This window comes from Paracoccus onchidii (assembly GCF_028294535.1).
Classification (GTDB): Bacteria; Pseudomonadota; Alphaproteobacteria; order Rhodobacterales; family Rhodobacteraceae; genus Paracoccus; species Paracoccus onchidii.
Genome location: NZ_JAQBIE010000016.1, coordinates 1 through 57,671, shown reverse-complemented (window position 1 = coordinate 57,671; position 57,671 = coordinate 1). Strand labels below are relative to the sequence as shown.

At 59.9% G+C, this 57,671-nt stretch carries 46 protein-coding genes and 1 pseudogene (1 of these 47 running past the window's edge); 28 read left to right on the top strand and 19 right to left on the bottom strand.

Translation table 11 applies throughout. From position 1 onward, the window contains the following. Together PAF17_RS13105 and PAF17_RS13100 are read right to left on the bottom strand one after the other, a co-directional pair. Window positions 1-608: the 5' portion of an amino acid ABC transporter permease gene (locus tag PAF17_RS13105; protein ID WP_271889558.1), read on the bottom strand. It extends 55 nt beyond the left edge of the window; only the first 608 of its 663 coding nucleotides appear in the window; the start codon lies at window positions 606-608; the stop codon falls past the left edge of the window. A gap of 45 nt (window positions 609-653) precedes the next feature. Next, window positions 654-1,478 (bottom strand): transporter substrate-binding domain-containing protein, encoded by an 825-nt coding sequence (locus PAF17_RS13100; protein ID WP_271889557.1) that lies wholly within the window; start codon window positions 1,476-1,478, stop codon window positions 654-656. Window positions 1,479-1,677: 199 nt separating this feature from the next. On the opposite strand from PAF17_RS13100, the gene PAF17_RS13095 reads away from it, so the two are divergent. Next, window positions 1,678-2,598: a LysR substrate-binding domain-containing protein gene (locus PAF17_RS13095; RefSeq protein WP_271889556.1), complete on the top strand. Its 921-nt coding sequence runs from the start codon at window positions 1,678-1,680 to the stop codon at window positions 2,596-2,598. A 72-nt stretch (window positions 2,599-2,670) separates the two neighbouring features. On the opposite strand, the gene PAF17_RS13090 is transcribed toward PAF17_RS13095, so the two are convergent. The 7 genes from PAF17_RS13090 to PAF17_RS13060 all read right to left on the bottom strand — a co-directional run bounded on the left by PAF17_RS13090 (window position 2,671) and on the right by PAF17_RS13060 (window position 11,540). After that, the gene (locus tag PAF17_RS13090) at window positions 2,671-4,419 is read right to left on the bottom strand and encodes a SulP family inorganic anion transporter (RefSeq protein ID WP_271889555.1); all 1,749 of its coding nucleotides are present in this window, start codon (window positions 4,417-4,419) and stop codon (window positions 2,671-2,673) included. A 50-nt stretch (window positions 4,420-4,469) separates the two neighbouring features. After that, complete coding sequence (locus PAF17_RS13085; RefSeq protein WP_271889554.1) at window positions 4,470-5,972, bottom strand: sulfatase family protein; 1,503 nt, start codon at window positions 5,970-5,972, stop codon at window positions 4,470-4,472. A gap of 7 nt (window positions 5,973-5,979) precedes the next feature. Then, window positions 5,980-7,467, bottom strand: a complete 1,488-nt coding sequence (gene betC / locus PAF17_RS13080; RefSeq protein ID WP_271889553.1) for a choline-sulfatase — start codon at window positions 7,465-7,467, stop codon at window positions 5,980-5,982. Continuing rightward, complete coding sequence (locus PAF17_RS13075) at window positions 7,464-8,495, bottom strand: PdxA family dehydrogenase (protein ID WP_271889552.1); 1,032 nt, start codon at window positions 8,493-8,495, stop codon at window positions 7,464-7,466. The genes betC and PAF17_RS13075 overlap by 4 nt, the downstream gene beginning before the upstream one ends. Window positions 8,496-8,509: 14 nt before the next feature. Continuing rightward, on the bottom strand, window positions 8,510-10,021 hold the full coding sequence (locus PAF17_RS13070; protein ID WP_271889551.1) for a tripartite tricarboxylate transporter permease: 1,512 nt from the start codon (window positions 10,019-10,021) through the stop codon (window positions 8,510-8,512). Window positions 10,022-10,035: 14 nt separating this feature from the next. After that, a complete protein-coding gene (locus tag PAF17_RS13065; RefSeq protein WP_271889550.1) occupies window positions 10,036-10,512 on the bottom strand; it encodes a tripartite tricarboxylate transporter TctB family protein in 477 nt (158 codons plus the stop codon). Between the two features lie 68 nt (window positions 10,513-10,580). Next, a complete protein-coding gene (locus tag PAF17_RS13060) occupies window positions 10,581-11,540 on the bottom strand; it encodes a Bug family tripartite tricarboxylate transporter substrate binding protein (protein ID WP_271889549.1) in 960 nt (319 codons plus the stop codon). Window positions 11,541-11,661: 121 nt separating this feature from the next. Between PAF17_RS13060 and PAF17_RS13055 the strand changes: the two genes are divergently transcribed. From PAF17_RS13055 to PAF17_RS13035, 5 genes are all read left to right on the top strand, one after another. Beyond that, complete coding sequence (locus PAF17_RS13055; RefSeq protein ID WP_271889548.1) at window positions 11,662-12,837, top strand: L-rhamnonate dehydratase; 1,176 nt, start codon at window positions 11,662-11,664, stop codon at window positions 12,835-12,837. Next, a complete protein-coding gene (locus tag PAF17_RS13050; protein ID WP_271889547.1) occupies window positions 12,834-13,745 on the top strand; it encodes a dihydrodipicolinate synthase family protein in 912 nt (303 codons plus the stop codon). Before PAF17_RS13055 ends, PAF17_RS13050 begins: the two co-directional genes overlap by 4 nt. A gap of 10 nt (window positions 13,746-13,755) precedes the next feature. Next, complete coding sequence (locus tag PAF17_RS13045; protein WP_271889546.1) at window positions 13,756-15,276, top strand: aldehyde dehydrogenase (NADP(+)); 1,521 nt, start codon at window positions 13,756-13,758, stop codon at window positions 15,274-15,276. 120 nt (window positions 15,277-15,396) lie between these two features. Next, window positions 15,397-16,095, top strand: a complete 699-nt coding sequence (locus PAF17_RS13040) for a GntR family transcriptional regulator (RefSeq protein ID WP_271889545.1) — start codon at window positions 15,397-15,399, stop codon at window positions 16,093-16,095. Window positions 16,096-16,306: 211 nt separating this feature from the next. Beyond that, window positions 16,307-17,107 (top strand): response regulator, encoded by an 801-nt coding sequence (locus PAF17_RS13035; RefSeq protein ID WP_271889544.1) that lies wholly within the window; start codon window positions 16,307-16,309, stop codon window positions 17,105-17,107. Here PAF17_RS13035 and PAF17_RS13030 read toward each other — a convergent pair. Next, entirely contained in the window at window positions 17,020-18,123 is a 1,104-nt protein-coding gene (locus tag PAF17_RS13030; RefSeq protein ID WP_271889543.1) for a sensor histidine kinase, read from the bottom strand. The genes PAF17_RS13035 and PAF17_RS13030 overlap by 88 nt on opposite strands. Continuing rightward, a complete protein-coding gene (locus PAF17_RS13025) occupies window positions 18,120-20,774 on the bottom strand; it encodes an ATP-binding protein (protein WP_271889542.1) in 2,655 nt (884 codons plus the stop codon). Before PAF17_RS13025 ends, PAF17_RS13030 begins: the two co-directional genes overlap by 4 nt. A gap of 250 nt (window positions 20,775-21,024) precedes the next feature. On the opposite strand from PAF17_RS13025, the gene fmdA reads away from it, so the two are divergent. The 10 genes from fmdA to PAF17_RS12975 all read left to right on the top strand — a co-directional run bounded on the left by fmdA (window position 21,025) and on the right by PAF17_RS12975 (window position 33,018). Beyond that, the gene (fmdA, locus tag PAF17_RS13020; protein ID WP_271889541.1) at window positions 21,025-22,251 is read left to right on the top strand and encodes a formamidase; all 1,227 of its coding nucleotides are present in this window, start codon (window positions 21,025-21,027) and stop codon (window positions 22,249-22,251) included. A gap of 55 nt (window positions 22,252-22,306) precedes the next feature. Next, window positions 22,307-22,819, top strand: a complete 513-nt coding sequence (locus tag PAF17_RS13015) for an AmiS/UreI family transporter (RefSeq protein ID WP_271889540.1) — start codon at window positions 22,307-22,309, stop codon at window positions 22,817-22,819. 12 nt (window positions 22,820-22,831) lie between these two features. Then, window positions 22,832-23,128 carry an FmdB family zinc ribbon protein gene (locus PAF17_RS13010; protein ID WP_271889539.1) on the top strand — a complete coding sequence of 99 codons (297 nt, stop codon included), beginning with the start codon at window positions 22,832-22,834 and terminating at the stop codon, window positions 23,126-23,128. 770 nt (window positions 23,129-23,898) lie between these two features. Next, window positions 23,899-25,380: a sugar ABC transporter ATP-binding protein gene (locus PAF17_RS13005; protein WP_271889538.1), complete on the top strand. Its 1,482-nt coding sequence runs from the start codon at window positions 23,899-23,901 to the stop codon at window positions 25,378-25,380. Window positions 25,381-25,438: 58 nt separating this feature from the next. Beyond that, complete coding sequence (locus PAF17_RS13000) at window positions 25,439-26,464, top strand: ABC transporter permease (RefSeq protein WP_271889537.1); 1,026 nt, start codon at window positions 25,439-25,441, stop codon at window positions 26,462-26,464. 96 nt (window positions 26,465-26,560) lie between these two features. Continuing rightward, window positions 26,561-27,559: a substrate-binding domain-containing protein gene (locus tag PAF17_RS12995; protein WP_271889536.1), complete on the top strand. Its 999-nt coding sequence runs from the start codon at window positions 26,561-26,563 to the stop codon at window positions 27,557-27,559. A 77-nt stretch (window positions 27,560-27,636) separates the two neighbouring features. After that, window positions 27,637-28,395 (top strand): GolD/DthD family dehydrogenase, encoded by a 759-nt coding sequence (locus PAF17_RS12990; protein WP_271889535.1) that lies wholly within the window; start codon window positions 27,637-27,639, stop codon window positions 28,393-28,395. Window positions 28,396-28,433: 38 nt separating this feature from the next. Then, window positions 28,434-30,176 carry a dihydroxyacetone kinase subunit DhaL gene (dhaL, locus tag PAF17_RS12985; protein WP_271889534.1) on the top strand — a complete coding sequence of 581 codons (1,743 nt, stop codon included), beginning with the start codon at window positions 28,434-28,436 and terminating at the stop codon, window positions 30,174-30,176. A gap of 125 nt (window positions 30,177-30,301) precedes the next feature. After that, window positions 30,302-30,958: a dihydroxyacetone kinase subunit DhaL gene (gene dhaL / locus PAF17_RS12980; RefSeq protein WP_271889533.1), complete on the top strand. Its 657-nt coding sequence runs from the start codon at window positions 30,302-30,304 to the stop codon at window positions 30,956-30,958. After that, window positions 30,958-33,018, top strand: coding sequence for a bifunctional sugar-binding transcriptional regulator/dihydroxyacetone kinase subunit DhaK (locus tag PAF17_RS12975; protein ID WP_271889532.1), 2,061 nt, complete (start codon window positions 30,958-30,960; stop codon window positions 33,016-33,018). The genes dhaL (PAF17_RS12980) and PAF17_RS12975 overlap by 1 nt, the downstream gene beginning before the upstream one ends. Before the next feature lie 266 nt (window positions 33,019-33,284). On the opposite strand, the gene PAF17_RS12970 is transcribed toward PAF17_RS12975, so the two are convergent. Next, complete coding sequence (locus PAF17_RS12970; RefSeq protein ID WP_271889531.1) at window positions 33,285-34,073, bottom strand: enoyl-CoA hydratase/isomerase family protein; 789 nt, start codon at window positions 34,071-34,073, stop codon at window positions 33,285-33,287. A gap of 96 nt (window positions 34,074-34,169) precedes the next feature. Here PAF17_RS12970 and PAF17_RS12965 point away from each other — a divergent pair, with 96 nt between their 5' ends. From PAF17_RS12965 to PAF17_RS12955, 3 genes are read left to right on the top strand one after another with little or no spacing between them, the layout of a single operon-like run. Continuing rightward, window positions 34,170-35,342 (top strand): CaiB/BaiF CoA transferase family protein, encoded by a 1,173-nt coding sequence (locus PAF17_RS12965; protein WP_271889530.1) that lies wholly within the window; start codon window positions 34,170-34,172, stop codon window positions 35,340-35,342. 42 nt (window positions 35,343-35,384) lie between these two features. Then, window positions 35,385-36,824 (top strand): NAD-dependent succinate-semialdehyde dehydrogenase, encoded by a 1,440-nt coding sequence (locus PAF17_RS12960; protein WP_271889529.1) that lies wholly within the window; start codon window positions 35,385-35,387, stop codon window positions 36,822-36,824. 24 nt (window positions 36,825-36,848) lie between these two features. Continuing rightward, window positions 36,849-38,258 (top strand): aminotransferase family protein, encoded by a 1,410-nt coding sequence (locus PAF17_RS12955; RefSeq protein WP_271889528.1) that lies wholly within the window; start codon window positions 36,849-36,851, stop codon window positions 38,256-38,258. Window positions 38,259-38,352: 94 nt separating this feature from the next. Here the strand turns inward: PAF17_RS12955 and lhgO are convergent, their stop codons facing one another. Genes lhgO through PAF17_RS12935 form a run of 4 tightly spaced genes read right to left on the bottom strand, consistent with a single transcriptional unit; the run spans window position 38,353 to window position 41,834 of the window. Further along, window positions 38,353-39,543: an L-2-hydroxyglutarate oxidase gene (gene lhgO / locus PAF17_RS12950; protein WP_271889527.1), complete on the bottom strand. Its 1,191-nt coding sequence runs from the start codon at window positions 39,541-39,543 to the stop codon at window positions 38,353-38,355. A gap of 24 nt (window positions 39,544-39,567) precedes the next feature. Then, window positions 39,568-40,845: a TRAP transporter large permease gene (locus tag PAF17_RS12945; RefSeq protein WP_271889526.1), complete on the bottom strand. Its 1,278-nt coding sequence runs from the start codon at window positions 40,843-40,845 to the stop codon at window positions 39,568-39,570. Next, window positions 40,835-41,338, bottom strand: a complete 504-nt coding sequence (locus tag PAF17_RS12940; protein WP_271889525.1) for a TRAP transporter small permease — start codon at window positions 41,336-41,338, stop codon at window positions 40,835-40,837. Before PAF17_RS12940 ends, PAF17_RS12945 begins: the two co-directional genes overlap by 11 nt. Next, window positions 41,331-41,834 carry an acyl-CoA thioesterase gene (locus PAF17_RS12935; protein WP_271889524.1) on the bottom strand — a complete coding sequence of 168 codons (504 nt, stop codon included), beginning with the start codon at window positions 41,832-41,834 and terminating at the stop codon, window positions 41,331-41,333. Before PAF17_RS12935 ends, PAF17_RS12940 begins: the two co-directional genes overlap by 8 nt. Window positions 41,835-42,017: 183 nt before the next feature. On the opposite strand from PAF17_RS12935, the gene PAF17_RS12930 reads away from it, so the two are divergent. The 7 genes from PAF17_RS12930 (at window position 42,018) to PAF17_RS12900 (ending at window position 49,219) form a co-directional block, all read left to right on the top strand. Continuing rightward, window positions 42,018-43,025: a TRAP transporter substrate-binding protein gene (locus PAF17_RS12930; RefSeq protein WP_271889523.1), complete on the top strand. Its 1,008-nt coding sequence runs from the start codon at window positions 42,018-42,020 to the stop codon at window positions 43,023-43,025. Window positions 43,026-43,107: 82 nt separating this feature from the next. Next, window positions 43,108-44,079 (top strand): aminopeptidase, encoded by a 972-nt coding sequence (locus PAF17_RS12925; RefSeq protein WP_271889522.1) that lies wholly within the window; start codon window positions 43,108-43,110, stop codon window positions 44,077-44,079. Window positions 44,080-44,244: 165 nt separating this feature from the next. After that, window positions 44,245-45,222 carry an aminopeptidase gene (locus PAF17_RS12920; RefSeq protein ID WP_271889521.1) on the top strand — a complete coding sequence of 326 codons (978 nt, stop codon included), beginning with the start codon at window positions 44,245-44,247 and terminating at the stop codon, window positions 45,220-45,222. Between the two features lie 69 nt (window positions 45,223-45,291). Next, window positions 45,292-46,377, top strand: coding sequence for a Bug family tripartite tricarboxylate transporter substrate binding protein (locus tag PAF17_RS12915; RefSeq protein ID WP_271889520.1), 1,086 nt, complete (start codon window positions 45,292-45,294; stop codon window positions 46,375-46,377). Window positions 46,378-46,466: 89 nt separating this feature from the next. Further along, window positions 46,467-46,952, top strand: coding sequence for a tripartite tricarboxylate transporter TctB family protein (locus PAF17_RS12910; RefSeq protein WP_271889519.1), 486 nt, complete (start codon window positions 46,467-46,469; stop codon window positions 46,950-46,952). 24 nt (window positions 46,953-46,976) lie between these two features. Continuing rightward, window positions 46,977-48,470, top strand: a complete 1,494-nt coding sequence (locus PAF17_RS12905; protein WP_271889518.1) for a tripartite tricarboxylate transporter permease — start codon at window positions 46,977-46,979, stop codon at window positions 48,468-48,470. Window positions 48,471-48,511: 41 nt separating this feature from the next. Beyond that, window positions 48,512-49,219, top strand: a complete 708-nt coding sequence (locus tag PAF17_RS12900; RefSeq protein WP_271889517.1) for a GntR family transcriptional regulator — start codon at window positions 48,512-48,514, stop codon at window positions 49,217-49,219. A 171-nt stretch (window positions 49,220-49,390) separates the two neighbouring features. Here PAF17_RS12900 and PAF17_RS12895 read toward each other — a convergent pair whose 3' ends face one another. Further along, a complete protein-coding gene (locus tag PAF17_RS12895) occupies window positions 49,391-49,939 on the bottom strand; it encodes a TetR/AcrR family transcriptional regulator (RefSeq protein ID WP_271889516.1) in 549 nt (182 codons plus the stop codon). 85 nt (window positions 49,940-50,024) lie between these two features. On the opposite strand from PAF17_RS12895, the gene PAF17_RS12890 reads away from it, so the two are divergent. Next, window positions 50,025-51,518: an MFS transporter gene (locus PAF17_RS12890; protein ID WP_271889515.1), complete on the top strand. Its 1,494-nt coding sequence runs from the start codon at window positions 50,025-50,027 to the stop codon at window positions 51,516-51,518. A 68-nt stretch (window positions 51,519-51,586) separates the two neighbouring features. Here PAF17_RS12890 and PAF17_RS12885 read toward each other — a convergent pair whose 3' ends face one another. Continuing rightward, on the bottom strand, window positions 51,587-55,294 hold the full coding sequence (locus tag PAF17_RS12885; RefSeq protein ID WP_271889514.1) for a hypothetical protein: 3,708 nt from the start codon (window positions 55,292-55,294) through the stop codon (window positions 51,587-51,589). A 397-nt stretch (window positions 55,295-55,691) separates the two neighbouring features. Here PAF17_RS12885 and PAF17_RS12880 point away from each other — a divergent pair. After that, window positions 55,692-56,849: pseudogene (locus tag PAF17_RS12880) on the top strand (IS3 family transposase). 476 nt (window positions 56,850-57,325) lie between these two features. Here the strand turns inward: PAF17_RS12880 and PAF17_RS12875 are convergent. Then, window positions 57,326-57,671: hypothetical protein (locus PAF17_RS12875; RefSeq protein WP_271889513.1), on the bottom strand; the 346-nt coding region annotated here is incomplete at its 5' end.

Below are 57,671 nucleotides of genomic sequence, written 5' to 3'. Positions count from 1 at the left end.
AAAAGGATGGCAAGATATGCCACAGCCACCGCAGTATAGGTTTCAAGCGGACGGAAACTGTCATGAGCCGCAATCTGGCCCTGATAGACAAGGTCCGGAACTGCCAGCACCGAAACAAGCGAGGTGTTCTTGAACTGAAGAATCGATTGGTTCATCAGCGCGGGCACCATGCGCCGCAGCGCCTGCGGCAAGACGATCCGGCGCATGGCCAAAGCCGGCGTCATACCAAGGGCCAGCCCCGCCTCGCGCTGCCCGTCCTCGATCGAAACGATACCGCCCCGGATGATCTCGGAATAGAACGATCCGCCGTAACAGGACAATGCGAGGATCGAAGCCGTGATCGGCGACAGTTCGATTCCCGTCAAGATCGGCAAGGCATAATAGCACCAGATCAACTGGACCAGGATCGGCGTGCAACGAAACAGCTCGGTGAAGGCCAGCGATCCGGCCTTCAGAACCCGGCTGCCCGACAGCATGCCCATTGCAGCAACCAGACCAACCGCCAACCCGCCAAGGACCACCGCAACGGTCAGTGACACGGTCATGATAACGCCGTCCAGAAACAGCCATCGATAGGCCCAAAGGATACTGAAATCCCATTCGTACATGAACGTCTCCGTCTTGGAACGGACCGGCGTGCCGGTCCTTTCGTGTCAGATGTCAAAACCTTCGGGAAAGTCGTCCTCGGTCACACCGACCAACGCCATGTTGTCGATGACAGCCTGACGCACGAAGCCATTCGTTCGCTGCTCTTCGATCCAGGCGGTGACATAATCTTTCCACGCGGTATCGTCTTCGCGGCGGAAGCCCGCATTGGACGTCGTTGCATCATTGGGTGACGGGATCACGACCTTGCCGATGCCGGGGTTCTTGGCAACCAGTGTCAGCGCCAGAATCAGCACAAGGCATTGCGTATCGGCCCTGTTGGCCTGCAAGGATGCAGTAGCGTCGCTTTGCGATTTCAGGCGGACGACCTGGGCATCGGGGCAGTGCTTGCTGACGGCCGTATCATGCGACGACCCCGCATCAACCGCAATTCTCGTGTCCGGATCGTTGAAGTCGGCCCAAGTCTGACGGTTGTCCTCGGCATCCGTGACCAGCGAAAAGGCGTTCTTGAAACACGGCCCCGAAAAATCGATCACCTTCTGGCGCTCTGGCGTGGGATTCAGCCCGAAAAACACGTCCAGCTTGTTGGCCTGCAGACCGAGGACCGAGTTCCCCCAGGTCGTTTCGGTGATCTCCAACGCGACACCCAGATCATCGGCAAGCTTCTTGCAGATATCGATGTAAAAGCCCCGCCAGGACCCGTCTGCGATGCTTTTCTGATAATACGGGGCGCCATCGGCAACCGCGCCGATGCGCAACACACCAGAAGACTTGATACGTTCAAGCGAACTGGCGGTCTGTGACATTGCAGGCAGCGCGGCAAGGGCAGCACTGCCTGCCAGCACGGCTGTGAAGCTGCGACGTGAAATCATGGCAATCTCCTGTTGGCGATATACGGTCCGGTTTGCCCGATCCGCTCATTTTTTGTCGTTGCATCAAGATGCAGCATGCTCATGATAGAGCCGAAATTCGGGATACCATTCACAAGCTGCGATCCTGTTGAACTTATCTTCGCTGGATTTCAGCCGCTGATCCACCCCATGAACGATGCCTTAACGATGAGTTTTAGTCATGCCCACTCGACGCTTCCTTCCCTCGCTTTCGGCATTGCAGGCATTCGAAGCTGCCGCGCGCCTTTTGAACTTTACGAAAGCCGCAAATGAACTGGGTATGACGCAAAGCGGTGTCAGTCGTCATGTTCACGGACTCGAACAATTCCTGAACCTGCGACTGTTCGAACGCGCGGGATCACATCTTGTTCTGACCAAGATCGGCGCCGCATATTACGAAGATGTCGTTCAGGTCCTTGCCCGCCTGGAAGAAGCATCGATTGATGCTGTCAGGGGGCGGCGCAGCGGAGGGTGGGTGATCGTCGGCTCCACGCCCACATTGGCGTCCACATGGCTTATTCCCCGCATGCGCAGTTTCCGGCTGCGCTATCCCGACATCCCTTTCGAGCTGACCACCATAGATGAAACAACCGATGTCGAATCGAGTGCCGTCGACATCGCGATCATGCGCGGTTCGGGTCAATGGCACGGCCGCGCGACCAAACTGTTCGAGGAAGAGCTGGCCGTTGTGGCCAGCCCCAAGCTGCTTGCGCCGGACGCGGCACCCGGAACGCTCGATTTTTCGCAGATCCCATCGCTGCAAAATGCCAGCCGACCCAGCCTGTGGCTGACCTGGTTACGGATCTCGGGCATTCCCTACACGGGAACCATCCAGGGGAACCGGTTCTCGCACAGCGCCCTTCTGCTTCAGGCCGCGGTCGAAGGCATGGGCATTGCCGTGGTTCCACGCCATTATGTAACAACAGAATTGAGCAATGGATCACTCTATATGCCGTTTGGTCCCCCTGTTCGGTCCGGCGAGGCGATCTGGATGGTCAGCTCTGAAAGCAAGAGCCAGGATCGACACTCTTTTATCCTGCGGGAATGGTTGCGCCAGCGCCAGACGACGAAAGACACCGCCGAAGACAAGCGCCCATCGTGACATGCTGCCCGGCACCGCAACGCAATGTCCGGGGGCAGTTTCGTGGATGCATCCGAAAGACACTTCAAAGATCTAGACGCCGGTCGGCTGTCGACATTCCTGAAAAACGCGGCTCGTGCAGTTGCGGCAAATCTCGGGGTCAGCGTCCCGGACACAGGCAGAGATGGCCGAGTTTTTGCTCATGACCAAATTCTCTGCGCCCAGAACCTCCAGTACATGTGTTCGACGAAGTGTCGAAACAACGCCTTCATAGGTTGCCACGATACGCACATTCCCCCCGCGTGCGCGATGCCGTCTGATCAGGCTTATCAGATAATCCGCGCCCGCCAGATCGATCAGCCCCACGCCACGCAGGTAAAGCACAAGGTTGCTGCGCGCGCCAAATCGCTGTTCGATCTGCTGGAACCTGTCTTCGATGGCTTCCAGAGACGCGAAATAGATCGGGCCTTCAATGCGAAGAATCGCGATCTGTGGGCATTGCGAAAGGTTATAGCGGATGGCCCCTCTCAGGCTGCGATGTCCCTGTTCTTCGGAAGGCGCGAGAACCGCAACCAGAGGCGTTGCACTTTTGCGCAGAAACGCGAACAGCGACGTCAGAACACCCGCGACAATCGCAAATTCCAGTTCGATCGATATGCCGGCAAGAAAAGTCACCAGCAACACCAGCCGATCACTGGTTCGCACCCCCAGAATATGCCGGATTTCAGCCATATCGACCAAGCGATAGGCCACGAAAAGAATGATCCCCGCCACGACGGGCACAGGCACATAGGCCACGAATGGCGCCAGTCCAAGCATCATCACGAACAGGAAACAGGCCGCAAAGATAGACGACATCGGCGTTTGCGCACCGCTTTCGGCGTTCAGCGCCGAACGCGTGAAGGAGCCTGACCCCGCATAGCACTGGAACATGCCGCCAAACAGATTGGACAATCCCTGCCCCATGATCTCTTGGTTGGAATCGTAGGGCTCGCCCCGCCGATGTGCAAAGTCGCGTCCGATGGACATGGCCTCTAGCAACGCAACAAAGGCGATCGCTACGGCGGCAGGGGTCAGTTCGGCAATGGCCGACATCTCGACCGAGGGAAGATGCATCGTCGGCAGCAGAATGGGCAAGGCGGCAAACATGGCTATCCCCTGCGCGGAAGCATCAAGCCACCAGCCACATAGTGATCCGACGCCAAGCGCAATCAGATAGGATGGAAGCCGCCTGTTCCAGCGCTGCACGGCAATCAGCGTTGCCAAGGTCACGCCCGCCAGCAGAACCGCATATCCGTTCGCCCCGCCGATACCATCGATCAGATGCAGGAACCGCTCGAGTACCCCGCCACCTTTCTCGACCGTTACCCCAAGGGCAGGAGCCAGCTGGGACACCGCGATCAGAACCGCCGCAGCCGCCGTGAAACCGACGATCACGGAATGCGATACGAACCCGATCAGCGCACCAAGCCGCGCCAGGCCCGCCGCAAGCTGAATTGCCCCCACCATCACGGTAAGCACCAGCGCCATCTGGATATAGGCTGGTGTTCCAGCAGGCGCGAATTGCGACAGCGAGGCAAACAGCACGGCGGAAATCGCCGTGGTCGGCCCCGACACCATGACCATCGAAGACCCGAACAACGCCGCGACCAGCGACGGGATCATCGCGGTGAACAAACCGTATTGCGGCGGCAGCCCGGCGATCACGGCAAAGGCCACCCCTTGCGGCAGAACCACAGCCGCGTTGGTCAGCCCCGCAGTGGCATCCGCACGCAGCGTATGCGCGTTGACCTTGCGAAACCAGGGCCGGGGCAAGGCGAAATACTTGGCAAGTTGTCTCATCGGCATTCCCAAGCCCGGCACGCGTCGGCGCCGGGCACAAAAGTGCGCCTTCAGGGCACTTCGATGGCAGAAGGTTTCACGACATTCACAAGGTAATCATGTGCTTGTTCGTGGTTCATGAAACCGGGCGGAGGAAAGCTCATTTCCAGATCCCAGGCATCTCCGGTTTCTGCCATATTCATCAATACGCGCGCATCCAGTGCCTTCTGGATGTCTGCATAGGCCGGATCGTTCACAAGATTTACCTGTTCGTCAGGATCATTGAGCTGGTCAAAAAGATAAAGTGGTCGATCCTTCTTGCGAACATACAGCCATTCCCGTGTGCGAATGCCTCGTTCAGGTTTGACATGCCGTTCGCTGCGTCCGCCGAATGCAGCCTTCATCAATTCGAACTGCACGTGATCGCGGACCGGCGGGGCATCGCACGGGCCATCCAGAAGGGAAAGGTAGCTGTTGCCCTGTACGCCATCGGGTATGGCAACGCCGCAGGCTTCCAGCAATGTCGGCATGGTATCTACGGCAACATCGACCAGCGACCCGACACGCCTGCCCTGCGCAAATCGCCTTGGGTATCGGACCAACAGGGGAACTTGCGCCGAGGCGCGATAGGCTTGCCGCTTGATACCGCAATAGCTGCCGTGCTGACCCAGCATGTCACCATGATCCGAGAACAGAATGACCAACGTATCCTCTGCCAGACCAGCGGCATCAAGCCAGTTCAACAACCGCCCGACATTGAAATCCACATTGGATATCATGCCGTAATATTCAGCGACGAATTTGCGTATCTGGGCTTCGTTTTCAACTTCGGGATCCTGCCCGGCCAGCTTGTCGGTCTTTGATCGTTCACCGAAGCGGTCATCGCCGTCAAAATCCAGTTTCGTGCGCTCTTGCGCGCGCCGCTTCTGCAATTCTGGGTTCGGCGTGCCTTTGGGCAGGGTGATCCGTTCGGGATCATACATCCTGCGCCAATGCTCTGGCATATCCATCGGGAAATGCGGCGGCCCAAAGCAAAGATAGGCAAAGAACGGTCCGTCGCCGGCCTTGTGCACCCGGTCCATGAATTCGATGGTGTGATCGGTCTGAAAGTCCGGCTCGAAGCGTTTGCAGGTATAGGGCTGGTCGGTATCGCGGTAGAAAATTGCATCCATGTAATAATGGCCGCGATTATATCCGACAAAGTGATCAAATCCCATCCGATCCGGCCCGGGCGGAACGAAACCGGGTTTTGGTCCGCCATACAGATGCCACTTGCCGATATAACCGGATTCATATCCCACGGCATTCAGGCTGGTCGCCAAAGACGGTTGATCGGTATTTATCGGGAAATGATTGGAATACAACCCGACCTTGTGCGCGTATTTCCCGGTCAGCAATGACCCGCGAAACGGCGTGCACAACGGGTAAGAGGTAAAGGCTTCGTCGAAACACACCCCTTCGGCTGCCAGCCGGTCCATGTTCGGCGTCTTGACATCCGGATTCCCCGAGAACCCGGCACAGTCATACCGCATCTGATCGGCATAGATCATCAGAATGTTCGGTTTTTTGGTCATGACATCCTCAGGCAGTTGAAGGGCTGTTCACGCCGCGCACATAACGCCGTGTCGCGTCAAACCGAGGCTCGTAATCCCAGGCATAGCTTTCATTGGTAGAAAGGGTTTCCTGAAGAAAGGCGCGCGTGGTCTTGCTGACCGCGGCACGTTGGGTCACCGCCTCGACGTCATAGCGCGCCAACAATCGCTGTCTCAACACGTCCCGAATCTCTGCAAGGGCGGGATCATCGGAAAGATCGGTCTGTTCGTCGGGGTCGTCCTTCATATTGTAAAGAAGGTCGGGATGATTGCGCGTCCAGACATATTTCCAGTCGCCCTTCCGGATCGCAAGCCAGGGCTCGATGACACCCGGACCGTAATATTCCGCAATCGCCTCGTCCTTGACACTGTTGCTATCCGCCATCAGCAGACCCAGAAAGCTCTGGCTGTCCGAACTGCCATGCGTGTCGCAGGCCGCCTTGGCGCCGCCCAGTTCGGCAAGCGTCGGGCAAAGATCCGCCAGCGTTACATTCTGGGACCGGCGGCCAGCCGCGATACCCGGCCCGTGGACGATCATCGGCACCTGCAACGAACCCTGGTAGAAGCTGCGCTTGAACCACATGCCGCGTTCACCCAGCATGTCGCCGTGATCCGAGGTAAAGACAATGACCGTATCGTCATATAGCCCAAGATGCTTCAGCTCGGCGATCAATTCGCCCAGATAGTCGTCCAGATGCGAGATCATCGCATAATAGGCGCGTCGCGACAGACGGATGGTCTCTGCGTCAGGGGGGAACTGATCGATCCCGTGGTGGATTTTCAGCCAGGCCGTCGTCGGATGCGGGTCGTCATCCTCGGGAATGCGGGGCATTTCGATCTCGATCCCGTCATAGCGATCCCAATATTCGGGAAGCGACTGATAGGCCTCGTGGGGCTGCGTATAGGACACATGCAGAAAGAACGGGCTTTCAGGCTTGTTCAGCGCCTCATAGCGCAGGAACTCGACCGCCCGATACTGAACCTCGGCATCATAGAGAATCTGGTTGTTGGTCTTGCACAACCCGCTGACACCCAGTTTGCGGGTCGAGGTTCCCTCGCGGTGAACGGGCCCCAGCTTCCAGTCAATGGTCCAGTCGAAACCCGACGGATACATGTCGGTTGTCAAGCGCTTGTCAAATCCGTGCAGCTGGTCCGCACCGATGAAATGACATTTCCCGGACACCACACAACGATATCCCGCCGAGCGCAGGAAATGCATCATCGTCGGCAGTTCGGACCGGAACTCGGCCCCGTTGCCCCATACTTCATGACTGGAAGGCAATCGACCGGTGAACTTCGACGCACGCGACGGACAGCATAGTGGCGAATTGGAATAGGCATTCTCGAAGACGACACCATCGGCTGCCAGCCGGTCGAGATTGGGCGTGATCGCCTGGGCCTCGGGGCGATACATCGACAGGACAAAGGCAGCCAGCTGGTCGGCTTCGATCAGAAGGATGTTGGGTTTCTTGCTCATGCGGTGACGTCCTTCTTGTGCGGCAGCCCCTTGGCGATCCGCGCTGCTCGGCAAGCAAGTTCATGCGCCTTCTGACTGGCATTCGGGCGTGCTTTGCCCTGCCCCGCAATGTCATAGGCGGTGCCGTGTGCAGGCGTTGCAAGGATATGCGGCAAGCCGCCGAAATAGGTCACCCCATCATCGAAACCCAGCAGCTTGGTCGCGATCTGGCATTGATCGTGATACATCGACAGAACGCCGAGAAAGCCCTGTTCCTGCACCGTCAGGAAAATCGTATCCGGCGGGAATGGACCTTCCACATTCAGGCCACGGGCCTTCACCCGTTCAACCAGCGGACGGATGATGTCGATCTCTTCGCGGCCAAAGGCCCCTTCGTCGCCATTATGGGGGTTCAGACCCGACACCGCGATCCTGGGGCTGGCATAGCCAAACCGCCGCAATTCACGTTCGAAATAGATCAGGACATCTTCAATCCGTTTCGGATCCATCTCTCCGGCCACGGCGCTGATGGGAATATGCGAGGTGACCCGGCAGGTCCACATGTGACCGATGGTGTTGATCTCGGTCGAGAGCCCCCGGAACCCCATATAGTCCGCGATGGCGGCCTTGTAGCCTTCGAAGTGATGCCCCGCCTTGTGCATGGATGCCTTGTTGATCGGGGACCAGACAAAGGCATCAATCTTGCCCGCCCGGGCAAGGTCGGCCCCATAGCATCCCACGCGATACACATCTTCACCAGCCGCGGCGGTGGAAACGCCATAGGGGATCTTGTCGAATTCTGCGCCGTCGATGTGGTGGAAAACCACTGGGTCGGGCGCGGCCACAGCCTCATCGAAATCCGTGAAGCGCTTGATGTCCAAAGTCGTCCCAGCCACTTCCCGGCCCATGTCGAACACGCGGGAATTCCCCACGATGACACGCTTCGCGCCCTCGGTAATTTCGGGTTTATCCAGGCTTCTTGCCACCAATTCGGGGCCAATGCCGCCGGCATCGCCCAGGGTGGACATGATGACAGGTTTGTTGGTCATGATATATCTCGTTTCTATTCGTCGTTTCCGGTCAGCAGGCTGGCCTGCTTGTCACGGAATGCCCCCAATGCCTTTGCGATCAGCGGGCCACAGATACCCAACAGCGACAAAAGCAGGAACGCCAAGGCGATGGGTTGCCCCAGAATGGCCAGCAGGTTGCCGTCATAGATCAGGTAGGATTGCTTCAGCGAGGTTTCGATCAATTCGCCAAGGATCAGCCCCATGATGATCGGAGCCGGCGCATAGCCATGACGGTTCAGGAAGAATCCAAGCACCGCGAAGAAGATCATGACGCCGATATCAAACATGCTTTGCTGCAGGCTATAGGCCCCGAGGCAAGCCAGGGCGATAACGCAGGGCCACAGGATCGTCGTCGGGATCAGGGTGATGCGGCTGAACAGCTTCGCGCCAAGCAGTCCATAGATCAGAAAGCAGACATTCGCGCCCAGCATGGCCCCGAATATACCGGCCAGCAGATCTGGCTGTTCTACGAAAAGCTGCGGTCCGGGGCGCAACCCCAGAATCAGCATCGCGGTCAGGATAATGGCCGTCGATCCGCCTCCGGGAATGCCCAAGGCAAGTGTTGGGACCATGGTGCCGCCTGTCGCAGCGTTATTCGCAGCTTCCGGCGCGGCGATGCCTTCGATCGCACCTTTTCCGAACTCGTCCTTGTTCTTCGACCAGCGGTATTCCTCATTATAGGCGATCATGGCCGCAACCTTCCCGCCTTCGGCTGGCAGGATCCCGATGACGGTTCCAATACCGGTCGAACGCAGCACGGTTTTCCATATCCGGCGAAAATCCTGCCAGGATGGCAGACGGGTCACGCCCTCGGCGATCAGTTCGCGCTTGACCTTGGTTTGCGTGGCCTGACGCAGCAATTCGCCACCTGCGAAGATGCCGATCATGATCTGCACCACGGCAATTCCCTCATAAAGATCGGGCTGACCGAAGGTGAAACGCTCGACACCCGTGGTCAGATCGGTGCCGATGGTCGCCAGCAAAAGCCCGAACGCGCCACCAATAAAGTTCTTGATCATCGAAGCGCCACTGATCGAGGCCAACATCGACATGCCAAAGACCGCGAGGGCAAAGAACTCGGCCGGACCGAACTGATACGCCAGCTTTGCCAGCAGCGGCGTCGCGACGATCATCACCAGAATGCCAAGGATGCCGCCGATCGCACTGGAGAAAGTTGCAATTCCCAGCGCACGCCCAGCCTGACCTTTCTGGGCAAGGGGAAAACCATCAAAGGTCGTCATCGCCGCAGCCGGCGTTCCCGGCGTATTGATCAGGATCGCCGTCAGTGAACCGCCGTAAGTTGTGGCGCAGTAAACGATGGCACAAAGTGCGATGCCGGTTGTGGGATCCATGCGCACGACAAATGGAAGCATCAGCGCAATCAGAACAACCGAGCCAAGGCCCGGCAGGGCACCCACGATCAATCCGACCAGAGTCCCGACCGCAATGATCATGAGGTTGGATGGGTCAGTCAGAAACTGAGCCACAAGAACAAGGGAGTCCATTCGATCTGACCTCGTTAGGGCAAGGGAACTTGCATGATGAGAACGAAGAGCCCGTAGGCAAAACCGATAAAGCCGGCAAAGCTCAGCCCCATCAGGATCCAGCGGCGCTCACCCCACAGGACGGCAAGGCCCGGCAGGAAAACGGCCATCGCGGGGAAGGTGCCGACAATCGGCATCAGCATCGCAAAAGCGATCAGCAGTACAATCGTCAGGAAAACCAGCGGCGGCACTGGCTTTTTCTTGCCAAAACTGCTGGCTTCCGTGGCAGGGCGTTTCAGGGCCTGAAAGGCCTGGGTCGCGGCCAGCAGGAACATGATGATAAGAATGGCGCGGGGAAAGGCCGTTGGCTGAATTCCCTGGGCCAGTATTGGCGGCACTTCCCGGAACGTATGGGTCACGCCATACATCGTGGCGGCAAAGGCCATGACGGCAATCGATTCAAGAAACAGCGTGCGATCCGTCTTGCGCAGGCTTTCTTCGCGGGTGGACATCCAAAGGCTCCTTCATGTCGCATCATTGGCCCGCCCCATATGCAGGGGCGGGGTGGACCTAGGGTGGACTAGCCGCCCAGAAGCTCTTTCTTGATGGATTGATAATTGTCATACATCGTCTTGAATTCCGCGCCGAAGGCATCGCGGCCCGTGACGCTGGTCAGATCCTGCCCCGAGCCTTTGAGATATTCGACATAGGTGTCGGACTTCATCGACTCGAGCAAAGCCGCCTCCAGCTTGTCTACCACCTCTTCCGGTGTGCCCGCCCGAACGCCCAGGCCACGGATCTGCGGCGAATCCATCGGCAGGCCAATCTCGTGGCCGGTCGGGACTTCCGGCATGTTTTCGAGACGTTCCGGAAGCAGGACGGCCAGGACATCGACTTGTCCGGCGGCTGCCTGTGACGCGAATTCCTCGTGATTCAAAAGGGCGACATCAACATTTCCGTTGATGACGTTGATGACAATCTCGCCGGATTTTTCGAACGGCACATAGGTTTGCTGCGCCATGCCGATGGTGTTTTTCATGATCAGGGCGTTGACATGTGCATTGCCGCCAACCTTGGTGCCGGCCTGCTTGATCGGATTGGACTTTGCGTATTCGATGAAATCCGCACCGCCCTCAAAGCGTCCGGCCTGAACGACAATGAATTCCGGTTCGACTGTGCCACGCACCAGGGGGATGATGTCATCCTGATCCATATCGATGGAACCGCTCATCATGGTCAAAGCGGTCCCGGCATTCACGATGAACAGGGTATGCCCATCGGCGGGCTTCGACTGAACATATTTCAGCGTGTTGGTTGCGACCCCGCCTGTCTTGGACAGGTGAATGATGCTGGTATCGAGAATTTCCGCTGCGGCCTCGGTGGCGAATCTCAGGAAAATGTCGCTCCCCCCACCCGGCTTCGAATTGTTGATCACTTCGATCGGGCCTGACGGAAAATCGTCTGCCACCACCTGACTGGCGCCACAGGATACGATCGCAACGGCGGCCACTAACTTCATGCCGTCCATCAATCTGTACATTTACCCTCTCCTCCTCGGGAATGTTGGTCACGAAGGCCACTGCCTCGACCAGCTTGTCCTTGACATGTATTTCGGTATACGGTTTTTGGTATTCCAAATCAAGCAGAGAATGGAGACCATGATGACCAAGATCAAGTCGATCCGCACCCGGGTGTGGAATTGGACCGGCCCCACCGTGCCGCCCACCGGCAATTTCTGCACCAACGCCTCGGACGCATTGTGGATGAAGGGAGATGCGATGGCGTCATTTCGCTTCCACCAGTGGCTGACCTGCGAGGTGGAATGCGAGGACGGCACCATTGGCATCGGCAACGCCGCACTTGCCCCCACTGTCGTCAAGAAGGCCATTGACGACTGGTTCGCACCCCTGGTCATCGGCGAAGACCCTTTCGACCATGCCTATATCTGGGAAAAGATGTATCGCCGCACCCATGCCTGGGGGCGCAAGGGGATCGGCATGACCGCGATTTCCGCTATCGACATCGCGATCTGGGACCTGATGGGGAAACTGACCGGCAAGCCCGTTTTCAAGCTTCTTGGGGGACGCACCAAGGAAAAAATCCCGGTCTATTACTCAAAACTCTACGCCGGTCCGATCGAGGCGATGCAGCGCGAGGCCGAAGAGGCCAAATCCGCCGGGCACAACGCCTACAAGATGCGCTTTGGCTGGGGACCCAAACATGGTCCCGAAGGAATGCGCGAAAACCTCAAGCGGGTCGAAGCCATTCGCGAAGTGGTCGGCTATGACGCGGATCTCATGCTTGAATGCTACATGGGCTGGAATCTCGACTATACCAAGAGGATGCTGCCCAAGCTGGCAAAATACGATCCCCGCTGGCTGGAAGAACCCGTCATCGCAGATGACGTCGAGGGCTATCGCGAACTGAACGCCATGAACATCGTGCCGATTTCCGGCGGTGAGCATGAATTTTCCGTCATCGGCTGCAAGGACCTGATCGAGAAAAAAGCCGTAAGCGTCTTGCAATACGACACCAACCGGGTCGGCGGCATTACCGCAGCGCAAAAGATCAACGCCATTGCCGAAGCATTCCAGTTGCCGGTGATTCCGCATGCGGGCCAGATGCATAACTATCACCTGACCATGGCCAATGCGAATTGCATGATTTCAGAATATTTCCCCGTCTTCGACGTCGAGGTCGGCAATGAGCTGTTCTACTATATCTTCGACGGCGATCCCGATGCGGTCGATGGCTACCTGCAACTGGATGACAATCTGCCTGGTCTGGGCATCAGCATCTCTGACAAGCATCTCCATAATTTCGAGATTTTCGAATGACCCGTTATTCCGGTATCTGGCCCGTCGCCCCCACACCTTTTCATGATGATGGCACGCTTGACCTCGAAGGGATGAAGCGTGTTCTGGACTGCCTCATCGATCAGGGCGCCGATGGGATCTGCATTCTTGCCAATTTTTCCGAACAGTTCCTGTTGTCGGACGAGGAACGCACGATCCTGACCCGGCTCAGCCTTGAACATGTGGCCGGACGGGTTCCGGTGATCGTCACCATCAGCCATTACGCGACGCAAATCGCGGTCCAGCGTGCCCGACTTGCCAGGGAACTGGGCGCGCATAGCGTGATGATGATGCCCCCCTATCACGGCGCGACGCTGAAAGGCACGCCCGAACAGACCTTCGAACAATTCGCGGCCGTGGGCGAGGTGGGCATTCCGATCATGGTGCAGGATGCCCCGATGTCCGGCGTCGACCTGTCGGTGCCGCTGCTGGTGAAAATGGCACGCGAAATCGAAGAGGTGCGATTGTTCAAGATCGAATGCCCACGCGCCGCCAACAAGATTCGCGCTCTGATCGAAGCCGGCGGCGATGCGATCGAAGGCCCATTCGACGGAGAAGAGGCGATTACGTTGCTGGCCGATCTGGATGCCGGGGCGACCGGTTCGATGACCTCGGGCATGATCGTGGATCAGATCAAGCCGGTGCTGACCCATTTCCATGCAGGGCGCCACGCTGAAGCCACGGCGGCCTATGGCCGGGTCGCGATGGCGATCAACCATGAAAACCGCCAATGCGGCTGGCAATCATGCAAGGCCGCCATGGTGGCGGGCGGAGTCATCGGATCGGACGCTTGTCGCCATCCCATTGCGCCGCTTCATCCCGCGATCAAGACACGGCTTCTCGACCTTCTGAAACCGCTCGACCCTTTGGTCCTGCGTTGGGGAAAGTAAAGGAAATACAATGCTGAACGGAAAAAACCTGATCGACGGCTGCTGGGTCGGATCAGACCATCTTCTTCCATCTGCCGACCTCGACGGACAGACATTCGCACAGGCAACACCCGCCCAAATTGACGAGGCGGCTCTGGCTGCGCGCCGCGACTTTCGCGCCTATTCCGGCGTTCCACGCCCGAAGCGGGCCGCATTCCTGCGCCAGATCGCACAGGAAATCGATGTGCTGGGCGACATGATAACCAAAACCGCGAAGGCCGAAACCGGCCTTCCCGAAGCGCGGCTTGTCGGCGAGCGCGGCCGCACCACCGGACAGCTGCGCATGTTCGCCGATCTGATCGAGGACACCACCTATCTGGACCAGCGTCACGAACCCGCGCTGCCGGACCGCCAACCACTGCCCCGCCCCGATCTGAGGCTTGGTCATCGTGCGATCGGTCCGGTCGTCGTCTTCGGTGCTTCGAATTTCCCGCTGGCTTTTTCGACCGCTGGCGGTGACACGGCTTCGGCGCTGGCTGCCGGATGTCCGGTGATCGTGAAAGGACATGGCGCCCATGCTGGCACTGCTGAACTGGTCGCTCAGGCGATTCTGCGCGCCATCACGCACTGCGCCATGCCGAAAGCAACGTTCCAGATGGTTCAAGGCTCGGGTCGCGAGGTCGGCACGGCTTTGGTGAAACACCCCCAGATCCGCGCTGTCGGCTTTACCGGTTCACTGGCGGGGGGGCGCGCACTTTTCGATCTCTGCACCTCTCGGCCCGACCCGATCCCCTTTTATGGCGAGCTGGGGTCGATCAATCCGGTTTTCTGCCTTCCTCATGCGGTTTCAGCAAGGGGTGCTGAGATCGGGGCCGGACTGGCGGCCGCCCTGTCGATGGGCGCAGGTCAGTTCTGCACCAATCCCGGCGTGACCATAACCATAAAGGGACCCGGCAGCGATACCATCGAGGCAGCCACGGTGGACGGACTAAAGACCGTGGGCGCGCAAACCATGCTGACGGACGGCATCTGCGCAGCCTATCGCAACGGTGTCGAAACCCTGCGCGACTTGTCGCAAGATCTGTTGCAAAACCAACAGTCAGACGTCGGTGCGCGGCGCGCCTTGCCGGCCTTGTTCAAGGTCGCGGCGCGCGACTGGCTGCAAACGCCGCAACTGCGTGACGAGGTTTTTGGGGCCGCAGGCGTGATCGTGGAATGCACCGATACCGCGGAAATGCTTGAACTGGCTGAAGGCCTGGAAGGGCAGTTGACCGCGACCCTGCAAATGGATGACAAAGACATCGAACTTGCTCAGGCGCTGTTCCCGATCCTCGAGGAAAAAGCCGGGCGCATCCTTGCAAATGGTTTTCCTACCGGGGTCGAGGTCTGTTCTGCCATGATGCATGGCGGCCCCTACCCGGCCAGCACGGATGTGCGCGCCACCTCGGTCGGCACCCTGGCGATCACGCGCTGGCTTCGTCCGGTCAGCTATCAGAACATTCCGGCCCAGCTATTACCTGCGGATCTGCAACAGATCGACCGGACGGGCTGAACCACTGCCCGACACATTGTCTCGGGTCGGCGGGAAGGCTACAGTTGCTTCAACGTAGGCTTCCCTGACCGGTGAATGGCGTGCCGCGCCTTTCTGGAAAGGGTAACGAGAATGAAATCAATGTCCCTAAAAGATCTTCTGGACGATGACATTTCGGCCGAGCGCCCAATGAGCCTGGCCGAACAGTCAGCGGACAAGTTACGGCAGCTGATCTTGCTTGAAAAGCTTCCGCCCGGGTTGGCGCTGAATGAGCGGGACCTGTCGGACCTGCTTGGTATCAGCCGCACCCCGGTGCGGGACGCAATTCGCCTTCTCGAAACGGAAGGTTTGGTTGACTATAGCGAAACCCGTCGCCCGCGCGTGGCAAACCCCTCACTTGAGACACTCTCGCATTGGCTGTCCGTCCAGGGCGCGCTGGAGGGGTTGGCCGGGGAACTGGCGTGTCAGCATGCCTCCGATGCCGAACTGGCCCGGATTGTTCAGCTGCAGGACGAAATGGTCGGTTGTGTGGATTCGGATGACGCCATGAAGCGCTTTGAACTCGACATGTCGTTTCACAGCTCGATCGTCGCTGCGGCACATAATCCGCCCCTCAGCGAAACCCACAGACAGTACAACACACGACTCTGGCGGGCTCGGTTCATCTCGTCCCAACTGCAAACCAACCGGGAACGACAAACGCGCAAGCACAAGGCAATCGTCGATGCCTTGCTTGCACGTGACGCAAAGGTGGCATCCCAGGCCCTGATAGCGCATCTGAAGAACGCGATCGTCAATATCGAGGTCGCAATGTCCCAAAGGGCGCGTGAAGCGATCTGACCCCGGCATGTTCCGGTCCGGCGGAGAATGGCCACCGATCCGCAAAGTTTCGGGCAACGTTCAAAAACATTCTTCTGCCTAGCCGCCTTTATGTCCGTGCCACCGGCCGGGCTGCCGGGCCGGCATCACTTTGCCGCGTGCTGGGCCGGCCCAACATCCACAGCCCTTGGCAGTGGCGATCCTTGCAGTAAGATCAGGGAGGGGGGGGAACATGTCCAATATCACTGATACCGATCCGGCGTATTCGCGTCAGCGCGTCCTGTTCGTCGAAGACGACCCCTCATTGGGCGCCTTCCTGATCCGCTACTTCACCGAAGAGGGTTTCGACGCCGAGGTTGCCCCCAGCGGCCCTGCCATGCGCGAGGCTCTGCGCCGGGCCAGTTTTGATATGGTGGTGTTGGATATTGGCCTGCCGGGTCGCGATGACGGATATGCCCTGGCGCGCGAGGTCAAGGGCGAACACGGCCCCGGCATCCTGTTCCTGTCTGCCCGGCGCGAAGCGATTGACCGTATCGTCGGGCTGGAAATCGGAGCGGATGACTTCATGGTCAAACCCTTTGAACCAAGAGAATTGCTGGCCCGCATCCGCGCCATTCTTCGCCGCGTTCAGGCCACCACGCCGGCCCGGCCCGAACACGCCCGCATACTGCGCTTCGGGGAGTGGTCGATGGATCTGGATGCCCGGTTGCTGCGCGATGCGAATGGTCGGATCCGGCCATTGACGGCGCAGGAATTCAACCTGTTCAGCATTCTTGCACAGCGCCCCAGCCGTGTACTGAGCCGCGATCAGCTTCTTGATTTCGCGGCCAATCGCGACTGGTCACCCTATGACCGTTCGATTGACGTGATGATCGGAAAGATCCGCCGCAAGATCGGTGACACCGGCCCACAACATCGCATTATCCGCACGATCCGCGGCGCAGGCTATATGTTCGCCCCGACAGAATGGACCGGAAGCGCTGGCAAATCCAATGTCGCGATGGCGCCGCCTTCGGACGAATTCGCCAAGTGAAACCGTCCACCATTATTCAGCGCGAATTGCTGAATCATCGGCAGGCCCAGCCCGGTTCCATGCGTCTTGGTGGTAAAGAACGGCGTCAGCGCCCGACCTTGCGCATCGTCATCCAGACCCGGCCCGTCATCCTGCACAGACAGCCGGGCATAGGATCCGCCCTGCACGATCCGGGACAGAAAGATCACTGCACCGCCATGCCCCTGCGTCGCATCACGGGCATTGATCAGCAAATTGACTATCGCGGTCTCGACAAGGCTGGCATCGGCCAGCACCAATAACGGTTCCGCCGGCAGGCTCAGTCTCAGCGTCATCCCGGCACATATCGTGCCGCGGACCATCTCGACCGCCGCGCGAACCGGATCGCGCAGATCAATCGGCTGGGTGTCGGTCTTGCGGTCACGCAGAAAGCCACCCAACCGCGCCACGACACTGGCTGCCGATGCGGCGGCCTTGTTCGCGTCGCGGGCATAGGGCAGCAAAGCGGGGGCGTCGCCCAATCGATCGCTCAGAACGGACAGGTTGCCCTGCACCACGGCCAGCATATTCAGGAAATCATGCGACAGACCGGCCGCCAGTTGCGAGGTGGCCTCTAGCTGGCGCAGCATGGCCAGTTCACGCTCGGCAGCCTCTTTTTCATGGCGAAGTTCAAGGATTTCACCGCCACGTCCAAGGGCGCGCATCAATTCATCCAGAAAGAAGGGTTTGCGCAGATAATCATGCGCCCCTGCCTGCATCGCCGAAATCGCGCTGTCGACCGACGCATAGGCGGTCATGATGATCACGATCAGGTCTGGGCGGATCGTTTTCAGCCTTGCGGCCAGTTCGGTCCCGTCCTCGTTGCGGATCCGGATATCCAGCAGCGCCATTTGGCAATCGCCCGCCTCGACGGCCGCAACCGCACCGGCCCCGTCATGAGCCAGCACCGTCTGGACCCCTTCGAGGGCAAGGGCGCGGGCGGTCGAGACGGCAAAATCGGCTTCGTCATCGACAATCAACAGGCGGGGCTGTGTCATGGCGCATCCGGAATCGACAGGCGCATGGCGGTGCCGTCGGGGCCACTACGTTCGACCCATGCCTCGCCGCCATGCATCTGGGCCACGCGCCGAACCAGCGGAAGCCCCAGCCCGACACCTGCCCCCTTGGTCGTGAACAACGGGTCAAACGCACGGGCACGCAGATCGGGCGGCATACCCGCACCGTTATCGGCAACCTCGATCACGGTCACATCGGGGCGGCGGATGACGCTCAGGGCGATACTTGGGCTGCGTCTGGCGGATTCGGCGGCGTGGGCAGCGTTGTCGATCAGGTTGAGGATCGCGAACTGTAAACGTGACGGATCGCAGGCCAGACGCATTCCCATGGGCACATCCAACCGCACATGATGGCGTGCCGAATGGTCCGACAGGCTGGCCAACAGCCATTCCCGCAGATCGACCGAGACAATCTCGTTCTCGCCCTGTCGCGCGAAATCCAGCAGGATGTCGATAATCCGGCTGCACCGGCGGATATTGCGACGGATGCGGGCGACATCCTCTTCGGAATCGGGGCCGAGACCGGGGTCGCGAGAGAGAACCTCGACCGAGCTGGTGATGGTGCCCAACGGGTTGCGCAGTTCGTGGCTGATCGTGGCCGCGACCTCGCCGACAGCGGCGAGGCGCTGGTTCAACGCAAGCTCGCGCTGGGTGATGCTCAGCCGGGTCAGCGCGCGCAGCAGGTCATCTTCGGTCAGCCGCCTGCGTTCATTTGCCATCACGATCCAGATCGCGATCAGCGCCAGCAGCGGCGCCGAACCCAAAAAGAAATGCCGCACCAATGCCGGATCATGCAACCCCGACGCAAGATAGCGCGCAATCAAGTACAGACAGCCAAGTCCGACCAGAAGCGCGACGAACACGGCGGCAATCTGCCAGATCCGCTGCCAGATCTGAGGCGAGACCCGGTGCAGGCGCAAACTTTCCAAGCCGCTTGGCTGCATAGCCACCGGAGGAGGTCGTTTGCAATAGTCACGGCAATGTGGTTCCAGGCTGCAACATAGCGAACAGATCGGGCGTTCGTAGAAGGTGCAATAGACCATGTCGCGGTTTTCATACCCGTGCGTGCATATCGCGCAGAGACAATCAGCCGCGTGCCCGAAATCATATGGCGTGCGTGCGAAATATCCGGCAGGCCCGCGCAGGCTGCCGATCACCACGGCGCTTAGCATGGCGATCAGGAAAGCGATGGGCGGCGACCACGCCTGCAGGAACGGCCCCGCGATGCCCAGATACAGCGACACCCCGACCAGTCCCCCCAGCGCCATGCCCCCACAGCCCACCGGATTGAAGGCCGGCAGATAGGCGCGCTTGAACTCGATATGACGCGGACTTCGGCCGAGGGGCTTCAGGATCGCCAGATCGGCAAAAAGCGCCCCAAGCCAGGCCAGCGCAAGGTTGGAATAGATCGCCAACACGGCCTCTAGCGTCGAAAACACCCCCAGCAGCATCAACGCGCAACTGATCGTGACATGAAACAGCAGCCAGACCAACCTTCCGGGATGATAGCGCGTCAGTCGCAGGAACAGGTTCGACTGGGCAAGTGAACCTGCATAGGCGTTGGTCACATTGATCTTCACCTGTGCCAGAAGGATATAGATCGTCGCCAACGCCAACGCGAGACCGGGGCCGAACGCATGTTGGAACGCCTGCCAGAACATGCCGATCGGCTCGACCGCGAATTCGGGGCTCATGCCGTCGTTGATGGCCAGGGTGACCAGAAAGCTGCCCATCAAGACCTTGGCACCACCAATCAGGATCCAGCCCGGCCCGGCAAGGATCATCGCCCCCCACCAGCGCAGGCCCGTCATGCTTTCACGTGGCGGCAGAAAGCGCAGATAGTCGACCTGTTCCCCGATCTGCAGGGACAGCGCGCATAGCACGCTGATCGCCGCGCCAAGCGACAGCCAGCCCAGTTCCGGCCCGCTTGACGCCTGCCAGCGAACCACGGCCTGCGGATCGGACAGTGCGATGACGACGAAGGGCAGCAATCCCAGAACGATCCACGGAATTTGCGTCACCATCTGAAACCGCGAAATCGCCGTCATACCGCGCACCGCAAATGGCAGGATGAACAGGGTCGAAACCAGATAGCCGTAATGCAACGGCAGGTTGATGCTGACCAGCAGCGCCTGCGCGATGATGACGCCTTCCAACGCAAAGAAGATGATCGTGTAAGAGGTATAGACCAGCGACGTGATCGACGACCCGATATAGCCAAACCCAGCCCCGCGGGTCAGCAAATCCATGTCCACATTGCTGCGCGCCGCGTGATAGGCGATGGGCAGGCTGGTGATGAAGATGAAGATCGACGCCAGCAACACCGCGATCATCGTCGCCAGCACGCCCCAGGACAGGGTCAGCGCCGCACCGATCGCCTCGAGCGCAAGGAACGAGATCCCGCCCAAAGCGGTGTTGGCAATGACGAACGGGCTCCAGCGACGGTGATTTACCGGGGCGTAACGCAGCGCGTAATCCTCGACCGTCTCATCGGCGACCCAGGATTGATAGCTGCGGCGCACGGGCTCGAAACCCGGAAGGGGCGTCGCCGCGCCCGGCATCGCCAATGATGGTGCATCGGTCGCGTCGCCCGCAGGCAACGGCGTCCGCGACGCTTCGGTCCGAATGGTCATGGCCCCTCCCCAGGGATCGACATTGCACAAAGGGCAACGCGACCCTGCCACCCTAAAGACGATTTCCGGTCCTGTGAATTGCCGTTGCGCCGCAACCCCCGGAAAAGTGCGGATGATTACAGCCTGCTTACAAACTGGTTACATAAATTTACAAAACGCCGGCTTGCACGTGGAACGCGGGTTACAAAGCCACCTCACCATGATCGGTCAGGGCCGCATGTCGGTTCCCATGCAAGATAGGGAGGAAACAATGTCCAAAACCGTTTTCGAGATCGATCTCGGCAAGGCACCCGAGGACAACGCCCAGAAAGGGCATAACCGCTGGCACCCCGACATTCCCATGGTGGACATGTTCAAGCCCGGTGAAGTCCTGCGGATCGAATGCTATGACTGGACCGGCGGACAGGTCGGCAACAATGACAGTGCCAACGACATTCGCGACGCCGATCTGACGCGGGTGCATTACCTGTCGGGTCCGTTCGGCTTTCATGGGGCCGAACCGGGCGATCTGCTGGTGGTCGACATTCTCGACATCGGGGCGCTACCGGAATCGCGCTGGGGCTTTAACGGATTGTTTGCCAAGGAGAATGGCGGTGGATTCCTGACCGAACATTACCCAAAGGCCACCAAGTCCATCTGGGATTTCGAAGGCATTTATACCACTTCGCGCCATATTCCGGGGGTGCGCTATCCCGGCCTGATCCATCCCGGCCTGATCGGTTGTCTGCCCGATCACAAGCTTTTGGCCGAAGCCAACCGTCGCGAGGCGGAACTGATCGCCACCGATCCAAACCGCGTGCCACCCCTTGCCAATCCGCCCCATGCCGGAACGGCGCTGATGGGCGCGCTGACAGGGAACGCCAGGGAATCCGCCGCGAAAGAGGCCTGGCGCACCGTGCCGCCGCGCGAACATGGCGGCAACTGCGACATCAAGAACCTGTCGCGCGGTTCGAAAGTCTACTTCCCTGTCTATGTCGACGGGGGCGGCCTTTCGATGGGTGACATTCATTTCAGCCAGGGCGACGGCGAAATCACCTTCTGCGGCGCCATCGAGATGGCAGGCTGGATCGAGATCAAGGTCGAGATCATCAAGGGCGGCATGGACAAATACGGTGTCGTGAACCCGATCTTCCGTCCCTCGCCCATCGACCCCCATTTCGACGACTACCTGATCTTCGAAGGCATTTCGGTCGATGAGCATACGGGCGAGCAGTACTATCTGGACGCCCATGTCGCCTATCGCCGCGCCTGCCTGAATGCGATCGAGTATCTGAAGAAGTTCGGCTATTCCGGCGAACAGGCCTATATGATCCTGGGCACCGCACCGGTCGAGGGACGCATCGCGGGTATCGTCGACATTCCCAATGTCTGCGCCACCGTGGCCATTCCGACCGGGATCTTCGATTTCGACATCAGGCCAAATGGCGACGGGCCGAAACGCTCGGTCCCCGAGGTCGCATGGGCGACATCCACCTGACCCCTTCAGCGCCGCCCTCGGACCGGTTCCGGGGGCGGATTACAGGAGCAATTCGATGATACTTGGATTTCTGCTGCTTTGGGTCGGCGCGGTCCTGTTTCTGAACGGCCTATGGCTGATGGGCAAGATCGAGGACCGCGAGATCGTGGTCATCAATATCGTCTCGGGGCTGGTGGCGACCGCGGTTGCAGTGCAGTCGGCCTTCGGGCCGGGGGCCGATGCCGGCAGCATCCGCGCAGCCGCGCTGACCCTGTTGTTTGCAACCACCTATCTATGGGTCGCCTATAACCGGCTGACCCAGGTCGATGGCCGGGGCCTTGGCTGGTTCAGTTTCTTCGTGGCGCTGACCTTGGTTCCGGTGATCCTGCGGGCCTATGCCGCGGCCTCCAGCGGCGGCGAGATCTGGCTGGCAACCAACTGGCTGATCTGGGCGGTGCTGTGGTTCATGTATTTCCTGCTGCTGGCCCTTGGGCGGCCAATCCTGAAGCAGACGGCCTGGGCCACGGTCTTTGCCGGCATCTTCACCGGTTGGGTTCCCGGGATCCTGTTGCTGGATGGAATGATGTAGAAAGGAATACCCATGCCAATCTATGATTTTGCCTGTCATGACCACGGCATTTTCAGCGACTGGGCCAGCTATGAAACCAGTCGCGATGGCCTGCCTTGCCCGGATTGCGGCAAGATCAGCGCCGTGCTGCCATCCATTCCCCAGGTCAGTCGCCTGTCCAGCGCCCTGCGGCGCGCCGAGACCCGCGCCGACGCGACCTCGGCGGCACCAAAAGTGATGAAACGGCGCCATCTGCCCAGCTGCGGCTGCAATCTCTGCAAGAAAGCGGCGCCCCCCACCTCGCGGCGTTGGATGTTGGGACAATGCTGAAACGCCACTAACCCCGGGACGGCGCCAGCGGCCCTCGCCGACTGGCGCCATTCCCTTGAATGACGGGTTGCTTGGCCTTCGGCCCGGCGATTCAAACCATTCATCCCGACAGCGGATATCACCGCAAGACGCGATCTGCTGACAACCCGCGCATATTCCGCCCCCACGGACCCGCTGTTTCCAACCGGGCGCGATGCCGTCCCTTCGTTTCGCCATACCGCATATGCATGACATCGCGCTGAGCTGATCAACAGGCGTCCGGCCAAGCCGTTGTGCCGACGGCGCGGCGGGATTTCCCCTGACATCACACATTTCTGGTCAAGCACGTTCCAGGGCAAGAAAGCTCGCCCCTGGAACCTCTGCATTCACAACGCATGGCCGATCCGCCACGTCAAATGGCGCGATCCCACGCCCGCCCCTGCGGGTCACCCCGACGCGGATCGGCGGGCAAAAGACTGCGCAGAGATCACAAGGGAATTCATCCTGTCCAGGCTGAAATGGCTGGCCGTATCGCAACCGCGATATCAATGAAAAAAGCTCGATGCAAAACCGACCATAACCAAGAGCACCAAGCCGGGTTTCGGGCACGGGTTTCATCGACATCACCCCCCGTTTCTTCCGTTGCGGATTGATCGATGCGTCGAAGTTGAACTTTGAAGTATTTTCTTTGACAAAAGTCAGCCTCCTGTGTAGTTACGTTTGTCAGTCGGCACCTGACTAATGTTTATCACGCCTTGGCAAAGCCGGACTGAAGGGGGGGGAGATTCGCAATGAAGCAGCCGCTATTGACTGCCGAAGGCTTCAAGAAAGCCTTCAACGGCGTGCCCGCCTTGAAGGATGGTCGCTTCACGCTGCAAGCCGGCTCGGTTCATGCCCTGTGTGGCGGCAACGGGGCCGGGAAATCGACATTCCTCAAGATCCTCATGGGCATTCACCATCGCGACGCCGGAACCCTGCAGCGCAATGGCGTGGATGTCGCCTTTCAAGATCCATCCGAGGCGCTGGCCAATGGCATATCCATCATCGAGCAGGAACTGAGCCCGGTTCCCGCAATGTCGGTCGCCGAGAACATTTATCTCGGGCGTGAACCGGTCGGTTTTCTGGGGCGGGTGGATTTCCGCAAGATGAACGCCGATGCGCAGGATCTGCTGGACCGATTCCGCTTTGGCATTCGTGCGGATTCCATCATGATGGACCTGACGGTCGCGCAGACCCAACTGGTCGAGATCGCCAAGGCGCTGAGCTATGACGCCGAAATCATCATCATGGACGAGCCTACATCGGCTTTGGGCGAGGCTGAAGCAGACCAACTTTTCGAGGCCGTCCGCACCCTCAAGGCGCGCGGCAAAGGCGTGATCTATGTCAGCCACCGGTTGTCCGAGATATTTTCGATCTGCGACAGCTATACCGTCTTTCGCGATGGCGCCTTCGTGGAGAACGGCAACCTTGCCGATATAGACAAGACCAGACTGATCAACCTTATTGTCGGGCGCCCGCTGGCCGAGGAATTCGTCAAGGACAACATCCCCGACCGGGACGAGGTGCTTACCGTCCGGAACCTATCGGCGGATCGTGGCGTGATCGATGTGAACTTTTCGGTCAAACGAGGAGAGATCCTGGCGCTTTACGGCCTGCTGGGGTCCGGCCGATCCGAGATTTTCGACCGTCTTTTTGGGCTGTCGAAAGAGACGCAGGGCCAGATCCTGCTGGCGGGTAAACCGGCCCAAATCTCGACACCGAAAGACGCGATCAACGCCGGACTTGCCTATGTGACCGAGGACCGCAAGGGATCGGGACTGGTTCTGTCGAGCGATGTCCGCGACAACCTGTGCCTTGCGACCCTTGAACAAATGTCGCCCGCCTTCGTGATGAACCGCCGGGCCGAGGCCAAAGCCGCCCAAGACATGATTTCGACACTGAACATCAAGACCGCAACGGATCGGCTTGGGGTGTCGAACCTGTCCGGGGGCAATCAGCAGAAGGTTGTTCTGGGCAAATGGTTCCTGACCCAGCCAGATATCCTGCTGCTTGATGAGCCCACGCGCGGTGTCGATGTCGGTGCCAAGCGCGAGATCTATCGGGTGATGTCGGAATTCGCCGCAAAGGGCGGGTCGATCATCATGGTGTCGTCGGAAACCGACGAGGTCTTGGGCATGGCGGATCGCGCCGTCGTCATGCGCGACGGTCGCGTCGCAGGTGAATTGAACAAGGCCGAACTGTCAGCCGAAAGCTTGCTGCATCTTGCGGCCTGATCCAGATACCGCACCCCTGGCCCGCCGGAGGGGGCGTAAATCCCAAGGGAGGATTGACGTGGAACAACAGATGAAGGCCGGTACGCCCGCGGGGGCCGGCACCCAGCAAAAGCCAACATTGACGGCAAGAGCGGGACCGATCGCCCAACGATACGGCATCCTGATCGCGCTGGTGGTGCTTTGCCTGGTGCTTGCGATCGTGAGCGATAACTTTCTCAGCTCGCGCAACATCATAAACGTTCTGCGTCAAACCTCGATCAATGGCATCCTTGCCATCGGCATGACCTTCGTCATCCTGACACGCGGCATCGACCTGTCGGTCGGTTCGGTCGTGGCATTGTCAGGGGTGGTGGCGGCCAGTTTCGCAACCACCTCTTCCGCGGGCTTCATCCCCGGCGCGCCCTACATCGCGGTCGTGCCGCTGGTGATCGGTGTGTTGACCGGCATGGCTGCCGGTGCCGTTTCGGGGGCGGCCGTGGCACGCTTTGCCGTGCCGGCTTTCGTCGCGACACTTGGGATGCTGTCGGCGGCGCGCGGCATGACGTTGATTTACACCGACGGCAGACCCATTCCCGCGCTGTCCGATGGCTTTCGCTGGATCGGCACCGGTGATATCGCGGGCATCCCGCTGCCCATCATCCTGTTCGGGCTTGTCTTCGCAGTCTCGCATTTCGTGTTGACCCGCACCCGGTTCGGACGCCATGTCTATGCGGTCGGCGGCAACCCCCACGCGACGAAAGTGTCCGGCATTTCGGTCAACCGCATTCGCTTTGCAGTCTATGTCATTTCGGGGGCATTGGCCGGCATCGCAGGGATGATCCTTGCGGCCCGCACCGGATCGGCACTGCCGCAGGCCGGCGTGGCCTACGAGCTTGACGCCATCGCAGCGGTTGTCATCGGCGGCACCAGCCTTGCAGGCGGCGTCGGCCGGGTCTCGGGAACGGTCATCGGTGCCCTGTTGATCGGCGTCCTGAACAACGGGCTCGATCTGCTTGGCGTTGAATCCTACTACCAGCAAGTCATCAAGGGGGCGCTGATCGTCGCGGCAGTGATGCTTGACCGATCCCGCAAGGCCGAGGTCTGAGCCAGCCAGATTTTCCGGGCATGCGGTAACCGGGCCTTCGCACGGCCCCCGCCTGCCCGCGTTTCACCAAGGATCGTCTAAAGGGAGGAAACCACAATGACGTCAAAGACCATCACCTTCACCGCAAGTGCCCTGGCACTGAGCCTGTCGCTTGCATCTGCCGCAAGCGCCCAGGACGGGCAGATCAAGATCGGCGCCGCCGTCTATGGCCTGAATGCCGAGTTCATGCAGCTTTGGGCCAATGCCGCCGAAAACCATCCGGCCGTGACCTCTGGCCTTGTCGACCTGACGGTGTTTGACGGGCGCTATGACGCGCTGGTTCAACAAGATCAGTTCGAGACGATGATCACCCAAGGTTATGATGCCATTGTTTTTGTGCCAATCGACATCGAGGCGGGCGCGACCGCCGTGCAACTTGCCGCCGATGAAAACATTCCCGTCGTCGGTTCGAACACCATGGTCAACAGCGACCTGCTGACAGCTTATGTCGGATCGGACGACGTGCAGGCCGGTTACATGGAAGCAAAGACAGTCCTTGATGCGATGAACTGCGAGGGTGCGGTCGTGATCATCGAAGGTCCCATCGGCCAGTCGGCCCAGATTCAGCGGGGCGAAGGCAACAACCAGGCGCTTGCGGAATGCGAGGGCGTCGAGGTTCTCGAACAGCAAACCGCCAACTGGTCGCGCGCCGAAGCCCAGAGTCTGATGGAAAACTGGCTCACCTCGCATGGCGCGGAAATCAAGGGCGTGATCGCGCAAAATGACGAGATGGCACTTGGCGCGATCGAGGCGATCCGTGCCGCCGGCTTGAATGTCGACGACTTTGCAATCGCTGGTGTCGATGGCGTCACCGACGCATTGATGGCGGTCAAGGATGGCAGCATGGCCTCGATCCTGCAGGACGGCGCGGCGCAGGCACAGGGTGCCATCGATGTGGCGATCAAGGCAGTGAAGCCGGACTACGAACCGATGTCGGAAATCTGGAAACAATATCCGGACATGGGCTGGGAAGACGGCAGCGCGACCGCCTACAACGTGCCATGGACCCCGGTGACCGCCGAGAATGTCGACGCATTGCTGGCCGATCGCCAATAACCCCGTGCAAACCCGCCGCAGCAACCCCGACCTCGACTTGCAGGGTTGCTGCGAACATCCCCCTGAAAGGATACCTTATGGCCGCACCCATTGATTTTTCACTTGCTGGCAAGACCGCCATCGTCACGGGCGCCGCCTCGGGCATCGGGGCTGCCATTGCCGACGCGTTCGCCACCGCCGGAGCACGGGTCGCGCTTCTGGACATGAACCTTGATGCCGCGAGCGCAAGGGCCAGGGCAGTTGGGGGCGATGCCCGGGCCTTTGCCTGCAACGTGACCGATAGCGAAAGCATTGCCGCCGCCGTGGCCGAGGTGGTCAAGACCTTTGGCAGCATTGACATCCTGGTGAACTCTGCCGGGATCGTGGACCTCGCGCCAGCCAAAGATCTTTCGGCCGCGGCCTGGACCCGGACGATCGATGTCAACCTGACCGGCAGCTTCCTGATGGCGCAAGCCGTCGGCAAAGAAATGATCGCCGCTGGCAGGGGCGGGCGGATCATCAACCTCGCATCGCAGGCCGGCTCTGTCGCCATCGAGGATCACGTCGCCTATTGCGCATCCAAGTTCGGGGTCATCGGAATGACAAAGACCCTGGCATTGGAGTGGGGCGGCCGTGGCATCACGGTGAACACGATCTCTCCGACTGTCGTGCTGACCGACCTGGGTCGCAAGGCATGGGACGGCCCCAAGGGCGAGGCCATGAAGGCGCAGATCCCGGCCGGGCGTTTCGCCGAGCCGCAGGAAATTGCGGCAGCAGCGATGTTTCTTGCATCTGATGCAGCGGCAATGATCAACGGGGCCGACCTTGTGGTCGACGGTGGATACACGGTGAAATGATGCAGGACCAAGCAAAAAGAACCGGCCCCGGCAAAGAAATGCAACGCTTCATCAATGACCCGGACGATCTGGTCGATGAAACCGTTTCAGGCTTCGTCAAGGCACATCGCGACCTGGTGCAGAAGGACCCGATGAACCCGCGCGTGATCCTGTCGCGCTTTGCGCCGCAGGAAGGCAAGGTCGGCATTGTGACCGGTGGCGGATCGGGTCACGAACCGGCCTTCATCGGCTATACGGGACGCAACATGGTCGATGCGGTCGCGGTGGGTGAGCTGTTTTCATCACCGACCGCCAAGAGCTTTGCCGATGCGATCCGCGCTGCCGATGGCGGCGCGGGCGTGGCAGTGCTTTACGGCAATTACGCCGGCGACAACATGAATGTCCGGATGGCATCCGAAATGGTGACACCGGAGGGCATCAAGGTCGCGACCGTTGTCGCAACCGACGATGTGTGCTCCGCCGCCGCGACCGAGCGGGAAAAGCGGCGCGGCGTGGCCGGCGAGATTTTCATGTGGAAGATCGGCGGCGCCCGTGCCGCACTTGGCGGCTCGCTTGAAGAGGTGATCGCGGTTTCACAGAAAGCCATCGACTCGACCCGTTCGGTCGGAGTCGGGCTTGGGCCCTGCACGCTGCCGGCGGTCGGTCACCCGAATTTCCAGATCGAGCCGGGCAAGATGGAAGTCGGGATCGGCCATCATGGTGAGCCGGGCACCCGTGTCGAGGCATTGAAGACCGCCGACGAGGTGGCCGACGACATGCTGAGGATCGTGCTGGAGGATCACGACCTGCCCCAGGGCACCGAGGTTGCCGTGCTGGTGTCTGGCCTGGGGGCGACGCCGGTGAACGAGCTGTATGTGCTGTATGACCGGATCGAGATCGGCCTTGAGGCGGCCGGCCTCAAGTTGCATCGAGCCTTCGTTGGAAATTATTTCACCTCTCTGGAGATGATCGGCGCAACGCTGTCGGTGCTGGCGCTGGATGATGAATTGAAGACGCTGCTAGACGTGGAATGCACATCGCCCGGCATTGTGGTCACCGGCCCGGCAACAACGCCCGTCGGCCAGATTGCACGCCGCAAACGGGCGGCGACTATCGCCAATGCCGGAAACGGCATCCCGCGCGCGCCCGCGCCAAAAGACACACCAACATTGGCCCTGAACGCAGCGTCGGGGATCGTGCAGGAAATCGCGGCGGTTGTCGTCGACCACAAGGCGCATCTGTCCGAAATAGACGGCCTGATCGGGGATGGCGACCACGGCATCAACATGGCCAAAGGCTTTGGTCGGGCTGCGGAACGCATCGGCGCGCAAGCCATGCCGCTCGCCCCCGCACTGGAACAGCTGTCGGACGTTCTGATGTCGGAGATCGGCGGGTCCATGGGGCCGCTTTATGGGTTCATGTTCCACAACATGTCCCTGTCCATCACCGAGCGCGAAGCCATTGATGCAGCGGGTTTTTCCGCCATGCTGCACGCCGGTTTGGCGGGGGTGCGCACGACCGGTGCCGCACAAGTCGGGGACAAGACCTTGATCGATTGCTATGTGCCCGCGATAGAAGCTTTTGACGCGCACAAGGCGTCTGGTTTCGCCGCCGCGCTTGACGCCATGACCGCCGCCGCCGCCGCCGGGCGCGACAGCACCGTCGACATGGTGGCCAAGCTGGGTCGGGCCGCCCGGCTTGGGGAACGGTCGCGCGGCGTGCCGGACGCGGGTGCGACCTCGTGCTGTCTGATCCTGACCGAGCTTGCCTCGGCCGTGAAGCGCCGGTTGTCCGTCGATTGATCCGGCTGGCGGTCCGCATCCCCGGCGGCGCGGGCCGCGCAGCTTGCGTTCCGGCAAACGATTGTGCAAGGCTTGGCGATCCAAGCCTTTCTATCGCTGCAATATCCCGGTCCGGAATCTGCGACATGCCTTGCTTTACCCGGTCAGATCTGACCACGCTGTTTCATGCTTTCGCGGCCCGCATGGCGGACGAGCGCACATTCCTTGGGGAACTGGATGGTGAAATCGGTGATGCCGACCATGGCGTTGCCATGGCCAACGGGTTCGATGCCGCGGCACAGGCGCTGCTTCGCGCCGAAGGGTCCGGACAGGGGCTGGCCGGTGGATTCAACCTTGCTGCGCAAGAACTTCTGAATGCTGTCGGCGCCACCACGGGTCCACTATATGCCAGCGCATTGACACGGGCAGGAGAAGTGTTCGGAGAGGTTGCATCAGTGCCGCTGGCACGGCTGCCGGAACTTGTCATCGCCATTTGCGAAGGCGTTGAACGGCGCGGCCAAGGAAAACCCGGGGACAAGACGATGCTGGACGCATGGGGCCCGGCGGCGCATGTGGCGGCGCGCGGCCTGAATGCGTCTGTCGGTCCCGTTGTCCTGCTGCGCGAGGCGGCGCAGGCAGCCGCGAAAGGGGCAGAGGACACCCGTGCCATGATGGCGGCACGTGGTCGCGCCGCAAGGCTTGGGCCGCGAAGCATTGGACATCTCGATCCGGGCGCGGTATCCGCTGCGGCATTGATGGACGTGCTGGCCGAATGGGCCAGGCACCACGAGGAGATCGCCTGATGGCGACGCGTGGTGCATCCCAGAAATCGCCCGCGTCCCCCGAGCGCACGCCTCCGACACGCTTTGGCGAAGACAACCTGTTATGGGCGGCGTGGCTTTATTACGAAGAGGGGCTGACACAGGCCGAGATCGCCGAGCGCATGGGCGTTTCCCGACCATCGATCAATGCCTATCTGGCTGACGCCAGAACCCGCGGCATCGTGTCGATCGAGATCGAGCCCGACAGGTTTCGCGCACTTACCTTGACCCAGGCAATGCAAGACCATTTCGGGCTGAGCGATTGTTTCGTGATCCCCTCTGATGGCCATGACCGCCCGCTGATCGATCGCCTCGGCGCGGCTGCGGCACAGGTGTTGGCGCGGATGACCAAATCTGGTGACACCATTGCCGTGACCTGGGGGCGGACCATGTTGGCGATGGCGAACAGCGTCGAAGCCGGCGCACTTACGGATGTGCGCGTAATTCAAGCCACAGGCGGCACGACAGCCAAGATTCCCTGGACACCCGAGGCCTGCACCTCTCGCCTTGCAGAAAACCTTGGCGCTCGCTGCATCCCGCTATCGGCCCCCGCCATTGTCTCGGCCCCCGAGATGCGCGACCTGCTGTTGCGGGAACCCGTGCTTGCCGAGCAGATGGAAGCACTGTCCGAGGCGGATCGCATCGTGCTTGGCATTTCATCGCTGCGCCCGGAAAGCACGATCCACACCAGCGGCTTTTTTGATGGCATTTCGATCCGCGACCACTACCACTCGGCGGTCGGCAGCATCGCGGGCCGGATGATCGCGGCAAATGGTGCCCGGGTCGATGGGCCGTTAGAGCGACGCACGATCGGCATGGACCTCGACATGATCCGCAATGTGCCCGAGCGTATGGCGGTTGCCGGTGGCATGGACAAGGTGCAGGCGATCCTTGCGGCGCTGCGCGGCGGTTATGTCACGGCGCTGGTGACCGACGCGGATACCGCCCGCGCCGTCCTGACATCCGAAGGCTATGAGGATCGCCCCCGCCGCAGATCCGATGCCACCCCCGCCACACTGCCGGAACGAACCCGTGTGAAGAAGTTTCTGAACCGCCCACGGGATGCGGTTGACGAGGCAATCGCCGGCGCGTTGCTTGCGCATGAAAATCTTCTGGCACCGATCGAGGGTGCCCCGCGCGCCATTCGCGCCCTGCATGGACCACGCAAGGGCAAGGTCGGCGTCGTGATCGGCGGTGGATCGGGGCACGAACCGGGCTTTCTTGGCTATGTCGGCCGCGGTCTGGCAGACGCAGTCGCCGTAGGGAATATCTTTGCCTCGCCCCCACCGGATCCCATCCTTGCGGCCACGCTGGCCGCGGATGGCGGCGCTGGGGTCTTGCACATCTTCGGAAATTTCTCGGGCGATCTGATGAACTTCGAGATGGCGGCAGAGATGGCAAAGGACCGGGGGGTTGCCGTTCGCACCGTGGTCACAACCGACGACATCGCCTCTGCCCCGGTTGACACGCGCTCTGCGCGCCGCGGGGTTGCTGGCAATGTGTTCGTTTTCAAGGTCGCGGGGGCCGCCAGTGACCGGATGCTTCCCCTTGATCAATGCGCAGAACTGACCCTGCGTGCGGCAGAACGCTGCTTTACCATGGGCGTCGCATTAGAGCCCGGCGTTTCGGTCGATACGGGGGTGCCAAGCTTTCGCATGGGACCGGACGAGATGGAAATCGGTGTCGGCGTGCATGGTGAGCCCGGCATCATGCGATCCTCGGTCAAAAGTGCCGATGAAACCGCCGATCTGATCGTCGATCGCATCCTCAACGAAATGAACCCGAGCGACGGCGCCGAGGTCGCTTTGCTGGTGAATTCGCTTGGCAGCACACCGCAGCTGGAACTCTATATCCTGAACCGGCGATTGCGACAGCGGCTGCGCGCCCGCGGCGTCACGGTTCACATGACCTTGCTGGGGCATTGTTACACCTCGCTGGATATGGCGGGGGTTTCGATCACGCTGATGCAGTTGGATGCAGAGCTGAAATCGCTGCTGGGGCATCCCTGCGAAAGTCCGGCCTGGACGGTTGCCAACGTCTGATGGCTGGCGTTGGTGCGGCCGGACCAGCCGCATGAATGCCTGTTCCACGATCTTCGTCAGGTCCGGCAAAGCGCCACGATGCGTGCCATTCGGACATCACCCAAGGCTATCCGCCGATGCCCGCTCGCCGGCCCAGTCAGAAGCAGTCGTGCGAATAGGTGCATTTTTCAAGCAGACCGGAAAATCACCTCAGAAAGACGGGATTCAACGCCAGCCAGCGGAATTGTTGCACATCCGCCCGATGCAGGATTGGCAGAGGCCCCGCCCTACCTGCCCTTGAAATGCGCAGGTCTGCGTTCGGCGAATGCCTTGCGACCTTCGGCATAATCTTCACTGCCGAAACTCGCGCTGATCATGCGTTCAAGCTCTTGCCGTCGTTCGGCAATGCTGCCATCGGCAATGGCATTCAAGATCGCCTTGTTGCCGGCCTGTGAAAGCGGGGCATTGCACGCCATCTGATGAAGGAGCTTTCTGGCACGCGCATCCGCATCCGCGCCTGCGAGCAGGTCGATCAAACCCAGAGACCGGGCCAGTTCGAGATCGAAGATATCAGCGCCAAGCAGGATTCGCTTGGCACTTTTCAAGCCGACCTGCTCCATCAGGAGCTGACAGTCCATCAGGCTGTAGACAAGCCCCAAACGTCCTGCCGTGATTCCAATTCGCGCCCCAGAGGATGCGACGCGAAAGTCGCAAGCAAGCGCCAGGCTCATGCCTCCGCCGACGCAATAGCCAGAAATCGCGGCACAGACAGGCTTGCCGCAATCTCGGATCGCCCGCACGGTCTCATCATTGATCCGGTCGTATTCCATCCCCTGTTCCGGGGTGGCGCGAACGTCATCAAACTCGGAAATATCGGCGCCGGTACAGAAATTCCCCCCCGCGCCCGTCAGGATCACGCCAGTGATACCGGCCTTTGCCGACGCCTCTCGGAAAATCTCGCCCAGCCTCTGCCACATGGCAAGACGCATCGCGTTTTTCTTGCCGGGTCGGTTCAGCGTGACGGTCATGATTCCTTTGTCATCCACCTCGGTAACGATGTCCTGCGACGTTTCCACGCCTCTCTCCCTTCGATTTGAGTTCTTGTGCGACATTATCGATCATGCTAAATCTTGTCGAGTGTATACAATATATGCTTGATTGGAGGTTGCAAGATGCAGGCGCTTGAAGGTTTGAAAGTTCTGGAATTGGCAAGCTTTATCGCGGGCCCCTATTGCGCGATGACACTTGCGGATCAGGGTGCAGACGTCATCAAGATCGAACGCCCCGGCGTCGGCGATGAAAACCGGACCGAACCACCATTCGTGAATGGTGAGAGTGCGCCTTTCATGCTGTGGAACCGCAACAAGAAGTCGGTCACCATGAATCTGAAAGACCCCGTTCAAAAGGCGCGCTTCCTGGAACTTGTCGATCAGGCGGATGTCCTGATCGAAAACTATCGCACCGGTGCGATGGACAGGCTGGGCCTTGGTTATGCGGATCTGTCCAAGCGCAACCCCCGCCTGATCTATGCGTCCATCTCAGGTTATGGCCGCGACGGAGAATTTGCCACCAAGGGTGGTTTTGATCTGGTGCTGCAGGGTTTTACCGGACTGATGGCCCTGACGGGACCCGAAGATTCCGGCCCCCATCGCATGCCAATTCCGGTCTGCGACATCACCGCCGGCATGCAACTGGCAATCGGGGTGCTCACCGCTCTCGAGTCACGCCATAAAACGGGCAAGGGACAATGGGTCGAGGCGTCCCTTTTCGAAGCGGGCCTGTCATTGCAGCTTTACGAAACTGCGGGGGTTTTCGCGACCGGTCAGGCGCCCGAGCGGCTTGGACAACGGCACCGCGGCGTGGCACCCTATCAGATCTTTGCCACGGGTTCCGATCACATCACCATCGGTGTCGCGCAACAGAATTTTTGGCTGAAGCTCTTGCGGTTGCTGAAACGCGAAGATCTCAACGACGACCCGCGATTTTCCAACAACGCCGAGCGTGTGGCCAATATCCGCGCGCTGGTTCCCCATCTTGAGGCCGAACTGATCAAGCACTCGGCGGAACACTGGCTTGCTGCGCTGGAAGCCGAAGGTGTGCCATGCGGCGTGATCCAGACAACCGACCGTGCGCTGGCGCATCCGCTTGCCAAGGAACGGCAGATGGTCGTGCCCATCACCCATCCGGTGGCAGGCGAACATCAGACATTGGGCGTGCCGATCAAGCTGTCCATGACGCCCGGATCAGTGCGCCATCACGCACCGTTGCTGGGTGAGCATAACGATGAAATCGACAGGCTCTGGCGCGAAACCTGCGAATTGGCAGATGCCGACATTCCCGGATAGCGCCCCCGGCCGCCCTTCTTGTGATTCAGCCAAAGGCCCGACATGAAGCCAAACTATCCTGATACGTTCTTGTTCATCAACGGCACCTGGCGCGCTGGGGAAACAGGTGCCACGATTGATGTGATCAACCCCGCAACTGCAACCGTCATTGGCACGGTCGCCTGCGCGACACCTGCCGATCTTGACCACGCGGCAGACGCGGCAGCGCATGGTTTCGACATCTGGCGCAAGATGTCCCCACTGGAGCGATCGGCATTGATGCGCGCAGCCGCCGAGTTGCTGCGCGCACGGGTCGAGCCGATCGCAGCTCTGATGACGCAGGAGCAAGGCAAGCCGCTAGAGGAATCGCGGATCGAAATCCGGGCGGCGGCCGATATTATTGACTGGTTCGCCGAAGAAGGCAGACGCACCTATGGCCAGTTGATCCCCGCACGACAGGCCGGCGTGATGCAGATTGCGGTGAAACATCCCATCGGGCCGGTCGCCGCATTCACGCCGTGGAATTTCCCGATAAATCAAGCTGTGCGCAAGATTGCAGTTGCCTTGGCCGCGGGTTGCTCTGTCATCGTGAAAGCGCCGGAAGAAACGCCCGCTGCGCCCGCGGAACTGATACGCGCCTTTGCCGATGCGGGGGTGCCTGCGGGGGTGATTGGTCTGGTCTTCGGTGTTCCGGCGCAGATTTCCGAACATCTCATCGCGCATCGTGCCATCCGCAAGATCAGTTTCACCGGCTCGACTCCAGTGGGGAAACTGCTGGCCGGTCTGGCCGGGCAGCAAATGAAACCGGCAACGATGGAACTGGGCGGGCACGCACCGGTGCTGGTCGCTGCGGATGCCGACCTCGACAAGGCTATCGGGCAAATGGTCGGCCACAAGTTCCGAAATGCAGGGCAGGTCTGCATCTCGCCGACGCGATTTCTGGTGGAAGAACCAATTTTTGAATCCTTTGTCGAACGTTTTGTAGTCGCGACAAACGCCCTTACTGTCGCAGATGGGTTCAACCCCGATAGCAATATCGGCCCCCTGGCCAACAGCCGCCGCATTCCCGCGATCGAAGCCTTACTGCAGGATGCCACCGCCCAGGGTGCGCGCATCGTGACCGGGGGCAAGCGCATCGGCAATACCGGGTGGTTCTTTGCGCCCACCGTGATCACCGATGCCCCCGTCAGCGCCAGAATCATGAACGAAGAACCCTTTGGCCCCGTGGCCATCATCAACCGCTATCAGGACATCGATTCCATGATCGAAGAGGCCAACAGGCTCGACTATGGCCTCGCATCCTATGCCTACGCGCGCGATCACGCCACGATTCACCGATTTGTCGACGAGGTTCAGGTCGGCATGATGAGCGTGAACCACGTGGGCCTTGCCTTGCCCGAACTTCCTTTTGGCGGGATTCGCGACAGCGGCTATGGCACCGAGGGCGGATCAGAGGCGATCAACGCCTATCTAGACACCCATTTCGCGACAATAAAATCCTAATTTCTCAAAGCCCTGGAGAAAACCATGAAAGACTCCCTAGCAAATGCCGATCTGGGCGCCATGGGGCGCAAGACGATGTTGCATCCCGTCAGCTCGGTTGCCGATCTGGCTCGCACCGGCCCGACGCTCTACACGCGTGCGAAGGGAACGATCCTTGAGGATGCCGCCGGACAAGAACATATCGACATGGGCGCGGGCTTGTGGTGCGTAAACGTTGGATATGGTCGCCCCGAACTGGTCGAAGCAGGCGCCGAGGCGCTGCGCAATCTCAGCTATCAGCACCATTTCGGCAATTCTGCCGCCAAGGACACCGTGCGCCTTTCCGAACGTCTGGTGCAGCTTTTCGCCGAGAACGCCGGCGCGGGACATCTGAACCGCGTCTTCTATGGCACCTCCGGGTCGGATGCGAATGACACGGCCTACAAGCTTGTGCGATATTACAACAATCTGCGCGGCAAACCGGCCAAGAAAAAGATCATCTCGCGCATCGGTTCCTATCACGGCCTGACCGCGGCAGCGACAAGCCTGACCGGGATCGATGCATACCACAAGATGTTCGACCTGCCATTGCCAGATGTGCTGCACACCTCGTGCCCGCATTTTTACCGCTACGCTGAAAATGGTGAAAGCGAAGCACAGTTCAGCGCCCGAATGGTCCGCGACCTTGAGAATCTGATCGAACGCGAGGGACCGGAAACCATCGGTGCGTTCATCGCGGAACCGGTCATGGGCACCGGCGGGGTCTTCTTGCCACCGCCCGGCTACTTTGCAAAGGTGCAGGCCCTGCTGGACAAGCATGACATCCTGCTGATTGCAGACGAGGTCATCACGGGCTTTGGCCGGCTTGGCCATTGGTTTGGCACCGGGGCCTTTGATCTAAAACCGGACATCGTATCGCTGGCGAAAGGGCTGACCAGTGCCTACTTTCCGATGTCCGCATCGATGATCAGTGATCGTGTCTATGATGTGCTGGCCGCGAAATCCGACGAAACCGGCGCTTTCATGCATGGATTCACCTATTCCGGCCATCCGGTCGGCAGCGCCATTGCCCTGGCAAATATCGACGTGATCGAGCGGGAAAACCTTGTCGAGCAAGCAAGCGAGGCAGGCAGCTATCTGCTCAGGGCGCTTCGCCAGGCCACCGCTGACACCCCCTTTGTTGGCGATGTGCGGGGCATGGGGTTGATGATCGGGATCGAATATGTTGCCGACAAGGCAACAAATACGCCGTTCCCCGAGGGCACGGCACCGCACAAGGTTGTTTCCAAGCATGCCTTCGATCACGGTGTCCTGCCGCGCGCTTTGCCCTTCCTTCCCGTCAACTCCTTCTCACCTCCGTTAAACATCTCTCGGGAAGAAATGGATGAAGGGGTCGCCCGCTTTGCCCATGCGCTGGAAGCAGCGGGACCAGATCTGGAAAAGTTGCAGGGCTGACCTGCCTTTTCGGCAGCGCTGCATGAGTACCGAGAACGGAGAAGGCGCCGATGGCACAAGCCATCGGCGCCTTCTCATTTGCCCCAGCCTGACCTCAGTTCAAAAGGCTCTGCGCGATGTGGCGGCCGATCGGCAATGATGACGTCGCCGCCGGCGATGGCGCATTGCAGACATGGAGGGTATGGCGGGTGCGGGCAAAAAGAAAATCATCGACCAGCGTTCCGTCGGGGCGCACGGCCTGTGCCCGGATACCAGGCCGATAACGCGACAGGTCCTGCAGACGAATATGGTCGCAGTAGCGCTGCACGCGCCGCAGATAAAGCCGTTTCAGCGCCGAGGCCGACAGCTCGGACATCGCGGAACCGGCATTCGCCGCCACAAGCCGCCAAAAGCCACGATAACTCATCGAGTCAGCAAGATCGCGCAGGCGAATATCCATCTTTCCATACCCCTCACGGGCCATGGCCAGCACGGCATTCGGACCGACGGTAAAACCGCCATCCATCTTCCGGGTAAGATGCACGCCCAAGAAGGGGCGCGCCGGATCAGGCACGGGATAGATCAGGTGACGCACGAAATCATCGGGCTGGTTATTCACGCGAAAATATTCCCCACGGAACGGAACAATCCGAAAATCAATTTCGGCCCCGAATGTCTTCGCCATCCGATCCGCCTGCAGACCCGCGCAAAAGATCGCCTTGCCCGCGACGAATTGGTCCCGGGTTGTAAGAACCGTGACGCCGTTGGCCTGTTCGCTGCCCCCGATCACTTCGTGATCGAAAGCGATCGTGCCACCCGCAGCCTCAAATTCTCTGGCCATGAGGCGGGCGACCTCGGCGAAATCAACGATGCAGGTCGACGGCGACAGAAGCGCCGCTTCCGCCTTGATATTCGGTTCTGCCTGGCGTGCCTCTGCCCGGGTCAGCCGCTCGATCTCGATCCCGTTGGCCCGCGCGCGATCTTCCAGGGCTTGCAGCCGGACAGTTTCGGCTTCGTCAACCGCGACAATCAGCTTCCCGCAGGCTTCCACGCGCACGCCGTGTTCTTCACAATAGCGCCGCATTTCCTGTTTTCCTTCGCGGCAGAACTGTGCCTTGAGGCTGCCGGGTGCATAATACACCCCCGCGTGGATCACGCCCGAATTGCGCCCCGACTGATGCCGGGCGACGGCCTCTTCCTTTTCCAACAGCAAGATGCGCGATCGGGGATGCGCCTGCTGCAAGCTGCGGCCTGCGGCAAGCCCAACGATGCCACCCCCGACAATCAGATAGTCATAGGTCTTCATCAAGTCATCCTTTGCAGTTTTCGGTTAGCGCATCAACAGTTGCGGCAGCCAGGTCGTCAGAGGCGGAACCAACGCGATGACGAAAGCACAGCAGATAAGCGCAAGAAAATACGGCAGAATAGCCCGTGCATAAGTCGTCACCGAGATCCCGGCGATGGCATTGACCAGAAACATGCAAAGGCCAACCGGGGGCGTGATCAGCCCCAACATCGTGCTGAACACCACCGTCACGCCCAGATGCACCGGGTCCATCATCAGTTGCGGCGCAAGAGTCAGAAGAATGGGTACGACCAGTACGATCAGCACCACCGTTTCGATCAACAACCCAAGGACCAGCAGCAACACGACCACCAGACACCGCAGCACCACCGGATCCGAGGAAATCGACAGCAACGCATCGGCCAGCGCCCGCCCAAAGCCCTCGCGCACCAGAATCCATCCAAACAGGTTTGACACCGCAATCACGAACATGATCATCGCCGTCAGCCGCGCGGCACCCAGGATGATGGGCAGCAAGGCGCGGGGTGCCAACTGGCGAAAGATCACCACCTCTAGCAGCAGGGCATAGAACACCGCGATGGCCGCCGCTTCGACGGGCGTAAAGATGCCCCCGACGATCCCCCCAACGATAATCACCGGCAGCAACAGATCCAAAGCCGCATGACGCAAAGCAACAAAGAACTCGTCCGCTTCGAACCGTTCACGTGTCCGATAGTTCCCGCGACGCGACATGATATAGACGGTCCCGATCAGAAAACCGGTCATGATCAACCCCGGCACGATCCCGGCAATGAACAGTTGCCCGATCGAGACCTGTGCAACCGATCCGTAAATCACAAAGGGCACACTGGGGGGAAAGATCGGCCCGATGACGGAAGAAGCCGATGTAACCACGGCACTCATCGGCGCGGGATAGCCGGATTTCTTCATCGCCGGGATCATCGTCGCGCCCTGCCCCGCGGCATCTGCTGTGGCCGAACCCGACATACCCGCCATCAACAGGCTGGACAGCACGTTGACCTGTGCCAATCCGCCCCGGACATGGCCGATCATCGCATCCGCCAGGCGCAACAGCCGCGCCATGATGCCGCCGGCATTCATGATCGCACCTGCCAGCATGAAGAGCGGCGCCGCCAATAGGGGAAACGAGTCCGCACCTGCGATCATGCGCTGACCCACGACGGGCCAAGGCGTCCCTGTCATCACGACATAGGCGATGGATGCACCTGCAATGGCATAGGCAATCGGCACCCCCACAAGGGCCAGTCCGAAGAACAGAAAGACAAGAACCTCAACGGCCATCGGATTTTACCCCCCGCAGCAGCATGAAGAGGTCTTGCGCCATCTGGGCAATCACGACGAGCATGGTCGCAATCGCACCGACGGGCAGCGCGCCATAAATAAAGTACATGTGGATCCCCAGCGCCGGTGATGTCTGGCTTCCAAGCGCCGCGATGGCAAAACCGGCCCAGACAATCGCCCCAAGGATCACCAGCACGACCAAATTGTTCACAAGCCGCAATATCAACTGTCCGCCAGGCGGCAGAAGCGGCGCGATCCAATCCACGCCGATCTGCTCGTTCTTGAGTTGAACCGAAGCAATGCCGATGAATGTCAGCCAGATCAGCATGAAACGCGCCAGTTCCTCGGTCCAGAACGGGGGGGCCGACAGCATGTAGCGCATCACCACCTGGATAAACACCGCCAGCGCCAGCACAACAAGCGTCGTTGCCATCAGGCCGTTCAACACCCACACCGCCGCACGGGCAGTTCTTGTGTTGCGTCCGTCAATCATGGCCAACCTCGCTCTTGAGCGGCAGACCATCACAGAGAGGTGCCGAGACGTTCGGATCAACGCGGTTGGCCAGCCTCGCCCGCACGTCCAAAGGCCAATGTGCTGATCGGCGCGCCCCCAGATCGACATGCATCGAGACCTGTTCAAGCAGCGCGATCACCCGGCTGTCATCTGCCGCGATCAGCTTGTGCCGATATTTGATCCGCTTGGCATCAACGCCAACGAGGGTGGAATGCACTTCGACATCTTCACCAAGCCGCGCCTCGCTGAGATAAGAGACATGCGCCCCAAGTGCAAACGTGCTGAACCCGGTTCGGGCCGCATAGGCCGCGCCAATCTGCAGGGCATCAAGCAGGTTGTCCGTGCCCTGATCGAACAGATAGGTAATCCAGGTGACATTCAGATGATCGTTGTAATCCGTCCAGTCCGGAATGATTCGCCGCGTGACGGGTTCAATGGCTGGAACCTGTCTTGCCTTGTCGACATCATGATTCATGCAACCCTCCATGTTTTATATCGTTCTTCGCGCCCGTTCTGGCCGGCGCTTCATTATCTTTTGTATACAGTAGACTAAAGACATTGAATTTGCTATCCTGTTTCTGACGGCGCCTGGTGCACGTCTAAAAATCCGCTCTTGTGCCGGGATCGGCAGCAACGCGGAACCACAGGGAGCAAAGACATGATCAACTTTTCCAATTGGCGGATGCGCGGACTGGCCGTTGCCATGTTCGCGGGCTGCGCGGCCCTGGTGCCTGCTACCGGTTCGGCCCAGAACGTGACGGCGAATCTGAACCACCAAATGACCGGCACCGTGATCGACGAGGCTGTTCAGCGCATGGCAGCGGATCTTGGCGATCAGAGCGAAGGGCGTATCGACATCAAGGTGCATTCCCGCGGCGAAATGGGCGGTGAACGCGACATGTTCGATCTGATGCAGGTGGGCGCAATCGAAATGGGGGTCACAGGTTCGGTGATCGTCTCAGCTGTGGCGCCGGAATACGGCGTGCTGGACGCGCCCTACCTGTTCAATTCACCCGAGCATCTGGCCAGGGTCATGGACGGGCCGATTGGCGACGACCTGAAACAGACCCTGATCGAGCGCAAGGGTATTCGCATCATCGGCCGCATGGACCGCGCCCCCCGGCATCTTTCCACCGGCGGCAAGGAAGTGCGCACCCCTTCCGATCTGAGCGGGCTCAAGATCAGGATGCGCGAAATTCCGGCCCAGATCGAGGCTTTCCGCGAGTTGGGCGCAAGCCCGGTTCCGATGGCGTTTGGCGAGGTCTATACCGCCCTTCAGACCGGCGTTCTCGATGCGCAAGAAAATCCTCTCGACATCATTATGGGCACCAGCCTGCATGAAGTGCAGGAAACGATCACACTCACCGGTCATGTGCGCGAAGTACAGTATCTGGTGGTTTCAGACCTTTGGTGGCAATCGCTCGGCGATGCTGATCGCGCACTTGTGCAAGAGGCGGCAGACCAGGCGATGAACTGGGGTCAGACGCGTGTTTATCAGGCAGATGCCGATCTCGTCGAAACGGCGCGGGCCGAAGGGTTGACCATCATTGAACTGACGCCAGAGCAACGGGCTAGCTTCAGCGCCGGCGTGGCCGATCTGCCCCAGCGATTTGCGGGCAAATGGAAAGACGGGCTGTATCAGCAGATCGTCGAGGCCGGACAGTAGCACATCCTTCCACATGCCGTCCCCAAAGTCCCATCGGCTCAGGGCGGCGGCATGCGACCGCCCATATGCGAAAGGCTCACCGTTGATACCGCTTATCCTCAAACTGCCCAATGCCCGGAAAGTGCTGCACCTTTTGGGTGCCGTCACCCCACAGACCAAGCTGCTGATCCTGCATGATCCCACAACAGCGGCCAACGCCGAGGCGCTTGCCGTGGCTGCATCAGAACTGGGCGCGCAGTTCAGCATGTTGCAGGAAATGCCCACGACGCATCACGGCGGACAGTTGTCCGAAATCGCCGCTGCGGCAATGAAGCAGGCCGACCTTGTCGTTGCGCCAATGCAAACCAACGCAGCGCACACAAACGCCCGCCGTGCCGCACAGGAAGAGGCAGGAACCCATGTCATCTGCCTTCCCGAGGCCACAGCGGATGACTTTTTCCTTGCTCCCGGCTGGAATGCGGATTTCGTGGCACTGCGCCCTCAGATCGACGCGCTTGGCGCCGCATTGGATCGGGCTGAAACGGCCCGCGTCACATCCCGTCATGGCACCGACATCACCATGTCGATCAAGGGCCGCCGGGGCCGGGCGCTGAACGGCTTTGCCAACAGTATCGATATTTCTGCGGGCTATTGTCTGGAAGCCTCTGTTGCTCCGGTGGAAGGCACTGCAAACGGGATCATCGTCGTCGATGCCTCGATCCCCGGCTTTGGCCTGATCGGCCCGGACCCCGTTATCATCCATTACCGGGACGGCATGGCCATCTCGATCGAAGGCGGCCCACAGGCAGATGGGTTTCGCGCATTGCTGGAAAGCTTTGCTGACCCCAATGTCTACAACCTTGGCGAGCTGGGTATCGGCATGAATCCTGAATGCCGGCTCGATGGCACGATGCTAAGTGACGAAAGCGTTTGGGGCGGGTTTCAGTTGGCGCTCGGCACTTCCGCCCCGGGGGGAAACTGCCAGGCTGCCGCACATTACGACACCGTATTGACCGGCGCAAAACTGGAGCTCGACGGCCAGACCGTTTTCGAAGACCGCAGATTGTTGCTGTAACCCGCCCCTCACCCCTTCTCGGCGACGCGGCCTTGCGCGTTACTGAGTCCGCTATAATTGTATACAGTCCACAAATTTATTGACCCATCGCCTCGCCTCGCTAAGCTCGGACAGACAAAGAGGATCACGAGGCGTGCCTGGAACGAAAACCACGAAGGAACCAAGATGCTCGAACGTATGGAAATGATGAAGCCCGTAGGTGTGATCCTTGATCAATGCCTCAACCTGCAACCGGGCGAACAGCTTCTGGTTCTTGCCGATACAGACAACCTGCGCATTGGTCAGATGTTTGCTCTTGCCGGCCAAATGCGCGGCGCCGAGACGATATTCCTGACATACAAGCCGCGCAGCCGCCACGGAGAAGACCTGCCAGGCATCATTGCCGAGGCGATGAAAGCGGCAGATGCGATCGTCGCCCCCACCGCTTTTTCGGTAAACCACACCTCTGCCCGCAAGGCGGCCAGCGATGCAGGCGCAAGGCTTATTTTCTTTCCGGGATGCAAGGAGGAAATGTTCCTCGATGGCTGTCTCGACATCGACTTCATCGCTCAGTCGCAGGTGATCGCCGACCTCTCCGAAGTTCTCGAACATGGCCGGGAAATACACCTGACCAGCAATGACGGCCGGACCGATCTGACCATCAACATCACCGACCGACACGCGGTGCCCCAGAACGGCATCTGTCATGCACCGGGCACGATTTCACCCCCACCCTGCATTGAAACTGCGGTGGCCCCGGTCGAATACACCACCCAAGGCGTGGTCTGCATTGACGGGGCCGTGGTGCCCGGGGGCGAAGTGCTTGAACCTTTCATGCTAACCTTCGAGAACGGTCGCATCGTCTCGGTCGATACCTCGACAAAAGATGGTCGTATGCTGGAGGATCTTCTTGCCAGCTATGACGACAAGGAAATCTACAGCCATGTCGAACTTGGCTTCGGTCTCAACCCCAAGGCGAAAATAGGCCGCGGCGTCGAGCTGGAAGATGAAGGAGAGTTCGGCACGATCCATCTTGGCATCGGCAATGGCATCACCTTCGGCAGCACAATCCGCGCGTCAGGGCATATCGATCTGGTGGTGCGTCATCCCATCGTCACCGTGGACGGCAAGGTCGTCCTGAAGGATCGCAAACTGTCCTTCTAATCCATCCGGCGCAAGCCCGCACAAGACGGGCTGTGCCACCCCAACCATCAGAACAGGGAGTTCTATGAGATGACAGATCATAACCGACGCCAGTTCCTGGCCGCTGTCGGAACCGGGGCACTTGCCATGACCCTTGCGCCCAAGGCGGCACTGGCCCGTGAATGGCCTGCACGGCCCGTGACCATCGTGATCCAATATGGTGCCGGAGGCGGCACAGACACGATCATCCGTGCGCTGGCGAAGGCGCTTGGAAAATCCTTTGACGTGGACATCCGTGCCGTCAACCAGCCAGGCGCCGCCGGAGCACTGGCCACAGATCATGTGGCGGGCAAGCGACCGGACGGATACTGGCTGCTGGGCAATGCCGATTACAACAAGATTTTCCGGGTACTGGGCTATGCCGACGAAGCGCCTTGGCAGACCTGGCAATTTTACAAGATCGGCCGGTCCCTGCCGGCCTGGGCCGTGCCCATCGACTCGCCCTATCAAACGCTTGGCGATGTTGTGAAGGCCGCCAAGGCCAATCCCGGCGGCGTGCGCATTTCGAATTCTGGTATCGGCACCGTCTGGCATGAGGCAACCTTGGTCGCGCTGGAATATCCGACCGGCGCAAGCTTTAGCCATATTCCATATCAAGGTGGAGCCCCGGCCGCCCTTGCCGCGCTTCAGGGCGAGGCAGATGTCGTGGCCACCGGCATTCAGGAACAGGTTGAATATCTGCGCAGTGGGAAACTGCGCAACATTGGCGTGTTTCTGGATGAACCGCTTGAAATCGACGGGATCGACACCCCGTTACAGCCTGTAACGGCGTCTGTTCCCGGCTCTGGTGATCTGGGGCTGATCCAAGGCGTCTATGCATTGGCGGTTCGCCGCGATTCTCCGCAAGACGTGCACGAAGCCCTGCGTGTCGCCGTTGCACAAGCCGTGGCGGACGAAGGCTTTGCCAAAGTGCTGGCCAACCGTGTCATGTTCCCCGAGTTCCTGACCGGTGAAGACGCCGACCGCGAAGCCGCACTCTTTGAATCCGTGACGTCGTGGCTGTATTACGACAACGGGCTGGAAGGTTTGCAGAAAACCCCGGAAGAGATCGGCATTCCAAGACCGGCTGACTTTGCCGCCGCATGGCCGCCAGCCGAGTATCGGGCGATCTTTTAGGAACCGCATATTCCTGCCCGTGGTCTGGGCGGGAATATCAGGCAGCCGGATCATGCCTGACAAGCGTTGGCCAAACCGAGAGAGGCAGCATGAACGCACAACGAGACACCCATTTGGTGCCGAGCATTCTGACGGCGGGGCTGGGCGGCTTTCTGGTCTGGAAGGGGCTGTCGATGCCCCACCCCCGGGGGTGGACCTCTTCCCCCGGGTTGTTCCCGATCATCATTGGCGCGGTCTTGGTGCTTCTGGCCCTGCTGCTGCTGATAGAACGCCACAAGTTCCACAGCCGCTCGACAGACCGGAAGCCAGTCGCGCAGGCCGCGATAAACGTCAAGATCATGGGGGCTGTCTGCGGATCGTTGGCAGTTTATATATTCGCGCTCAATTATCTGCCCTACGAGCCGCCGACATTCATTTACCTCGCCTTGGCCATGGCGGCCTTCGGCAGCAGATCACCCGGCGCCATTCTGGCGGCAGCCCTTGGCTTCACGGTCATCATCTCCTTGTTGTTCACTCGGGTTTTGGGAACCTTGGTTCCCGGCAGCTACAGCCTGCTAGAGCTGATCTCCTGGTGAAACCCATGGCCCGAAAGGTCTAACATGTTCAGTTTTTTCGACGCCTTCAGCGCATCGCCGATCCTGTTCTCGGTTCTGGGCGCAAGCGCGGGCATCATCTGGGGCGCCATGCCAGGTCTGTCGATGACCATGGGCATGGCGCTTCTGGCCACCTTTTCCTATGGGATGGATATCCAAAGTGCCGCAGCATTCCTGATGGGCATATACACCGGCGCCACCTTCGGGGGCGCAATCAGTGCCGTTCTCATCAACATCCCCGGCACACCGGATTCCGTGCCGATCCAGCTTTGCGGTTATCCTCTGACAAAGCAGGGACGCGGCGGCGAAGCGATCGCCACCGCGATCTTTGCCTCATTTATCGGCAACTGGGCCGGCATTCTTGCGCTCGCGCTGATTGCCCCTCTGCTCATCGTCTTTGCGTTGAACTTCGGCGCATGGGAACAGTTTCTTCTTGCGCTCTGGGGCATCCTTTTGGCGGGCAGCATATCGGGCGAGTCCTCTTCCATGGTCAAGGGCTGGATCTCGGGCTGGATCGGCCTGGCCATCGCAATGGTCGGTCTGGAACCGATTCTGGGTTATCCCCGTCTGGTCTTTGATGTCCCCGAACTGCGCGGTGGTGTCGCCTTCATACCGGTTCTGATCGGCCTCTTCGGTATCGCCGAGGTAATGCGCATCGCGGGCCAAAACAGCCAGAACACGGAAGCCCGGCCCACCGGCCGGATCTGGCCCCGATTTGATCTTCTGCGGCGCTATTACAAATCCGCCCTGCGTTCCAGTGCGATTGGTACAGTGGTCGGTGTGATCCCGGGGGGCGGGGCGCCGATGGCGAATTTTCTTTCATACGAAATGGGGCAGCGTGCTTCGGGCAAGCAGTTTCACAAGGGCAGCATGGAAGGCGTGATCTGCACCGGCACCTCTGACAACGCCGCGATTGGTGGCTCTTTGTTGCCCGCGCTTGCGCTTGGCATTCCCAGTTCGGCCGCCATTGCGGTTGTCATGGCCGCGCTGGCCTATCATGGCGTGGTGATCGGCCCCTCGCTCGAACAAAGTCAGCCGGGCTTCCTTGTCTTTCTCTTTGGCACGTTGATCGTCGCCAACCTTGCCATGTATGTGCTGGGCTTTGCCCTGCTGAAGCCCATCATCCGTTTGCTGGCGATGCCGCCCGCACTGCTGATGCCCATGGTCACGATGCTCTGCATGATCGGTGCCTATTCCGTCCAGCTTTCTGTTTTCGACATGTGGGTGGCGGTGGCCTTCGGCATCTTCGGCTATCTCTTGGTGCATTATGATTTCCCACTGGCGCCGATGGTCTTTGCGCTGATCCTGGGAAAGATCGCCGACGAGAACCTGCGGAAATCCGCGATCATCTTCTCGGAAAACACGATCTCGCAACTGCTGTCGCGCCCGATCGGTCTGATTATCCTGCTACTCATCGTCGCGACGATCATTTATGGTATCGTCGATATGTTGAAGGCCACAGGTCATTCCGCGCAGGATGCTGCCGATTTGAACGCGTAGATTTTTCCTTCGGGATTTGAACGAATAGGAAGGAAGGGATAATGAACAGCCAGACTGGGCGGCCAAAGCTGCCGGACGTGCTGGGCCTGGAACTGGCCGATATTATCGAAAGCCGCATCATCCGGCTGGAATTCGAACCTGACACGCATCTGACGGAACAGCAAATCTGCGCTGAATTTGATGTCAGCCGATCCCCCGTGCGCGAGGCGTTTCGCCAACTTGAGGCAACTGGTCTGGTCGTGCGTCACAAGCGCCGCGGCGTCCGGGTGACCCCGATGTCCTACCGGCATGTCGATGAAATCTATGCTGTGCGAATTCCTCTGGAAAGCATCGCCGCCACCCTGGCGACCGAGAACGCGACAGAAGACGATCTGGACTATCTCGCCGATACCGTCAAACAACTAAAAGACGCGCTTGCGACGGATGATGCTGCGGGCTTCTTTGATGCCAATATCGCCTATTTCGAACGCCTTCACAGCATCACCGGCAATGCGACGCTGCAAAACATATTGCGCGCGATCGAGAAACAGGCGATGCGCTATCGCTATTTCGCACATCGCTACAGCAAGGAAATGCAGCAAAGCTCGACGGCAAATCTCAGCCGCATCCTCGACCGCATGCGCGACCGGGACGTCGAAGGCGCGCGGTCGGATACCGAAGCCATGATGATGCAGGCCCACAAACTTATCGTTGATGTCCTCAGGGAATATCCCGCGCTGACCAAGGGCGTCGAGCCTGAGCAGGACTGAGCCGCAAGGGGTCACATCCCGTCCTGACATGCGAGTTCATTCAGCCAAAGATCGCGGCCGCCGGGGCAATCCGGCCGCCAGACGAGCCATACGAACGTGCTGGAATAGGTGACAGACCTACCTGCCCAGTGCTCACCGGGACACGCAATCGCCTTGTTTGCCCGCGCCGCGTCAAGGGCGGGTAGTCAACCCCGATATCATATCGTCAAATAGCGCCTTCCACTGCGTTTCCGTCAGATCGATCAATCCGAAAGCCGCCAGCAGAAACGCGCCTTCGCCCGCCAGGAACGCCAAAGCCATTCGCCGGTCATCAGGGTCGGTCAGGTCAAGGCGGTCAAGGCGCGCATTGTACCATGCGCGTGTGTCCGAAAGCTGGCCCGGATGCTGCAACAACGCCGTCATCATCGCAGCCGAACGCGAATTCTCGGCATCGTCGGCATCGCGCGTCGCCTCCAGATGGCCCCGGATCAAGGCGCGCGGTTCGGGATCGGGTCCGGTGCGCGCGGCAACATCGGCATCAAATGCGTCGCCCCAACGGGTGATCATGGCCTGAATCAGCCGATCACGCGTGCCAAACGCATATTGCACCCCCCCTTTTGTGATGCCGGCAGCCTTGGCCACAGCATCAAAGCTGAGGGCTGATGCACCGGTTGTCACCACCAACTGCTCGGCGGCATCCAGAACCTTGTCTCGGTCAATACTGCGTGGTCGCCCGGCCATTTCTCCCCTTTCATTACGATACGACTGTATTTATATTAGCAGCTGATTTCGCATTTTCCCATACCGCACCCGCAAGGATCTAATCATGCCTGCCCGCAACCGCTGGCTCGTCCTGACCATCGTGTCCAGCGCACTTTTCCTGATCGTGATCGACATGACGGTTCTATACACCGCGTTGCCGCGCCTGACCCATGATCTGGGGGCGACGGCAAACCAGAAATTATGGATCGTCAATGCCTATCCGCTGGTCGTCGCGGGGTTGCTGCCCGGCCTTGGCGGACTTGGCGACAGGATCGGTCACAAGCGCATGTTCCTGTCAGGGTTGGCGGTCTTTGGCGTTGCGTCGTTGGCGGCTGCGTTTGCGCCTGCGCCCGCGGCTCTGATCGCAGCTCGTGTCTTTCTGGCCGTCGGGGCGGCGATGATGATGCCCGCAACCCTTTCACTGATACGCCTGACATTCACGGACGAAAATGAACGCGCCCTTGCGATCGGCATCTGGGCGGCCGTCGCCTCGGGCGGGGCTGCCCTGGGGCCGGTAGCGGGTGGTTTCCTGTTGGAATGGTTCTGGTGGGGATCGGTCTTTCTGATCAACGTGCCCATTGTCCTTCTGGCATTTTTGGCTGGGGCCGTCGTCCTGGTGAACAGGCGGCCGTCACATGCCCATCCGTTCGACCTGATCGGCTCGGTCCAGATCATGCTGGGCCTGGTCGGCCTGGTTTACGCCATCAAAGAGGTCAGCAAACGCGATCCGTCATGGCTGGCCGCCGCACTGGTTCTTGCCATTTCGGCCATTTCCATGCGCGCATTCCTGCGCCGCCAATATGCAAGCGCCAGCCCGCTGATAGACTTTGCCCTGTTTCGCAACATCCGCTTCACCTCGGGGGTTGTTACGGCACTGGTGGCGTCCGCCGCACTTATCGGGGTCGAGTTCGCCTTTAGTCAACGCCTGCAATTGGTTATGGGGCTTTCGCCGCTTCAGGCGGGGCTGATGATCCTGCCGATACCGGCCGCGTCATTTCTGGCCGGCCCGTTGACAGGTCTGGCCCTGCCCCGATTGGGATCGACGCGCGTCTTGACCTGGTCGCTGGCGCTGACGGGTATCGCGCTTTTGTTGTATTTGCTGACGCGAAACGCGGCGATCTGGATATGGCTGCCTTTGCTGGCGGTCATGGGCTTTGGGGTGGGCGCGGCCATGACAGCCGCGTCCAGCGTGCTCATGCTGTCGGCACCCGAAAACCGCGCCGGTATGGCCGCATCCATAGAAGAGGTGTCCTTTGAACTGGGCGGTGCGCTTGGCATTGCAGTTCTTGGCAGCGTCATGACCGCAATTTACACGCGCACCATGATCGTTCCGGCAGGCGTGGCTGCCACGGCGGCGGACAGTCTGGACGAAGCGATTGTTGCGGCCGGGGCGGTCAGCGGCGCGACGGGGGCTCAGGTCATCGATCTTGCGATGTCGGCATTTGACCGCGCGTTTGTCGGCGTCATAACCCTTGCCGCTATGCTGGTCATGGCGGCGGCCCTCGTGATTTGGCGCAAGGCGAACGAACTTCGCCAGAACCTTGATGCCACGTCATGAAGACCGGCCTGCCCAACTGCGCCCCGTGATGCCAAACCGATACGTGACAGGTGGGCAGGTCACCGGAACTATAGGTCGATATCGGCAGCGCCCTCGATCAACTCGGTCTTGTCTGGCGCTGCCTTTTCTTGCCAGGAAAGTGTCTGGATTCTGGACGGGTCAAGCAACCATGTCACCAACCGCAATTTGTCCGCATAGGCGCCCAACTCGACGACCATCATGGGCTGGCAGCTTGAAAAATCGGGCGCGCCCTGCGCGACCGGACCAAAACCGGGCCAGGGCAATGCCTCGGCCAGGGTCAGAAACGCGCGATCCTCATTGCTGTTTATGGTCAATACCTCGCGCATCTGCCGCCCTACGCTATTGGTCAAATCGGGCATGCATTGCGGCATCGAGATCGCCGGATTGAACCCCCAGACATAGCGGGCCAGTGGCCGCCCCCCGCGCCGGGTTTCCTCGGAAAACGCGGGATCTCCGTATTTCTTCAGGACAGCACCCAGCACGCCTTCGGCAGACACCTCTGCGGAATTATATTCGGCCAATCGCCCAAACCCCAGCGCTCCTTCCTCTAGCCGCGCATCCGTCAGCGACAAAAGCACTTCGCCAGCGGCATTGTCGATCAGCATATCGGCCTGAGTAACCAATTGGGTCGCAGGCAATGTGCCATGACCCTGAATCGAACCGGGCGCAAGTTCGGGCGTAAAACCCTGAGAGTAACGTCTCTGCATCGCCCCATGGGCCACAAGCACGCCTTCGATCACGTCTGGCGGCGACGCCAGCGTTACCCCTTTGATGTCGAGGGCCTGCGCCGGCGCGACTGATTGAGCGGCCACCTGGGCAACCGGCACGCGAACAGGTTTGCCGGTAGGATTTGGGATATGGCGTTGCGGCAGCGCATCCTGCCCGTAAAAAACGCTGTCACTCACATCAAGATCGATCTGCAAGACCCCAAGGGATCTTGCCGCCGGTGCCCGATCGACGGGCGGTTGCAGCGTCACCTCACGTAGTCTTGCGTAATGGCGCGTCTGCGCCGCAAGGCGGCTTTCGTTGGGCAACAGAACCGGCGAATGCAATATCGCAACCGCATCCGCGGTGCCGCTTTGCGCGGCATCGAACCCATCCGTCACGGCATCAAGCCGTTCATTGCCGATACAGGCCGAGGCCGCCGGATGGCGGTCGGTGCGCAGCAGCCCATATATCGGTCGCCCACCGATTTCGACCAGCCGCCGGTCTGCCAATACCGGTTGGCGATTGGTCACATTGCGCGCCACCCGGTCCAGGGCGGCCAAGGTTGCGCCGACCGATTGCGCCACCTCGGCATAATTCAACGTTTCCAACAGGGCGCGGGAATTCGGACCAAAATTGTTCACTTGTGACGGCGCGGCATAGACCTGCACACCGCAAGACGCCTGCAAATAGCTGTTGGCGACAGCAATCACGACATCCTTGGGCAAAGCAGCGGCGCGGGCCTCTTGCCAAATGCGGAAACGCGGGACAAGCGCAGCGCGCTCGACCCGGTTCAGCCGCTGTGGCATTGGGTCAAAAAAACGCCCCCAAGGCAGGTCCGTATCGAATTGCGTGCGCAGCTCGCGGTGCAATCGATCCAACAGCATCCGATCCATCGTGGCGTCATCCAGCTCGTCCCCCAATTCTGCCACAAGAAGCAGGTCCAGGTAGTCGTGATCCAGAACGACCCGCTGCGGAGCCTGCACAGGAGAAGTTGCTGCCTCTTGTTCGGCGGGCGTGTCCCCAGATTTCAACATGATCCGGACCAGTGGCAAACCTGTCTGATCCTTGCGCGATGAAAACAACGCCACTTCGGTCAGCTGCAGATAGACCACCGGATTCTGGCGCTTCATCGCCGCGGTCACGGGCTGAAAAGTGGCGCGATACTGCACCCGTCCACCAATATCCGCCAAAGCCTGATCCTGTTCGGATGTCAGCTGGATACCGGTCAGGATTGATGTATCGGCCAGTTCGACATCCGGTGCCAGCAACCCGCTTTCATTGCTGGAATAGGTCCATCTGAAATCCGTTGCGCTCCAGCCGGACGCCCCCTTGGACAAATCCATTTGCCCTGTCAGCACCAGCCGAGCTGGCATCGCGATCTCTTGCGCCTTGGCCAGCGGGTCCGCAACCTGGCCCCGCCGATTCATGCCCTGCGACAAAATCATCGGATCGTCGGCCACAGCCATCGCCGCCGCGATCAGATCCTCGCCCCGGGCGCCGGGATCTTCGGCGATCGCGGCCCATTGCGCCAATTCGTCCTGGTCGGCAATCGGCCGTTCGGGTCCGCGATATTTTGTCGGGTCAAGATCCATCAGCTTGTTTCGCATCAGGGAATCTATGTCAGGATGTTGCGTTGCCGCGTGCAACGATGCCATTTGCAGACCAAAGCCCGGCACGATCTGTGGAAGTTGCAGCGGCCCTTCCAACGGAAAATCGACCTGGCGTGACGTTAGATCAAACCGGGCGTACAATGTCACATTTCGACGCCCGGCCCCATCGATCGCTGTCATACGATCCATCAAGGTCGTGGCCTGTTCCTGCGGCGCAGTGAGAAAATCGGGCAAACCAGTCAGAATTGGATATTGTCCACTGACCAGCCAGCCATTGGTGCGCAGACTCAGCGAAAACCCGCCACGCGTGAAGTCATATTCCGACAACGAAAAGGAAGCTGTCGAGGCCACCGGCACCGGCCCATTTGGCAAGGCCCCCCGCAATTGAGGCCAAAGCGCACGAAGAACGTCATCTTCGGCCTGCCGGATGTCAATATCGTTCAATGTCGGCGCAAACGCGCGCCGATCCCTGCCCAGCCGGTCAGGAGGGATAAGCGCATCCTGCAAACTGCGCGGCGTGAATTCACCATATAGTTGCCAGAAAAGGTCCGGGCTCAGCCGTCGCGATATCACTTCATCCAGCGGGACATCGGCCAAGGCGCGCCATTGCAGCAGATTGATCAGCGGCCGATTGCCATTTTGCATTCGGTCCTGATAGGCACCATCCTGCTTTTGCAATCGCAGCACCCGTTCAATATCGGTCAATTCGATCTCTGCGTTCTCGGTGGGTGGATCGGGCAGACGCCAGATCAGATCGCCCGCGACAAGCTGCCTGTCCACCGCTGTCGTCTCGTGCAGTGCGACCTCCGCCACGACGCCCCCGGCCGTTGCAGTGCCATTTTGCGGAACCGTGCCCATTTCCCGAATCGTAATTCGCGCAACCACCATGACACCGCGACGCGATTGCGCAAGCTCTTCAAGCTGCGCCCTTACGGACCCGTCAGGTTGCAGGGATCCAAGATCGAACGGCTGCACGGGACGCACCAGAACCGGGGGCGTTTGCAGTGGCGCACGGATGGTCAGTTCCTCTAGCGTGCCAGAAATGGCGGAACGTTTCGGCGCAGAGATCCGAAGGCCAACCGTTCCGTCCTTGGCGAGCTGCAAAGATGCGGGAAAGCTGACCACGATATCCACCGGCAGTACTGAAGAATCTTGCAGCTGCGTCGCAATCCAGGTCCTGGCCTCATCCAGCCGTTCGCGCTGCTGCTGTTCGGTCAGTTCGCCATAGGTTTTTGATATTCCGGGATCAACAAATCTATTCAGCGTAAAATACAGACTGCTTTCAGCATCTTGCCCGGAGAGTTTTGAAGGATTGGCGCGCAATGCTTCCAGAAACAATGTCTTGACGATGTCATCCTCGCCGCGGATCTGCGCCCCCGCCATACTCGCCCAGAACAACAAGAACAAACCTGCGATCAAACGTCCCGGTTTTATCATCCTGCCACCTTCCTTGCGGTCACATGCGGCAAGGCCCGCCGCATCGAACTAAGAATGTCATGTCGAGGTTAAGCGGCGCGAACACCCCGAAAAAGGTCGCGTGCCAACCTGTTCGATTGCGCACATCTTCTAATTCCATCAAGGTCGTGAATATCGAGGGCATGGATCGGGCGGTTCCCGGCACGTATCCGAAATCCGGTACAAAGGTCCAACCGGAAACAGGCTGTGTTATGGCACGTAAAGCGTGTTCTGATCATAGAGCGGCCATGCAAAAGATCCATACCAACCGGGCCAGTCTATCGCCCTGACGAAACCACACAACCCATTATCGGAGAGGTTGGTCGCGGGATTTCGGACCAGTTGCCAAGCTTTATCGCCTGACGACGGAATGCCCCGGATGACGAAGCGGAAACGCTATTCGGCAGAGTTCACGGCCAGGGTTGCGCTTGAAGCCATTCGCGATGAGCTGACGACGGCCGGGTTGGCCAAGAAATACGGCGTCCATCCGACAATGATCAGCGGCTGGAATGAGGCATGGGCGCGCCACCGGTCCGAGTGCCATGCCGAACACCGTGATCGAGAACATCGCATCGGCGCTTGGCGGTTCCGCCTCGGCCGAGCCGGCGATTTCCGAGAAGGATGTCGAGAAGCTGCACTCCAGTATCGGCCAGTTGGTCGTGGAACGCGTTTTTTGTCGCAAGCCTCCAGTCTCATCCTCGGCACTGGAGGCAGCAAGCCGTAAGGCGGGACCATTCCGATCCCAGTGTCCGGCAACAGTGCAGCCTGCTGTCGCCGGCGCGATCCAGCCTCTCCTGCCACCCGCGCGGGGAACGCGCAGAGACCCTGGCCTTCATGGAAATCATCGACCGGCAGTTTCTAAAAACGCCCTGATACGGCTCGCGGCACATGCAGCGAGAGGGGCGCCGATGGGGCGGCATCGGGTGCGGCGGCTGATGAGGTTCATGCGGCTGGGGCCGATTTACCAGGAGCCGAAAACCAGCAAGAAGCCTCCGGCGCACAAGATATTCCCATATCTTTTGAAAGACTTGCTCATCAACCGACCCAATCAGATCTGGTGCAGGCGCATCAACTACATCCCGATGCGCGGCGGATTTCTGTACCTTGTGGCCGCCATGGACTGGCACGGCCGGAAGGTGCTGAGCCGGCGGCTGTCGAACGCGATGGACGCGGGATTTTGCGCCGAGGCACTGAAGGAGGCGCTGGCGAAATACGGCCCGCCGGACATATTCAACTCCGACCAGGGCCGCAATTCACCAGCACCGATTTCACTGACGTCCTGCGCGACGCCAGGGTGAAGATCTCGATGGACGGCCGCGGTCGCAGGATCGACAGCCGGATGATCGAGCGCTTCTGGCGATCCCTCAAATACGAATGCGTCGACCTGTACGCCCTCAAGACCGGCGCTGAGGCCCGGAACGGCATCGGCACCTGGATCAGCTACGACAACGAAAAACGCCCACACTCATCGCATGGGTTGCTGACGCCCGACGAGGCCTATGGTCGCCGGACCCCGAACCTGAAGATCGCCGCCTGACGTGAAACCAAAGCTATAGTTTAGCCCGGCGGAAAACTGGTTAAAAAACCCGGACCAGCTCACTGACGCGATGCGCTCCATCAGGTTGCCTGGTTGGCCGTCTGGTTGGTCATCCGATGGTGTCGGCTTCGGCATTTGCTTCCCCTCCTGAGACCTGAGGGTGACCCGATAAGAATTTTGCTGAGGATCAAATTTCTGGGGTGTTTGAAAGCCGGTATTGTCGCTGGGTCTGCAAAAGTGGGCGAAGTGCTGCTATGGTTTGTGTCTACGCGCTTCGCGCCTTTTCTATCCGCGCCTTAGTCGTAGCAAGCATCAGCCTACTCGAAGCGAATGTCACCTGTCTTGCAAAGACCCTGATCGATTTCAGCGCCCATGTATGTCGGATAACTCTGCCCATGCGTGGTGATTTACGCGTTGATCAGCAGTAAAAACAAGAATGCGTGTCTCGCGGCTTTCGTTGACTGGCGCCTTCAGCGTTACCCGATCGCTGTGGTGCGAAAGCGACAGCCGGACCGTTCCACTGGAAAAGTCTCCTGACTGATCCCGACCTGGCAGCAGATATCGGAACCGGCGCGCCTTGCGCGGGTGGCTTCGAAATACGCGTCTGGCTCATACGTTCTGCCCTGCCCCCCGCCCGCCGATCCCTCGCTCATGAGGAGAGTCTGTGGGTATGGTTCTGGCAATTGTCGCTCTCGCGCTTGCTTTTGAATAGCCCCTAGATTCGTAGACGCCTTCTTCCCTAATTTTGAGGCAAGGAGGCCGAGATGGGCAAAGGCAATTTCAGCGCCGAGTTCAAGCGTGACGCGGTCGCGCAGATCACCG

What these genes read in the sequence shown, in the direction of transcription:
- PAF17_RS13100 (WP_271889557.1), bottom strand. Translation starts at nt 1,478, where the DNA reads ATGATTTCACGTCGCAGCTTCACAGCCGTGCTGGCAGGCAGTGCTGCC.
- PAF17_RS13095 (WP_271889556.1), top strand. Translation starts at nt 1,678, where the DNA reads ATGCCCACTCGACGCTTCCTTCCCTCGCTTTCGGCATTGCAGGCATTC.
- PAF17_RS13090 (WP_271889555.1), bottom strand. Translation starts at nt 4,419, where the DNA reads ATGAGACAACTTGCCAAGTATTTCGCCTTGCCCCGGCCCTGGTTTCGC.
- PAF17_RS13085 (WP_271889554.1), bottom strand. Translation starts at nt 5,972, where the DNA reads ATGACCAAAAAACCGAACATTCTGATGATCTATGCCGATCAGATGCGG.
- betC (WP_271889553.1), bottom strand. Translation starts at nt 7,467, where the DNA reads ATGAGCAAGAAACCCAACATCCTTCTGATCGAAGCCGACCAGCTGGCT.
- PAF17_RS13075 (WP_271889552.1), bottom strand. Translation starts at nt 8,495, where the DNA reads ATGACCAACAAACCTGTCATCATGTCCACCCTGGGCGATGCCGGCGGC.
- PAF17_RS13070 (WP_271889551.1), bottom strand. Translation starts at nt 10,021, where the DNA reads ATGGACTCCCTTGTTCTTGTGGCTCAGTTTCTGACTGACCCATCCAAC.
- PAF17_RS13065 (WP_271889550.1), bottom strand. Translation starts at nt 10,512, where the DNA reads ATGTCCACCCGCGAAGAAAGCCTGCGCAAGACGGATCGCACGCTGTTT.
- PAF17_RS13060 (WP_271889549.1), bottom strand. Translation starts at nt 11,540, where the DNA reads ATGTACAGATTGATGGACGGCATGAAGTTAGTGGCCGCCGTTGCGATC.
- PAF17_RS13055 (WP_271889548.1), top strand. Translation starts at nt 11,662, where the DNA reads ATGACCAAGATCAAGTCGATCCGCACCCGGGTGTGGAATTGGACCGGC.
- PAF17_RS13050 (WP_271889547.1), top strand. Translation starts at nt 12,834, where the DNA reads ATGACCCGTTATTCCGGTATCTGGCCCGTCGCCCCCACACCTTTTCAT.
- PAF17_RS13045 (WP_271889546.1), top strand. Translation starts at nt 13,756, where the DNA reads ATGCTGAACGGAAAAAACCTGATCGACGGCTGCTGGGTCGGATCAGAC.
- PAF17_RS13040 (WP_271889545.1), top strand. Translation starts at nt 15,397, where the DNA reads ATGTCCCTAAAAGATCTTCTGGACGATGACATTTCGGCCGAGCGCCCA.
- PAF17_RS13035 (WP_271889544.1), top strand. Translation starts at nt 16,307, where the DNA reads ATGTCCAATATCACTGATACCGATCCGGCGTATTCGCGTCAGCGCGTC.
- PAF17_RS13030 (WP_271889543.1), bottom strand. Translation starts at nt 18,123, where the DNA reads ATGACACAGCCCCGCCTGTTGATTGTCGATGACGAAGCCGATTTTGCC.
- PAF17_RS13025 (WP_271889542.1), bottom strand. Translation starts at nt 20,774, where the DNA reads ATGACCATTCGGACCGAAGCGTCGCGGACGCCGTTGCCTGCGGGCGAC.
- fmdA (WP_271889541.1), top strand. Translation starts at nt 21,025, where the DNA reads ATGTCCAAAACCGTTTTCGAGATCGATCTCGGCAAGGCACCCGAGGAC.
- PAF17_RS13015 (WP_271889540.1), top strand. Translation starts at nt 22,307, where the DNA reads ATGATACTTGGATTTCTGCTGCTTTGGGTCGGCGCGGTCCTGTTTCTG.
- PAF17_RS13010 (WP_271889539.1), top strand. Translation starts at nt 22,832, where the DNA reads ATGCCAATCTATGATTTTGCCTGTCATGACCACGGCATTTTCAGCGAC.
- PAF17_RS13005 (WP_271889538.1), top strand. Translation starts at nt 23,899, where the DNA reads ATGAAGCAGCCGCTATTGACTGCCGAAGGCTTCAAGAAAGCCTTCAAC.
- PAF17_RS12995 (WP_271889536.1), top strand. Translation starts at nt 26,561, where the DNA reads ATGACGTCAAAGACCATCACCTTCACCGCAAGTGCCCTGGCACTGAGC.
- PAF17_RS12990 (WP_271889535.1), top strand. Translation starts at nt 27,637, where the DNA reads ATGGCCGCACCCATTGATTTTTCACTTGCTGGCAAGACCGCCATCGTC.
- dhaL (WP_271889534.1), top strand. Translation starts at nt 28,434, where the DNA reads ATGCAACGCTTCATCAATGACCCGGACGATCTGGTCGATGAAACCGTT.
- dhaL (WP_271889533.1), top strand. Translation starts at nt 30,302, where the DNA reads ATGCCTTGCTTTACCCGGTCAGATCTGACCACGCTGTTTCATGCTTTC.
- PAF17_RS12975 (WP_271889532.1), top strand. Translation starts at nt 30,958, where the DNA reads ATGGCGACGCGTGGTGCATCCCAGAAATCGCCCGCGTCCCCCGAGCGC.
- PAF17_RS12965 (WP_271889530.1), top strand. Translation starts at nt 34,170, where the DNA reads ATGCAGGCGCTTGAAGGTTTGAAAGTTCTGGAATTGGCAAGCTTTATC.
- PAF17_RS12960 (WP_271889529.1), top strand. Translation starts at nt 35,385, where the DNA reads ATGAAGCCAAACTATCCTGATACGTTCTTGTTCATCAACGGCACCTGG.
- PAF17_RS12955 (WP_271889528.1), top strand. Translation starts at nt 36,849, where the DNA reads ATGAAAGACTCCCTAGCAAATGCCGATCTGGGCGCCATGGGGCGCAAG.
- lhgO (WP_271889527.1), bottom strand. Translation starts at nt 39,543, where the DNA reads ATGAAGACCTATGACTATCTGATTGTCGGGGGTGGCATCGTTGGGCTT.
- PAF17_RS12945 (WP_271889526.1), bottom strand. Translation starts at nt 40,845, where the DNA reads ATGGCCGTTGAGGTTCTTGTCTTTCTGTTCTTCGGACTGGCCCTTGTG.
- PAF17_RS12940 (WP_271889525.1), bottom strand. Translation starts at nt 41,338, where the DNA reads ATGATTGACGGACGCAACACAAGAACTGCCCGTGCGGCGGTGTGGGTG.
- PAF17_RS12935 (WP_271889524.1), bottom strand. Translation starts at nt 41,834, where the DNA reads ATGAATCATGATGTCGACAAGGCAAGACAGGTTCCAGCCATTGAACCC.
- PAF17_RS12930 (WP_271889523.1), top strand. Translation starts at nt 42,018, where the DNA reads ATGATCAACTTTTCCAATTGGCGGATGCGCGGACTGGCCGTTGCCATG.
- PAF17_RS12920 (WP_271889521.1), top strand. Translation starts at nt 44,245, where the DNA reads ATGCTCGAACGTATGGAAATGATGAAGCCCGTAGGTGTGATCCTTGAT.
- PAF17_RS12915 (WP_271889520.1), top strand. Translation starts at nt 45,292, where the DNA reads ATGACAGATCATAACCGACGCCAGTTCCTGGCCGCTGTCGGAACCGGG.
- PAF17_RS12910 (WP_271889519.1), top strand. Translation starts at nt 46,467, where the DNA reads ATGAACGCACAACGAGACACCCATTTGGTGCCGAGCATTCTGACGGCG.
- PAF17_RS12905 (WP_271889518.1), top strand. Translation starts at nt 46,977, where the DNA reads ATGTTCAGTTTTTTCGACGCCTTCAGCGCATCGCCGATCCTGTTCTCG.
- PAF17_RS12900 (WP_271889517.1), top strand. Translation starts at nt 48,512, where the DNA reads ATGAACAGCCAGACTGGGCGGCCAAAGCTGCCGGACGTGCTGGGCCTG.
- PAF17_RS12895 (WP_271889516.1), bottom strand. Translation starts at nt 49,939, where the DNA reads ATGGCCGGGCGACCACGCAGTATTGACCGAGACAAGGTTCTGGATGCC.
- PAF17_RS12890 (WP_271889515.1), top strand. Translation starts at nt 50,025, where the DNA reads ATGCCTGCCCGCAACCGCTGGCTCGTCCTGACCATCGTGTCCAGCGCA.
- PAF17_RS12885 (WP_271889514.1), bottom strand. Translation starts at nt 55,294, where the DNA reads ATGATAAAACCGGGACGTTTGATCGCAGGTTTGTTCTTGTTGTTCTGG.